This window comes from Lysinibacillus sp. NPDC095746, assembly GCF_044763535.1.
Classification (GTDB): domain Bacteria; phylum Bacillota; class Bacilli; order Bacillales_A; family Planococcaceae; genus Lysinibacillus.
This window is the reverse complement of sequence record NZ_JBIWGL010000038.1, coordinates 1-42,176: the sequence shown is the minus strand read 5'-3', so window position 1 is coordinate 42,176 and position 42,176 is coordinate 1. Positions and strand designations below refer to the sequence as shown.

General features: G+C 35.2%; 35 protein-coding genes. 13 read left to right on the top strand and 22 right to left on the bottom strand.

The window, feature by feature from the left end; translation table 11 throughout:
* Positions 1 to 566: 566 nt before the first annotated feature.
* Entirely contained in the window at positions 567 to 965 is a 399-nt protein-coding gene (locus ACIQ7N_RS21005) for a hypothetical protein (RefSeq protein WP_402935889.1), read from the top strand.
* 92 nt (positions 966 to 1,057) lie between these two features.
* Here ACIQ7N_RS21005 and acnA read toward each other — a convergent pair whose 3' ends face one another.
* The 7 genes from acnA to ACIQ7N_RS20970 all read right to left on the bottom strand — a co-directional run bounded on the left by acnA (position 1,058) and on the right by ACIQ7N_RS20970 (position 12,759).
* A complete protein-coding gene (acnA, locus tag ACIQ7N_RS21000; protein ID WP_402935887.1) occupies positions 1,058 to 3,763 on the bottom strand; it encodes an aconitate hydratase AcnA in 2,706 nt (901 codons plus the stop codon).
* An 867-nt stretch (positions 3,764 to 4,630) separates the two neighbouring features.
* The gene (locus ACIQ7N_RS20995; protein ID WP_402935884.1) at positions 4,631 to 5,038 is read right to left on the bottom strand and encodes a GNAT family N-acetyltransferase; all 408 of its coding nucleotides are present in this window, start codon (positions 5,036 to 5,038) and stop codon (positions 4,631 to 4,633) included.
* A gap of 186 nt (positions 5,039 to 5,224) precedes the next feature.
* Entirely contained in the window at positions 5,225 to 5,677 is a 453-nt protein-coding gene (locus ACIQ7N_RS20990) for an SMI1/KNR4 family protein (protein WP_402935881.1), read from the bottom strand.
* Positions 5,678 to 6,962: 1,285 nt separating this feature from the next.
* Positions 6,963 to 7,508, bottom strand: coding sequence for a GNAT family N-acetyltransferase (locus ACIQ7N_RS20985; RefSeq protein WP_248716070.1), 546 nt, complete (start codon positions 7,506 to 7,508; stop codon positions 6,963 to 6,965).
* Positions 7,509 to 8,157: 649 nt separating this feature from the next.
* A complete protein-coding gene (locus ACIQ7N_RS20980) occupies positions 8,158 to 10,239 on the bottom strand; it encodes a serine hydrolase domain-containing protein (protein WP_402935877.1) in 2,082 nt (693 codons plus the stop codon).
* 912 nt (positions 10,240 to 11,151) lie between these two features.
* Positions 11,152 to 12,135 carry a hypothetical protein gene (locus ACIQ7N_RS20975; RefSeq protein WP_402935875.1) on the bottom strand — a complete coding sequence of 328 codons (984 nt, stop codon included), beginning with the start codon at positions 12,133 to 12,135 and terminating at the stop codon, positions 11,152 to 11,154.
* A 408-nt stretch (positions 12,136 to 12,543) separates the two neighbouring features.
* The gene (locus tag ACIQ7N_RS20970) at positions 12,544 to 12,759 is read right to left on the bottom strand and encodes a hypothetical protein (RefSeq protein ID WP_402935872.1); all 216 of its coding nucleotides are present in this window, start codon (positions 12,757 to 12,759) and stop codon (positions 12,544 to 12,546) included.
* 1,440 nt (positions 12,760 to 14,199) lie between these two features.
* On the opposite strand from ACIQ7N_RS20970, the gene ACIQ7N_RS20965 reads away from it, so the two are divergent.
* The gene (locus ACIQ7N_RS20965; RefSeq protein ID WP_402935869.1) at positions 14,200 to 15,453 is read left to right on the top strand and encodes a nucleoside permease; all 1,254 of its coding nucleotides are present in this window, start codon (positions 14,200 to 14,202) and stop codon (positions 15,451 to 15,453) included.
* Positions 15,454 to 15,539: 86 nt separating this feature from the next.
* Here ACIQ7N_RS20965 and ACIQ7N_RS20960 read toward each other — a convergent pair whose 3' ends face one another.
* Positions 15,540 to 16,001, bottom strand: coding sequence for a VOC family protein (locus tag ACIQ7N_RS20960; protein ID WP_402935866.1), 462 nt, complete (start codon positions 15,999 to 16,001; stop codon positions 15,540 to 15,542).
* Between the two features lie 394 nt (positions 16,002 to 16,395).
* Between ACIQ7N_RS20960 and ACIQ7N_RS20955 the strand changes: the two genes are divergently transcribed.
* Complete coding sequence (locus tag ACIQ7N_RS20955; protein ID WP_402935863.1) at positions 16,396 to 17,352, top strand: MBL fold metallo-hydrolase; 957 nt, start codon at positions 16,396 to 16,398, stop codon at positions 17,350 to 17,352.
* 174 nt (positions 17,353 to 17,526) lie between these two features.
* Here the strand turns inward: ACIQ7N_RS20955 and ACIQ7N_RS20950 are convergent, their stop codons facing one another.
* From ACIQ7N_RS20950 to ACIQ7N_RS20940, 3 genes are all read right to left on the bottom strand, one after another.
* Positions 17,527 to 17,967 (bottom strand): NUDIX hydrolase, encoded by a 441-nt coding sequence (locus ACIQ7N_RS20950; protein WP_402935860.1) that lies wholly within the window; start codon positions 17,965 to 17,967, stop codon positions 17,527 to 17,529.
* 38 nt (positions 17,968 to 18,005) lie between these two features.
* Positions 18,006 to 18,449, bottom strand: a complete 444-nt coding sequence (locus ACIQ7N_RS20945; protein WP_402935857.1) for a PH domain-containing protein — start codon at positions 18,447 to 18,449, stop codon at positions 18,006 to 18,008.
* Between the two features lie 627 nt (positions 18,450 to 19,076).
* Positions 19,077 to 20,900 carry a DNA ligase D gene (locus tag ACIQ7N_RS20940; RefSeq protein ID WP_402935854.1) on the bottom strand — a complete coding sequence of 608 codons (1,824 nt, stop codon included), beginning with the start codon at positions 20,898 to 20,900 and terminating at the stop codon, positions 19,077 to 19,079.
* 104 nt (positions 20,901 to 21,004) lie between these two features.
* Here ACIQ7N_RS20940 and ku point away from each other — a divergent pair, with 104 nt between their 5' ends.
* Positions 21,005 to 21,823, top strand: a complete 819-nt coding sequence (gene ku, locus ACIQ7N_RS20935) for a non-homologous end joining protein Ku (RefSeq protein ID WP_402935851.1) — start codon at positions 21,005 to 21,007, stop codon at positions 21,821 to 21,823.
* 45 nt (positions 21,824 to 21,868) lie between these two features.
* Here the strand turns inward: ku and ACIQ7N_RS20930 are convergent, their stop codons facing one another.
* Positions 21,869 to 22,372, bottom strand: a complete 504-nt coding sequence (locus ACIQ7N_RS20930; RefSeq protein WP_402935848.1) for an AAA family ATPase — start codon at positions 22,370 to 22,372, stop codon at positions 21,869 to 21,871.
* A gap of 276 nt (positions 22,373 to 22,648) precedes the next feature.
* Here ACIQ7N_RS20930 and ACIQ7N_RS20925 point away from each other — a divergent pair, with 276 nt between their 5' ends.
* Both ACIQ7N_RS20925 and ACIQ7N_RS20920 read left to right on the top strand, forming a co-directional pair.
* A complete protein-coding gene (locus tag ACIQ7N_RS20925) occupies positions 22,649 to 23,374 on the top strand; it encodes a class I SAM-dependent methyltransferase (protein WP_402935845.1) in 726 nt (241 codons plus the stop codon).
* Between the two features lie 67 nt (positions 23,375 to 23,441).
* A complete protein-coding gene (locus tag ACIQ7N_RS20920) occupies positions 23,442 to 24,461 on the top strand; it encodes a serine hydrolase domain-containing protein (protein ID WP_402935842.1) in 1,020 nt (339 codons plus the stop codon).
* 18 nt (positions 24,462 to 24,479) lie between these two features.
* Here ACIQ7N_RS20920 and ACIQ7N_RS20915 read toward each other — a convergent pair whose 3' ends face one another.
* Complete coding sequence (locus ACIQ7N_RS20915; protein WP_402935839.1) at positions 24,480 to 25,013, bottom strand: dihydrofolate reductase family protein; 534 nt, start codon at positions 25,011 to 25,013, stop codon at positions 24,480 to 24,482.
* Positions 25,014 to 25,113: 100 nt separating this feature from the next.
* On the opposite strand from ACIQ7N_RS20915, the gene ACIQ7N_RS20910 reads away from it, so the two are divergent.
* Together ACIQ7N_RS20910 and ACIQ7N_RS20905 are read left to right on the top strand one after the other, a co-directional pair.
* Complete coding sequence (locus tag ACIQ7N_RS20910) at positions 25,114 to 26,058, top strand: helix-turn-helix transcriptional regulator (RefSeq protein WP_402935836.1); 945 nt, start codon at positions 25,114 to 25,116, stop codon at positions 26,056 to 26,058.
* A gap of 93 nt (positions 26,059 to 26,151) precedes the next feature.
* Positions 26,152 to 27,201 (top strand): DUF418 domain-containing protein, encoded by a 1,050-nt coding sequence (locus tag ACIQ7N_RS20905; protein WP_402935833.1) that lies wholly within the window; start codon positions 26,152 to 26,154, stop codon positions 27,199 to 27,201.
* Positions 27,202 to 27,423: 222 nt separating this feature from the next.
* Here ACIQ7N_RS20905 and ACIQ7N_RS20900 read toward each other — a convergent pair whose 3' ends face one another.
* From ACIQ7N_RS20900 to ACIQ7N_RS20890, 3 genes are all read right to left on the bottom strand, one after another.
* Entirely contained in the window at positions 27,424 to 27,813 is a 390-nt protein-coding gene (locus ACIQ7N_RS20900; RefSeq protein ID WP_402935830.1) for a RidA family protein, read from the bottom strand.
* Between the two features lie 207 nt (positions 27,814 to 28,020).
* On the bottom strand, positions 28,021 to 29,514 hold the full coding sequence (locus ACIQ7N_RS20895) for a serine hydrolase domain-containing protein (RefSeq protein ID WP_402935828.1): 1,494 nt from the start codon (positions 29,512 to 29,514) through the stop codon (positions 28,021 to 28,023).
* A 221-nt stretch (positions 29,515 to 29,735) separates the two neighbouring features.
* Positions 29,736 to 30,347 (bottom strand): flavin reductase family protein, encoded by a 612-nt coding sequence (locus ACIQ7N_RS20890; RefSeq protein WP_402935825.1) that lies wholly within the window; start codon positions 30,345 to 30,347, stop codon positions 29,736 to 29,738.
* A 146-nt stretch (positions 30,348 to 30,493) separates the two neighbouring features.
* Here ACIQ7N_RS20890 and ACIQ7N_RS20885 point away from each other — a divergent pair, with 146 nt between their 5' ends.
* On the top strand, positions 30,494 to 31,378 hold the full coding sequence (locus ACIQ7N_RS20885; protein WP_402935822.1) for an alpha/beta fold hydrolase: 885 nt from the start codon (positions 30,494 to 30,496) through the stop codon (positions 31,376 to 31,378).
* A gap of 27 nt (positions 31,379 to 31,405) precedes the next feature.
* Here ACIQ7N_RS20885 and ACIQ7N_RS20880 read toward each other — a convergent pair whose 3' ends face one another.
* Positions 31,406 to 32,098 carry an SDR family oxidoreductase gene (locus ACIQ7N_RS20880; protein ID WP_402935819.1) on the bottom strand — a complete coding sequence of 231 codons (693 nt, stop codon included), beginning with the start codon at positions 32,096 to 32,098 and terminating at the stop codon, positions 31,406 to 31,408.
* A gap of 741 nt (positions 32,099 to 32,839) precedes the next feature.
* On the opposite strand from ACIQ7N_RS20880, the gene ACIQ7N_RS20875 reads away from it, so the two are divergent.
* The 4 genes from ACIQ7N_RS20875 (at position 32,840) to ACIQ7N_RS20860 (ending at position 35,600) form a co-directional block, all read left to right on the top strand.
* Entirely contained in the window at positions 32,840 to 33,181 is a 342-nt protein-coding gene (locus tag ACIQ7N_RS20875) for an ATPase (protein ID WP_248716094.1), read from the top strand.
* Between the two features lie 477 nt (positions 33,182 to 33,658).
* On the top strand, positions 33,659 to 34,747 hold the full coding sequence (locus tag ACIQ7N_RS20870) for a hypothetical protein (protein ID WP_402935816.1): 1,089 nt from the start codon (positions 33,659 to 33,661) through the stop codon (positions 34,745 to 34,747).
* Positions 34,748 to 34,752: 5 nt separating this feature from the next.
* On the top strand, positions 34,753 to 35,142 hold the full coding sequence (locus ACIQ7N_RS20865) for a hypothetical protein (RefSeq protein WP_248716096.1): 390 nt from the start codon (positions 34,753 to 34,755) through the stop codon (positions 35,140 to 35,142).
* Positions 35,143 to 35,267: 125 nt separating this feature from the next.
* Positions 35,268 to 35,600, top strand: a complete 333-nt coding sequence (locus ACIQ7N_RS20860; RefSeq protein ID WP_402935813.1) for a hypothetical protein — start codon at positions 35,268 to 35,270, stop codon at positions 35,598 to 35,600.
* Positions 35,601 to 36,477: 877 nt separating this feature from the next.
* Here ACIQ7N_RS20860 and ACIQ7N_RS20855 read toward each other — a convergent pair.
* The 5 genes from ACIQ7N_RS20855 to ACIQ7N_RS20835 all read right to left on the bottom strand — a co-directional run bounded on the left by ACIQ7N_RS20855 (position 36,478) and on the right by ACIQ7N_RS20835 (position 41,782).
* Positions 36,478 to 37,683, bottom strand: coding sequence for an EAL domain-containing protein (locus ACIQ7N_RS20855; RefSeq protein ID WP_402935810.1), 1,206 nt, complete (start codon positions 37,681 to 37,683; stop codon positions 36,478 to 36,480).
* A gap of 474 nt (positions 37,684 to 38,157) precedes the next feature.
* Positions 38,158 to 39,261: a TFIIB-type zinc ribbon-containing protein gene (locus ACIQ7N_RS20850; RefSeq protein WP_132361118.1), complete on the bottom strand. Its 1,104-nt coding sequence runs from the start codon at positions 39,259 to 39,261 to the stop codon at positions 38,158 to 38,160.
* A 14-nt stretch (positions 39,262 to 39,275) separates the two neighbouring features.
* On the bottom strand, positions 39,276 to 40,592 hold the full coding sequence (locus ACIQ7N_RS20845) for an SPFH domain-containing protein (protein ID WP_402935807.1): 1,317 nt from the start codon (positions 40,590 to 40,592) through the stop codon (positions 39,276 to 39,278).
* A 378-nt stretch (positions 40,593 to 40,970) separates the two neighbouring features.
* A complete protein-coding gene (locus tag ACIQ7N_RS20840; protein WP_402935804.1) occupies positions 40,971 to 41,345 on the bottom strand; it encodes a DUF423 domain-containing protein in 375 nt (124 codons plus the stop codon).
* 11 nt (positions 41,346 to 41,356) lie between these two features.
* Complete coding sequence (locus tag ACIQ7N_RS20835; RefSeq protein WP_049664899.1) at positions 41,357 to 41,782, bottom strand: acyl-CoA thioesterase; 426 nt, start codon at positions 41,780 to 41,782, stop codon at positions 41,357 to 41,359.
* Positions 41,783 to 42,176 lie beyond the last annotated feature (394 nt).

Here is a 42,176-nt window from a genome sequence, read left to right as displayed (position 1 = left end):
GAGTAAGCCCAATTCATTTATCAATCAGACGTTTAGATAAAAATCAGGGTTGAAAACTTTGTATAATATTTTTACACAATATTAAGGACTTGACTATATTGTGTAAAATTCTATACAAAGTTTTTCAACCTTGATTTAAGTTTTCCTAAATTTTATAGATTACGTTGGAATTCGCCGCTAAAACTTTGAGTTTCGCCGCAAACCACACAAAGAACGCCGCTAAACCATAAAGTTTCGCTGCTAACAAGCTTTTTGCAATTCTATCAGCGATGTTTGTGGTTCTATCAGCGATGTTCGCGATTCTATCAGCGATGTTTGCGGTTTTATCAGCGATGTTCGCGGTTCTTCGTTGTTTCGTCCGTTCTTTCCTTCGTTTCGATGGGGCTTTCCGTCATTGGAGGTTCTCTATCCACGATTTCGGTTGTTCTATCAATGATTTCGGTGGTTCTATTCATCATAAGAGTTCTATCTACCATTATCGAGGCAATAGCACGCCCAATATTTGTAACTATTAGTAAATTATTTCGTCTAATTGGCAAAAGAATGAAATTTTTGGAGGCAGTCTAATGAAAAAATTTTTGTTTCTAATTTTGTTAGTAAGTCTTTTTTTGGTTTCTGCTTGTACAAATGGGAAAACACAAACACTAGAAACCATTTATAAGGATGCAAAAATTGAAAATATAGATAAAGTGGTCATCCAAGATGGTTCAACTGGTGCTTCAAAAACGATTATTAGGCAAGAACAAATCAATGATTTTATTGCTCTGATTAAAGATATAAAATATACTCCGCAAGACAATCAAGAAGCACGTGTTGGATGGAGATATGGTATTACTCTTTTTGATAATGAAAGAAAATTTAAATTCACATTAAGTGAAATTGATAATACCTACTATGATTCAAACCCGGATATTTATCCTATTGTAGAAAACTATTACAAACAGTTGGAAACTGAAGAAAAGTAAAGCTTTTAAAAAGACTAGACTCTCACTCCATAACTTTTATGTACAGACACAAAAAACCGATCTCCTAAGAGATCGGTTTTTTAGTTAAATGATTATTGTGCAGCTTTCGCGCGAAGAACCATTTGTAGGATACCACCGTGACGGTAGTAGTCTACTTCTACTTCTGAGTCGAAACGAGCTAAAGCTTGGAAAGTTTTAACTGATCCGTCTTCAGATTTAGCAGTAACTGTTAAGATATCACGTGGTTTCACGTTGTCAGTAATGTTTACAGAGATTTCTTCTTTACCAGTTAAGCCTAAAGTATCAGCTGATTCACCTGGCATGAATTGAAGTGGAAGAACACCCATCATTACTAAGTTAGAACGGTGGATACGCTCGTAAGATTGTGCGATAACTGTTTTGATACCAAGTAAGTTAGTACCTTTAGCAGCCCAGTCACGAGAAGAACCCATACCGTAGTCGTTACCAGCAAGTACTACTAAGCCAGTACCTTGTGCTTGGTATTTCATACATGCGTCATAGATGTACTCTACTTCACCTGTTGGCCAGTAAGTAGTGAAACCACCTTCTGTACCAGGAGCAACTTGGTTACGGATACGGATGTTTGCAAATGTACCACGCATCATAACTTCGTGGTTACCACGACGAGAACCGTATGAGTTGAAGTCACGGATTGCAACACCGTTTTCGATTAAATATTTACCTGCAGGTGTATCTTTACCGATTGCACCAGCTGGAGAAATATGGTCAGTTGTAATTGAGTCACCGAACTTCGCCATAATGCGTAAGCCTTCTAAGCCTTTGATAGCTTCTGGCTCTTTCGCAAGACCTTGGAAGAATGGTGGGTTTTGGATGTAAGTTGATTTGTCATCAAATGTGTATAGAGACTCAGTTGATGTTTCAATTGCATTCCATTTTTCGTTTGCTGTGAATACAGTTTCGTATTCTTTTTGGAATAATTCACGGTTAACTACAGTACCTAATACAGCGTTAACTTCTTCAGTTGAAGGCCAGATATCAGCGAAGAATACTTCGTTGCCATCTTTATCTTTACCGAATGAATCTTTTTGTAGGTCGATATCCACAGTACCAGCAAGTGCATAAGCAACAACAAGTGGTGGTGAAGCTAAGTAGTTAGCTTTTACAAGTGGGTGTACACGGCCTTCGAAGTTACGGTTACCAGAAAGAACTGAAGTTACGAATAAGTCGTTCTCTTTGATAGCGTCTTCGATTTCAGGAAGTAATGGACCTGAGTTACCGATACATGTTGTACAACCGTAACCTACAGTGTTGAAACCGATTTGGTCAAGGTAAGTTTGTAAACCTGAATCTTCAAGGTAACCAGTTACTACTTTAGAACCTGGTGCTAAAGAAGTTTTTACCCATTTAGGAACAGTTAGACCTTTTTCTACAGCTTTTTTCGCAACTAAGCCCGCTGCGATTAATACGTAAGGGTTTGATGTATTTGTACAAGAAGTGATTGCAGCGATTGCTACAGCACCTGTTGGGATTTCTACATCACCTTCAGCAAATTTAGCTACAGAAGTTTTTGCGAATTCATCTTCAGTTAAACCGAAACCTTGTGTACCTTGTGGTGCCACTACTGCTTCTTTGTAACGAGTACGCATTTGAGATAGTGGAATTAAGTCTTGTGGACGTTTTGGACCAGAAAGGTTTGGTTCGATTTCAGCTAAGTTTACTTCTAATACGTCAGTGTAAACTGGCTCTAAAGTTGGATCGAAGAACATGTGGTTAGCTTTTAAGTAAGATTCTACAACAGCAATGTGCTCTTCGTCACGACCAGTTAAACGCATGTAGTTTAATGATTCTTCGTCAATTGCGAAGAAACCACATGTAGCACCATATTCAGGAGCCATGTTAGAGATTGTCGCACGGTCAGCTAGTGGTAATTTAGTTACGCCAGGTCCGAAGAACTCAACGAATTTACCAACTACGCCACGTTGACGTAAAACTTGAGTTACTTTTAATGCTAAGTCAGTAGCAGTAGTTCCGTTTGGAAGATCGCCAACTAATTTAACACCGATAACTTCTGGGATTGGGAAGTATGAAGGTTGACCAAGCATACCTGCTTCAGCTTCGATACCACCAACGCCCCATCCAAGAACGCCGATACCGTTGATCATTGTCGTATGTGAGTCAGTACCTACTACTGAATCTGGGAAAGTTTCGAATGTACCGTCAGCATTTTCGTTTACGTGTACAACTGGAGCTAAATACTCTAAGTTTACTTGGTGAACGATACCAGTTGCTGGTGGTACAGCACGGAAGTTATCGTAAGCAGTTTGAGCCCATTTTAAGAAGTTATAACGCTCAGCGTTACGTTCGAATTCTAGGTCCATGTTTGCTGCTAATGCAGATGCATTACCGTATTTGTCAACTTGTACTGAGTGGTCAATTACAAGGTCAACTGGAATAGCAGGGTTGATTTTGCTTGGGTCTCCACCCATTTCTTTCATAGCAGAACGTAGAGAAGCAAGGTCAACTACTACTGGTACACCAGTGAAGTCTTGTAATACTACGCGAGAAGGTTTGAATGGTACTTCTGCTTCTGGATCTGCACCGTTACCCCATTTTGCTAATTCGTTTACGTGCTCTTCTTTGATAACATATGCATCATATTGACGTAAAACTGATTCTAATAATACTTTGATTGAGTAAGGAAGGTTTGAAACTTTTGCAACGCCAGCTTTTTCAATCGCAGCTAAGTCATAGTAATTATAAGTTTTACCATTAACTTCGAATGATGCGCGGCTGTTGTGTAAATTACCTTGTGCCATTTGCGGATCCCCCTAAATATCTTTTTGAAAAGGCTATATAAATTTTTAAAGCATCTTTTCTCCAATACCCATGATAGCTCATTTATATTCATAAGTAAATTACATTAATATTATCTTTTTCAATAAGTAATCCTTATGACCTTGATATCGAACCTAAAGTTTTTAATTTTTTGATGTGCATAATATGAAGGTTTTGCAAATTGGAGGTTTTTATACCCTTCTATTTAAGGGTATTTAAATGTATTTAACTGGGGCACTTTCTGGGGGCATTTTCTGGGGCACTCGTAGTTTTTTTAAAATGGTGCCCCACCTATAATATTGAATAATTTATAACAATCGGGCCCGGACAGGTACGTTATATAGTAAAAATCTTAACAAAGATTATAATTTACAACAATTTGTGTTTTTGTACAGATAATTATATTTGAAAAATTAAAAAAAGTCACTTATTTTATAAATAAATATTGAGTGACTTTTCATGTACTTTTATTTTAGATACATTACTCAGATTGTTTATCAAAACAAAATCCTTTAAACAATACTGTTCTTAACAATTCAGAATTAGTTTTTTCTAAATATTGGACTTTACAATGCAATCTCCAAAACATATTGCGCTCTAGCTCTACCATTGTAACAATATGTTTGTAATTTAACGAAAGGCTGTCTTTTCTTCTGGTTTAAAACAGAGCCATCTATAATTTTGAATTAAACCAACCTTATCATTTCTACTATTACTACCGAACCTCTATTTCGCATAATCGTAACCTCTTTTTAATTCAAATCTTATTAAAGTATTCTACATCGTTAGTAAAAAAGCGACTACTCTATTGAACAATGCCTCCGATAGTTGAAGAAGACTTAGTCCTATTAACTTTTTAAAATACACCGAAATCGTTCCACACCTGGATACTTTTCACCTAAACTCGTTATCTTAAATCCATAATTTTTATAAAAATTCACAGCATCTTTATCGGTTTCAGCAAACATTAAAGATAAAGAATATTTTTCCAAAACGAAGTTAATCATTTTACTCCCAATACCTATTCCTCTATGATCCAGAGATACTGCGATATGTTTTATTTCACAACGCTTTGGACTTAAAAATTCTATTCCAATACAACCAACAACCTCAGATTCAAGGTCATATCCATATAACTTTCTTACTGGAGATTGTATATATAATTTATATTCTTTCTCGACATTCTTTTCAGATGTTGCGAAGGATAAAAGTTCTCTTACATTAGGTTGAATAGATGTCGATTTAATTTCTTTCATAAAATATGTCCCTTCTTTTATTAAACTGCACCGTTAGCCATCCATGAAGCGCAAAAATCAGCTCTTCACCACAGAAAATGAAAGATGATTAAGTTCTTTCATGGGAGTTCAATAAAGAAAAAAGAGCTGCATATACAACTCAATGTTCTTCATTACTTAAATCACAATTCGTAGTAATATAATCAATTAATCCTCATCATAACAATTATCTACACATTCTTGTAAATAATCTAATAGATACTCGCTGAAGCTTTCATAAGTAATGGCATATAGTTCCTTTGAAAAACGACTCCAAGAGACAACAGGGCACTCGCCATCGTTCATTTGATTGGTATCTAAGCAACTCACACAACCATCGATATCTTCTAGAACAATATATTGTACAGGTAAGTTATATTTTTCTCTATACAATTGTGTGTGGTAAACAACTGAAGAATCTGCGGCTGTTGTTTCACAGCCGTGTATATCCATTCCTTTAAGTCCGCCGCTACCATACTGTTTTAAAAACCAATGATAACTCTTCGGGAATGTAATGTTTAGTATTTGTGCTGCTTCTTGAATCGTATCTTCATTTACCCCTCCCATAAAATCGCCAACTTTTTCATATGTGGAAATGATTGAAATAATCTTTTCATTCATTTTTTTATTTCCCTTCTAAATGTTCTCGTGCTTTTTCCAATAGTTATTTCTAAAATTATTATACAAGTTATTCCGATAAAACAATCTGGCCCTTTAATGGAATAACTTCATTATCACTTAACAGGTTCTTAATCCACAAGAAAAACCGGATTCCCTTCTTTATAGATAGGAAAATCCGGTTCAACTTTTTCAAAGCCACACAAAGAAGAGCAATTCACCGATTCGTAAAAAGGCAATAACTACTGTTACCAACCTGAAATTCTTCCGACTAATGTAGATTTATAAATAAAGTAAGAAGGTTACTTTAAACAGATATACCACTGCGGAATTTTAAATTCCATCACTACATTGAATGAATATCTGAAAGAGATTGTGCAATATAAAAAAGCATTGCAACTAGGCAATGCTAAGATTGAGGAATTCTTGACAACTTTACTACATTAAAACCAAAGCCTATCAATCCGCAAATAAAGAAAATATATGCTACTAGAATTGACATAGCTTCTAAGTTGTTAGTAAAGATTCTATATCCTCCTAAAGTAAATAATACCAAACCAAAAACCGAGCTAAGTAATGTTTTATTCTTTACAGACAAAAAAAACACCTCCAAATAATGGTATAGTTATAGGTTAACATAGATTTGGTTTTTAGTTAACCTATTCTATTTTTTCATTGAAGAGTGTTACAAAAACAAAGAAGCTTAAAAACAATATGAGAAAATTAATAAATATGGTGTGATCCACTTTTCATTGAGAATATCTAAGAATTTGTGATGAATCGCACTTAAATTAACGGGGGCTTTAGTAAAAAAAGAAATAACTTTTTTATCTTTTTTAAAATTAGGTCTTGATAAGTACCACGATAATTTATTCTATACATTGAATCACATCGTATGACTACGATGCCTTCCATGTTTTTGTCTTTTGTTAGTTGGAATATTTCGCCACCATTACCTTCTATTGAAGGTGTAACCAAAAAACTATTGAAGGTTCAATAATAGCTGAAAGAAGTTTTGTTCTTTAATAGAGGTTTAGTGGTAGCTAATATATCGAAAGCAAAACACTTTTTAGATTTTCTTTCATTTTAAATAACTTCGCCTCAATGTAATAAATTCTTTCCTTTTTTAAATACTTTACTATCACTTCATTAATTTATATATTTTTCCCCGAATTCCACCTTGTGTGGCAATTAATAGCAACAAAAAGCCAATCTTCCCTAAGCGTAAGGAAGATTGGCATTAATAATTCAAAGAAGAACTGTTAATTTAATTTGCTGACTGTATTTTTTACAGAATCCCATGGTTCTGTTCAAATTCTTGTTTTGTCATTCCATAGCAAATACCATCATGATAAGCTCCTTTTGTGAAAATGATATTTCTTAGTTGCCCTTCTTTCATGAAACCTAATTTTTCATGTAAGCGCATGGATGGCTCATTGAAAGAGTAAACGGATGTATTGACTTTTTGATATGCGCGCTCTGAAAAGAAGAAGCGAAGAACCATAAGAATCATTTCTTTTGCATATCCTTTACCTCTGTATGGTTCAAATACAGCTAAATAATAATCAAAAATTCCATTTTTAAGATCACAATCAAATGTTTCAATCATACCAACAATATTATTGTCCCTATCTACTGCAATAAAGCGGAATTCATCATCTTCTTCAGATAATTGCTCTTCTACCCACTCACTCATTTTATCGGCGGAGCGAGGAAAATGTATTGAATCCATATTACGTAGAATTTCGTCATCTAAAAATTCAAATACAACGATATCTTCTGGTTGTATCGCTCGTAGTGTAAGATTTTGCCCTGTCCAATAACTAACTGTCATATTTCTTTTCCCTCCATCATTTTGAAAATATAGTATTGATATGTATAAATGTTTTACACAACCAATTATTATTACGTTATGAGTTTAAAAATAGTTTCATCAAAAATTTTTTATTCTATTATTTCTTAATACCTGTCAGATAATTTGCAATTTCGTATTCCCCTATCTTACCATTCCAGCTAATATTCAGCGTAAGCGTTAAATTCATGTGAAAAACTTGTTGAAAGATTAAAAGAACTAGATGGTTGATTTAGAGATTGCGGAGACCAAACCATGTCATTACTAGCTTTATTGACTGTCTCTCGTTGGGACCCTCTCAATGGGCCCGTTGGACGTTGTTAAATAAAAAAAAACCAGGCTCAAAATTAATTGAGTACCTGGACATTAAACTATTCAGCTACTATATTTGTTACTTGAGCCAACTTAGCTGCTTTAATTTTACTAGCTCCACCTTGTGCTGCAGCCATGCCAGTAAACGTTCCTGTTTTAACACGCAAACATTATCTTGTTCGATGTACGCTACCCAACCGAAACTGCTTTAATAAATCTAAGACATTTCCAGCGATTGTTTTGTAGGGTATGCGCCTGTAAGACGCGATATTACTAGTATCTGCGGAAGACTTTTGTTGTTGAACATCACTTAAATTAATTAATTTAACTTAATTGCAAATTCCGAGTTCGGCTCACCTGCAAATACAACCGTTCCATTTTTCGGCAGTTTTACTTTGTTATTGCCGCTCACAACGGTAAAATTAATACATACTCCCTTTTCATCATACACCGCGAACGAACTCTGCGATGGCAATGCTACGGTCATCGTTTTCCCTGCTATAGCTTGCGGGATTGTAAACCATCTCGCATGCCCATTTGCTTGTAGTGTAACTTTGGATGATTGGCTTGCATCAAGCGGTTTTACGTTAGTTCCACTTACGTATAACAATCCTGACATCTCCATATATTCATTACCGTCTTCTGTATAGAAACGAGACTCCGTCGTATCACGGCCTGCCATCACAGGGATCTGGAGCTGATGCGCAGCCGTATTTGGGCCTGTAATTTTTCTGCCGTCCCAATAGCCCTCTAGACCTTCATTACGGTTAATTTGTGTTGTCAGCATCATTGGTACGAGATATTGAGCAGAACTATATTTCTCGTTTACAAGATAGTACTTAACGCCTTCCCGCTTTGCCCATGCGGCAGTAGTTTCCTTCGATAACACGTTGTCTTCTAGTTTCTCGGCTAAATAGTGAGTAACCACCTCTTGCCCTAAACCTGGCATCGCTATAAATGTGCTCTCCTTCAAATATGTTCGTCTATTTTTCTCAGTGACGAAGTTGAGCTTGGAGGTACCTGACTCATTGATAAAGCTTCCATCCGCAGTATATACATATTTTTCTTCTGGATTAGATAGTAAGATCAGTTCTCCATTCTTCGCAATTTCTATTTTTGAATGACTGAAACTATTGCCGTAAAAACCCGCTTTCTTTGCTACGTCTTGAGGCATCTTAGCCTTGACCGGCTTGCCAAAAGATTTGTTCGGCTTAATTTCTTTAATTGTGCCCTTCTCTTTAAGCGCCGTGAGTAATAATTCAGTCGCCATCAGTTGATTTGTAGTGCTGCTACCGCCGGATGACAATACAGCTACTGCCATCTTCTGTTCAGGAAGTACGACCAGTGAAGCATGTTGCAGTCCTGTGTCGCCGCCTTTAGCCAAGCCCTTTATCCCATATTCATTGAATGGATATAGTTTCACACTATCCCAGCCAAGACCGTAGTTCACAATATTATCTCCATCTCCTGGCCACATTCCTTTTTTATATTCCTCTTGTTCCATCGCCTTGACTGCCTTATCAGAGAGGATTCCTTTTCCCTGTCCCATAAATATTTGTGCGAATCGCACCATATCTTCTGCTGTGGAAGAGATCCCTCCCGTACCAATCACATTTACAGATTCAGTAGGAAGCTGCCCTTGGTACGTTGGAAAATAAAGTCCTGCCTGCTTAACGTTTTCCCAATTGTCCTGCGGCGTTTTTGTATGATTTAGCTTTAAGGGTTTTGTAAACCGATGATGTATAAATTCGGTAAAGCTCATACCGCTAACTCTTTCCACCATAATCTCGGCTAGCGTAAAGCCGTCGTTGCAGTATACTGAGAACGCGCCAGGATCCGCCTTCAATTGCTGGTTTGACAATTGCCTTAACAAGTTATCATGGGCATAGGTATCATTATCTTTAAATAAAAATGTATTATTAAACGTACTACCCTGCAAGCCGGAGGAGTGGTTCAATAGCATACGTGGCGTAATGCTTTTGTAACGCTCGTCTTTCATCTTGAAATCAGGAACATAGTGGACGACAGGAGCATCCAAATCGACTTTTCCCTCATCGACCAATTTCATTACAGCCGCAGCTGCATACATTTTACTGACTGAACCAATCCCGTATAGGGTATCTTTGGTCAAAGGCTGTTTCCCTTCCATATCGTTCTTGCCTGTCTGACCCGATAAAATAAGTTTACCATTATCAATTAGCGCATACTGCACGCTAGTCGTCTCATAGGATTTCGTAAGTAGAGTAGCCTTCTCTGTCGCAATCTTTTTCAGTTCTTGACTAGCTAATTCTTGGCTAGCTACAACCGTAGTCTGACTGCTAGAAAGCGCCATCGCCCCTGTTGGTAGGCTCATCGTTAACGCTAATGTAGCGGCTAACACCGCAGATAGTTTATTTTTCATAAAAGAATCGCCTCCTTGATTTCTAGATATACACTTCCTAAAACATGCCCCCACAAATAAAATTTTTTTGTCTACTTTAACACCTTGATTACCCCCCTTCATCAAGAAATATTTTCCATAAATAGAATATCAAAGTTTTATTTACTCGTAAATACAGTGATAGACTGATACCATATCGGGCTTAAGACTTATGGTTGATGACTGAGTAAATTAAAAAGACCAGCTCGGCTAAATTAGCTTTGCTGGTCTCTTCCATTATGCAGCTACAACATTTGCAACTTGCTCAAGTTTAGCTGTTTTTATTTTATTAGATCCTTCTTTGGCTGCTTCAGCACCAGTAAATGTACCGTTTTTAACTCACCATAGCTTACCGTCTGGCTCGAATGATTGACCGGATTTAGAACGTCAATTCCGCAGATGGGAATTTGAACTTGGTTGATTGGAATTATGACATGATAACAAAATTAAAGACAACAAATAGTAAAGGAGGCGAATTTGATTTCGGCCGTCTTTTTCGTTTAACAAAAGGTTTAGATCTAATTGGTCTACTTGCGAAGTGATAGAAATACGCTAAATCAGGGTAAAATACAGTTTTGTGTCCTCGTCATAGCGATAAGTAATACCAGTAGCAAATATTGCACTGTGAGTAACGGCGCTTAATAGCCAAAAGAGTTTTAATTCCAAACTTTAAAGCAGTTTTCCTTTTTTGTTTTTTTATATCCTTTAAATACTTTGGATTTCGAACGGCAATGTTCATTTCTTCACTCGATTTCCGGACAAGAATATTTAATAGTAGGAACGTAAGCAATTAAATCAAATTTTAATATGTAAAAAAGCCACGTTTTTGCGGCTTTTTCAAAACTCTTTTCTAAATTTGTTTCCTCAAAAGGTTTCAGTTGGGAAAAATTTTTATTAAGGAGAATGATATCGAATAGTAGCTGATACACCGTTTGCAAAAGAACCACCTGAAGTTTTTATTTCTACGGATAGAAGAGTACAACTATTTACTGAGAAATTAGACGTTGTAGTTGCACAACAATTTGGTGAAGTAGATGTACTTGGTCCAGTAATAGTTACAATAATCCCCGTAGCTATTGGAGCAGTAAAACCACAATTGGTACTTAAATATATTTGTGCTGAGGCTATATCTCCAGCTGTTAAATTATGATCTCTGATATTAAGAGTTAAACTTGTTATAACTGCATTTTGAGGAACTACAAATGTATTTTTAATGAAAGAAGCTGAGGAACTCCCAATCCCAAGAAAATCATTGTTTGCAACTGATTGATCTGTACTTAAGTAAACTTCCATTAGTCCTGGACCATTCGAACCTGTTGGACCAGTGGAGCCAGTTGCTCCTGTCGCTCCTGTTGTTCCTTGAACTCCAGTTACGCCTGTTGTTCCTGTGATTCCTTGAACTCCAGTTACACCTGTCGCTCCTGTTATTCCTTGAACTCCAGTGGCTCCTGTCGCTCCCGTTGTTCCTGTGATTCCTTGAACTCCAGTTACGCCTGTTGTTCCTGTGATTCCTTGAACTCCAGTTGCTCCTGTCGCTCCTGTTGTTCCTTGAAGTCCAGTTACGCCTGTTGTTCCTGTGATTCCTTGAACTCCAGTTACACCTGTTATTCCTGTGATTCCTTGAATTCCTGTTGCTCCTGTCGCTCCTGTTATTCCTTGAACTCCAGTTGCTCCTGTCGCTCCTGTTATTCCTTGAACTCCAGTTACACCGGTTGTTCCTGTGACTCCATGAACTCCAGTTGCTCCTGTTGCACCTGTCGCCCCTGTTGTTCCTTGAAGTCCAGTTGCTCCTGTTGCTCCCGTTGCTCCAATTCTCCCCACTATTATTTGCAGTCCAGCACCTGTTTCTCCGTTTAACCCACTTTGAAAGTTATTCATTGGATCACCTCCTCTCCTATTTCATAATATTTTTATTAGAAATAATGAAATAGACGTAACACTAGGTTATACGACCTGAAAAATAGATAAATGTGATCCTATAAATAATTAATTTTGTTTTACGTTTTCTAACTTCTTTGAAGAAGAGGGTTTCATGCAGCATTCCAAATAAGAATATTTAAGAGGAATAGAGCAACTTGGACAACAAGGTAATTTTTAAAAAAATATTTTTTCATTTCCGACATTCTTTGGTTCCTAAGTTTTAGATCTACTAAAGTCGACCGTTTTCCTGGTGTAACAAAAAAGCCCGATTTCTCAATTTTAATACTGAGAAATCGGGCTTTTTAATATTGCTGAAGCAGTCACAATTTTTGTACTAGCTTAGCTGTTTTATTTTTTGTTATAGCATTAAATTGTTCTCGCAATGATTTGAATTGTATGTGTAATAATTATTAAAAACCCTAAAACAATACAACATGTCGCTAGCGTACTCTTTTTTTGATTTTTTTGCTTTACGAGACCAAAAACAATCAGGCTTAATCCAATCACAATAGATACTATTGATAGAATTATAAAAAATGGTGTACCTAATGATATTACAGGAAAAATATCTGTTAATTGCATGTGAAATTCCCTCTTTTCCAGATTCTAATTTTAAATTTAGCTCTTCACCAAAATATGTACTGCCCTGCACATCTCGCTTCGAGAGAATGCTTTGAGAGGCGTTGTTGGAGTCACCTCGTCCCTCATACCTCTAACTCCTGCATTTCTGCGGAGTCACCTCTCTCCGCTTCCTATGCTTTTCATACCACCAATAACAGGTAATTGTCACTATGAGTTATTTAATTCCCCCAGTTCCTACTTTAAATTGTACGAATCGATTTCCTCTTTTTTCTTACTCATTCCTTACAAATTTATTAATTTTTAACTATCAATAAATTATAGGTATAGAAATGCAGTCAGTGAAAAGGTTGAAGGGACTGTCAATATTTTAGTGTAAATGACAAGCTATCTTTTTCGAAGGGAATGATTTTGGTTTTGAAAGGCATAACTCTTCCCAAAAACCAAAATTTCACGTTGCGTGTTCCTTCTCCTTATTCTTGTCACTCAAACAACACTTCAAGTTCTGCTCTCGGTCTGATGGAACAAAAAATACACACGTAATCACGTTTACTAAAAATGCAGTGCGAATTCGTATATAAATCGCACCGCATTTATGAAAGTAATCGGAAATCAAAAAAAATTATCATTATTTTTCAAATGAGGAACTTCACTTTATTGAAAAAAGATACGATTCAATGAAAAAAGATATGTATAGAAACGTTATCCCTTAGTTTCCCCCACCTATGTGTTAAAATGACAATCCTCATTTTTAAATAATCCTGAGCTGTAGCATATGGCTTAATATTACGATCAGCCATTATTTTCAACTACTTCTCATAATTTCATTCAAATAAAGAGATGATTGCTATAATCCATACGCCTATCACTATTATTAAAAACCACCAGCCCGTAAACTTTACGAACTTTTTTAAAAATGGTTTCTCAGTATATTTATCTGAAAAGGAACTCATTTTTAAGAAATCTTCAGGAAACTTCAACAACATGTAAGAAAAACTGCCGAAAATTAAAGTAACCAATATTGCCATAATAAACATTGTACCTACTCCTAAACTTTAAGTTTTTACGTGACTTAATAATTATATTATTTAGCAACTATATTGCACATCAAAAGATTCAAGAGCTAGTCTACAATTAGGTTCTAGAAACGAGATATACAAATGATACATTGTTCAACAAAGTTAAAATCCTTCTTGCAGTATTTCTCCACGTTTTTGGATCTTCGTGAAAAGCGTATACATTGCCGCGATTTACACGAAATTCAACATAAGAAACTCCAATAAAGTTCGTATGAATCTGTCATTAGGAGCAAATGCTGTAGGTATGTTCAAAAGTCTAAAAACAGCAACTTCTCTTACTTCTTCAAATGAGTACACAATAGCAACATTAGCTCCGAACATCACAAAGTAAATAAAACTCCATCACCTTCTAAAGGAGGAAAAAATGAATATAAAATTACGTCTTAAAATAATGATTTTTCTACAGTTTTTTATTTGGGGATCTTGGCTTGTTACATTTGGATCTTATATGATCAATACGTTGAATTTTACAGGTGCGCAAGTTGGAGTCGTGTACAGTTCTAACGGTCTTGCAGCCATTATTATGCCGAGTCTTATAGGCATTATTGCAGATCGGTGGGTAAAAGCAAATGTGTTATACGGAATATTGCATTTCCTCGGTGCGATTACCCTATTTACTGCTGCTGAAATTTCAGACCCTGCCATGATGTTCTGGGTAATGCTCTTTAACTCAATAGTTTATATGCCAACACTTGCTTTATCGAATACAATTTCTTATTATTACCTGGAAAACAAAGGTTTTGATGTTGTAAAGGACTTCCCACCTATTCGTGTCTATGGGACAATTGGTTTTATTCTTGCGATGTGGATTATTAGTCTTTCCAAAATTGAATTAAGCAATATTCAGCTACTCATTGCTAGCGGCTCTTCGTTGCTACTTGCACTATACACAATTTCTCTTCCTGCCTGTCCAACTTCTAATGCAATTAAGGACAAGTCGTTGGTAAGCCTTTTGGGACTAGACGCATTTGTTCTGTTTAAAGATAAAAAAATGGCGTTGTTTTTAATTTTTGCAATGCTATTAGGTGTTGCGCTTCAAATTACTAATACATTTGGTGATCCATTTTTACACGACTTCGCCTTGAATCCTGATTATAAAAATAGCTTTGCCGTTAAATATCCAGCTATTTTATTATCCGTGTCACAAATTTCAGAGGTTTTCTTTATTCTGACCATTCCATTTTTCTTACGTAAGTATGGAATTAAAAAAGTAATACTGATCAGTATGGTAGGATGGACATTACGTTTTGTTTTCTTTGGGTATGGAAGCCCAATTGGCGGAGGATTTTTATTATTGTTATTATCAATGATTGTTTATGGTTGTGCCTTCGATTTCTTTAATATTTCGGGAGCCATTTTTATGGAAAAAGAAGTCGACCACCGCATTCGTGGTAGTGCTCAAGGATTATTTAGTACAATGGTCAATGGCATAGGCGCCTATTTAGGAGCTGTTATTAGTGGAAAAGTAGTTGATTATTTTACAGTTGACGGAGTCAGGAATTGGCAATATATTTGGTTATTCTTTGGTGCGTATACCCTCGTTTTGGCAATCATTTTTGCAATAATTTTTAAATATAATCATGACAACGGTGCAATAAAAAACGCTGTGAAACAGTGATTTAAAAGGAAATTTAGAAAGAGCCTTACCTTTTGGTGATGGCTCTTTTACTGTACTTTTAAAGTTTGTCCTCATGAATGGTTAGATTAGATGGATTGACGTTTTCTCCACTCTTCAAGAGACATCTCATTAAAACTCTCAACATCATCTAGTCTCAACGGTGTAATTAATTCTAAAGAATTACCATCTGGATCTGAAAAGTAAATTGCAGCATGTGCATGAGGATTATTTGACAGTACTAAAGGTTGATGTTCGGAAGCAAGGCCAAATTCAGTTCGAACTTCAATGCCGATTGAAGACAACCACTCTTTTACATGCTCAAGATCTTCTTCATCAATTTTAAATGCCAAATGTCTGATAGATGGATGGTATTTTAAGTGGACACGATCGCTCTCCCATAATCCTAACCAGCTTTCTCCTTTAACGATCCAAAAGAAAGCAACTTTTCCTTTTTTATAGGCTAGTTCCAACCCTAATTTTTTATAAAATTCAATCGAGTTTTCTAAATTACTAACTGGTAAATGAGCTTCATATAAACCTTTTATCATGTAAATATCCCCCTATTTCAGCATTATTTATGAAATAGTATATTAAAAGCACAACCCATTTACATCAATCTTTCGTCTGAAACATCAATAATTTCCATTAAAATTCGGTATAGCAATTTACTAGATTGTTTCATAGTAACCAAATTAAATACCAGCTGTAGATGTATCAATTGCGACAACAACAACTATAGCTTTTGCCCTTTGAAAATATCAACGGTCCATCAATTAGCACACACTAGTGTAACTTTTTCTCCATTCATATATCCCTCTAACAAATGAATAGACATTCAGTATGTTTTTCTATTATCATAAAGTACAACTACTACTTTTTGTAGATAAAAAATGAATATTAGAGAAAATTTAGCGTGTTTCGGAAACCAAGGGGGTTATTTTAATGGGGAGAGCCCAACAACTTGCACCAAATTTTTATTGTATTGATACACACGATTTAAATCGGGAACAGCGTACAAGCTCTTATTTGCTTATCGATGAAAAAATTGCATTAATCGAGACTTCTGCTAGTCCTTCTATGCAATATATAGTAGAAGGGTTAGATGAATTGCATATTGATCTAGAGGATATTCAATATGTAATTGTTACGCATATCCATTTAGATCACGCTGGAGGTGCAGGCTTGTTTTTACAAAACTGTCCAAATGCTACATTTGTTGTGCATCCACGAGGTGTATCTCATATGGTGGATCCAAGTCGTCTAATCGCAAGTGCAAAGAGTGTTTACGGGGCGGAGTTCGATCGTCTATTTGATCCGATTTTACCTATCGATGTTGAACGTATTATAGAAATTGGACATGAGGAAGTACTATCATTAGGTCAACATCAGCTAACGTTTTATCATACAGAAGGTCATGCAAAGCATCATGTTTCCATGCTTTATTCGGCTACGAATGGATTGTTTGTTGGAGATACAACTGGTGTACGTTACCCAGAAATGGAGAGCGAATCAATTGATTTAATTATTCCCTCCACTTCACCGAATCAGTATGACCCAAATACAATGGAGCAGTCTATCCAGCTTTATGAAAAATTAAATGCTTCAGAATTGTATTTCGGTCATTTCGGTGCATATAAAAATCCAGCTGAAGCTTACAGACAAGTGCGCTACTGGACACCGCTATTTTTAGCTGAAGGAGAAAAGGCATTAAAAGTATCTAGCGATTTTAAAGAACAAGTACAATTTTTAGATACTCGCTTAAAGGCCCTTTTGTATAACTACTTACAGGAAAATGGTATCTTAGAAAATCATCCAGTTTATCAAACAATCCCATTTGACACCATTGTTTCGGCAATGGGAATTCTGGATTACTTAGAGAAAAAGAATTCCCAAAATTAAAGCAAACTTAACTGGAGGGGAGTAATCCTCTCTGTTTTCTTTTATGTTCTTTTTTCTTCAAAGGTTATCGACTAAGGGCATTGTCAATTCAATAAAACCAACCTCCCCATCAAACCTGCTTTAATAATTAATAAAAAATAACAAGGGAACCTAAATAAATATAGTTCCTCATTCTTATTCTTTAATACAAATCTCCATAGTCTTTATAAAAGTAAGTGTTTTTTCAAATAACCTGGGCTGAATCTCAGGATATGTTAGAAATTTTGGTAGACTACTAAAAAGTTTTACTTCATCAATTTCAGAAACAGGTAATTGACCAATTTCCTTAATCCTTGCAAAGTATAATCTTCCATAAACTTTTTTTAAGGAATCATCCATTGAATAATCGCAGATAGGTGATAGGTCAATTTCTTTACATCCAGTCTCTTCAAACAACTCTCTTTTTGCCGTTTCATGAATCATCTCACCTGGTTCTCTGTGACCACCAGGTATCTCCCAAGATTGCCGATTAAAATGTCTAACATAAACCCATTGTCCCTGATAACAAGCACTTATCACAGAAAATCCTAACTCTTCTTCATTTACTGAACCAATATCATAAATTTCGATTTTCATTTTTCACCTCATACTTTTTTCATTTGCATAGGTTTTAATTACTCAAATTTTTGAATTTGCGAAATCTGTGCATTAGGACATCGTTTTTTTAACTCTAAAATAAACTTCATTTTATCTTCTGGTAAAATTTTTATACTACCGTAATTCGCTGTTTTATAAAATATTTCCAGACCCTTATCAGATGATGAAATTAGATAACCAGTATATTTATCTTTCGTAGAAGAAACCCTTGTTATACTTTGATACGGAATCTTACTTTTGAATGGCCCACCTTTGATTAAAAGATAATTTTCACAGAAAACAAACTTAATCGAATTTGCGTACCAAAAAATAAAAACTATTGAAACAATAAAGGCCGTTGACATAATAAAAACAGTTAATAAAGATGTGATGAACGGAAGAAGTGAAATAGCGCCAAATATCCAAACCAATAAAAACATAATGATTGTGAAAAAAATATCTGTTTTCGCTTGATAAACCATTATAGTTATCCCACCTTTCTTATTAATCTTCGCTAAATTTAAATAAGTAAATCAAGTCAACCTTATAAGTAATTTAACACTAATTTTTGATGTATCAAACATGAGAAATAGATTGCAAATAAGTTTGTTAAAAAGCACCGACAATAATGGAGGGCACTGAAAAACTTACGTTTTCATAAAAGCGAACCTTTTTCAGATAAAAATAAGGGACTTCTTGTTCAATATGGACTTAAATTAAGGGTTTCTTGATTTGAAATCATCGGGGGCACCACCTGCACATTAATTCTTTTATTATAAAGGAAAGCGTGACTAAAATAATTGTGTGATACATTGCGTTGTTTGGAGAAGCATCGCTCGACTCCTGCGGGAAAGCGAGACAGACGAGACCCCGCACAAAGCGAAGCGTAGGAGGAGGCTCGGCGCTCGCCCGCGGAAAGCGAGCGGAATGCTTCGGAAAACAACAGTAGAGTCACAGTGCCAAATGAAAAAGAGAGGTATTCAACGATTTAATCGTTGAATACCTCGCAATGTGAGAAGATATAGACTTTTTCAGTGCCCTCCAATAATGCCGACGCTTTTTCCTTTTATCGAAGTTTAGCTTCTATCAGCCTGGTCATTTAGTAAACATCATTGCTCTTTTAAACGCTCTAAAGCTAATTTAAAATCCTGACTTTCCCCTACTTGACGGAAATTTTTAAAGGGGTTGCTCACATTTTTCATTCGCTCCAGTACAGCGGGAATAGTAAAGAGGTCTGGTGTTAAATGCTCATTGACTTCTTCCCAGTGTAATGGCGTTGCTACTAACCCCTTTTCGTTGCCACGAGTCGAGTATGGAGCAATAATCGTTTTGCCTTCTGCATGTTGCACATAATCTAAATATAATTTTTGATGTCTATTTTTCTTTAATCGTTCGATTGTATACAATTCCGGTTTTTGCTCACATAAAAAACGACAAACAAATTCAGTAAATACTCGCACCTCTTCATAAGTAAAGGCATTTTCGGGTAAAGGTATATATAACTGTATTCCTTTGCCTCCTGATGTTTTAACAAAAGATTGTAGCTTAAAATAATCGATAATTTCCTTTAAATCCAGTGACCCAGTAACAGCAAGTGAAAATTGCTCAACAGAAGGAGGATCTAAATCGAAAACAATCTCAGTCGGATGCTCAGTTTGCAATGTTTGGAATGGTATGTGCAGCTCTAGTGCAAGCTGATTGCCTAGCCACAATAATGCTTCAAGATTGTTACATACTAGATAATGAATATCGTCCATCCATCCTGTTGCAACAAATTCAGGTATTTTCTCAGGACTACTTTTTTGATAAAAGCTTTCACCAGGCACTCCATGAGGAAATCGAATTAACGTAAGTGGTCGATTTCGCAAAAAAGGTAGCAAATACGGAGAAATCATTTGCAAATAATGCAAATAACCATCCTTCGTAATACCGATTTCAGGCCAAACAGGCTTATCAGGATGCGTAATTTGAACAGTATCTGGAATAGGAAAAAGTTGACGTTGCATATGCTGCCAATGACAATCCTCTGGCAACATCTCCAGTCGAAATGCATGAAAACGCGGTTCTCGACATTTACTCCCATCGAAATCAATACAGGCAATATCAAGACAAATAGATGGCTCCAGCTCCCATGTTTCATTATTCCTCTGTCCATTTGTTTGAAAAAAAGCAATGAGCGTTTTCCGTTCTTCCTCTGACATTCCATGTTTAAAAATAACTACTTCAACTAGCTCTCCCTGTTGATAAATACTACCATGAAAATAACCATTACCATGATCATATTTCGTCACTATTACCGTAACATATCTCCAATTTTTTATTTTTAACCAATGTGTCGAGCGTGTATCTCCTATCCATTTACTCGTTATCTTCTTTGCAACCATTCCCTCTCCATTGTAAACTTTAATAGCCTGCCAAAGAGGCTCACTATGCTCCACACAGTTAATCACTTGCAAAGGACATTGATCCTCATAATTGACAGTCGCCGGGAGCTTTAAAGTTGTAAAAAGCTTAGAAAGTTGCTGTTTGCGTGTTTTTAAATATTTATTTGTCAGCGACTCCCCTTTATAGCTCAGTAAATCAAACGCAATATAATGACAAGGAAAATCTTTTGCATGAGTTGCAATAACTTCTTTGTTTTGCATCCGCCCTCTTTTTTGAACGTGCGAAAAATCACTTTTGAAGTTATTCGTTAAATAAACTAATTCACCATCCAACGTTAATGGTAAAAACTTTTTTATTTTAGTAAATATGCTCTTACAAAAATCAAGTATCTCCGGAAACAGGTGAGTTAAGTTATTGCCATTTCTGCTTATTAACAATGGCTGTTCGTCCCAAACTAACATACATCTAAATCCATCATATTTTGTTTCGTACATCCACTCCTCACCGATAGGCGTTTCGAGCACTTCTGTTAATAGCATTGGTTTCATTTAAATACCTACTTTGCTTTTTACCTTCAGTTTTTGACGATTTCACTTTAAGATACATAAAAATAAGCAAAATATATCATAGTAAGAAAAACGAGGTGATACAAATGCATACAGTTTGGAAAGGCAGTATCTCATTTGGTCTAGTCAATATTCCAGTAAAACTTCATGCCGCAACAGAAAATAAAGACATTAAATTGCGCCAGCTCCATAAAGAATGTCACACACCTATTAGCTATAAAAAAGTTTGTGAAGGCTGTAACCAAGAAGTAAAAGATGAGGACATTGTGAAGGCTTATGAATATGCAAAAAATAAGTTTGTCGTATTAGATCCTGAAGAATTAGAGAACTTGCGGAAGGAAAATGAAGATAAGGCCGTTGAAATCATTGATTTTGTAAAATTAACTGAAATCGACCCTATTTATTTTGAACGTACTTATTTTTTATCCCCTGATTCGACTGGCGGAAAGGCTTATGCCCTATTACGTCAAACATTAGAACAATCTGGAAAAATAGGTGTAGCTAAAATTATTATCCGTTCAAAAGAGCAATTAGCAATTGTCCGTGTTTATCAAAATGCATTAGTAATGGAAACGATTCATTACCCTGATGAAGTAAGGAGTGTTGCTGATGTCCCAAGTATTCCAAGTGAACAAAACATTGTTCCAAAAGAGCTAGAAACCGCACTCATGTTAGTCGATCAATTAACAACAGAATTTAATCCTGAAAAATATACAGATGACTATCGCAATGCTTTAATGGAGCTTATAGAGGAGAAAAAAGCTACAAATACAATCTCGACAAGTGATAAACGTCCAGTACCTGATAATGTAACGGACTTAATGACAGCTCTTCAAGCCTCATTAGAAAAAACAAAAAAGCCAGCATCAAGAAAACGAGCACCGAGAACGAAAAAAAATGCTTAAAATATACACGGAAGAAGCGTATCCATTATTTTTGGATATGCTTTTTTAAAGAATCTGCCTCTTACTTGATACGACTAATAGCTTGTCATAATATATTCCATATTTGTGATAAAAATTAGGTTTGCCAATCTCCTCAAAATAACGATTCCACTTAAACATTTTAATGAATATCGCAAAAGTTGGTTTGTAATTGGACTTTTCCAAACCGAGTTTTTGGAGCGTAAATCTTTTTATGATTCGATAGATTCTGATGAAATAATTTGTATCTAAAAAAATAATTAAGTCGGCATTCAAAAAGCTTTGTGCTACCCAATCCTCATTATGAACGCCCTCAATAATCCACGCATTTGTAAGAATAATATTATGTAAATAATCCATTTTTTGTTGATCGGTCCTTCTAATATCACCGGAATTTTGCCTTATCCAAACAACATTATCTAATTCATAATATGGTATGTTTAATTTCGTGGATAATTCTTTCGCTAAAGTTGTTTTCCCACTAGCAACAGAGCCTATGATATGTATTTTGCGTGGAAATTTCTTGTTCAAACGAATCCCCTCTATTTCTTTATAGTGTATTAATTATGTAACTCATCACCAGTATTTAGTGATGACAGGGGCTGGGCGACTCCTTGGGAATAGCGTTAAGATGAGCCCATGGAGTGCAAGTGAAGCGGCTCATCGGACACCGTAGGAAAGCAATGGAAATCAATCCCACGTTCATGACACGGCCCAATTTGTGTGAATATTGTATTTATTATACAATATATCTCAAATAAAAATATAATTGATGGAGTTGAATTGTATGTATAAAATAGGAATTTAATGAAATATAATAACCCTATTGAATATGATGCACTTCATGAAAATTATAACGTGGATTTATATTTTATTGAAAATCTTCTTAACAAAAATAATGATACGATAATTGAATTAGCCTGTGGCACTGGCCGATTAGCTATTCCGCTTGCCAAGCAGGGATACCATGTTTATGCAGTAGATATCCATGCAGGGATGCTGCAATTGGCCATTGAAAAAGCGAGAAATGAGAATATTAATATACATTTTACTGTGCAAGACTGTACACAGCTTCAATTACTAATCACATCAAATTTTGTCTTTATGACAGGAAATGCATTTCAACATTTTTTAAGTAATGAAAGTCAAAATGCTTTATTCCATTCCGTTAAAAAGCACTTACATCCAGGAGGAGAATTCGTCTTCGATACGAGAAACACTATTCTAAGTGAACTGACTATCGTAGATGAATACGAAAAAAGTTCAGTCAATAGCGAAGGTGGAAAACTAACTATTCAGCATCGTGAAGAATATGACCCTATCACACAAATCTTAACTTGCCGTTCAATAAATAAGCTAGAACACGCTACTTTCGAAGATTCAATTCGACTTCGCTATACATATCCAATGGAAATGAAAAGGCTATTAGAACAACATGGGTTCGAAGTGTTACACATATATAGATCATGGAACAAAAATGACTTTACAAAAGATAGTCCATCAATGATTGTACACGCACGTTTACTAACATAAAACGACAAAAAACAAATGCACGTTCTTACATTCTGTTAAAATCAAGAATAAATTAGGAGCTAAGTAGATGATAAACATTCGTGAACGTATGGAGCATTACCGTATAGCTGGCCTAAGTCTAGTAGCTATCGATAAGGGAAAAATCAGTAACATAGGTCATTTTGGTGTTCTAGAGGCAGGTACCAATAAAAAAGTTAATGAGCATACCGTTTTTAATGCTTGCTCTATTAGTAAATTTCTAACAAGTATTTTAGTGATGAAATTAGTGGAACAAGGGATGGTAGATGATGAAGATGTTAATAAAAAATTAGTTTCATGGAAGATTCCTGACAATCCATTGACAAAGCACAAAAAAGTTACATTACGCAACTTACTATGTCATCAATCTGGTATTGTGGACCCTGAGGGCAGTTTTTTGGAACTAGAATCTTTTCAAGAAATACCGTCCATGGTGGAAATATTGAATGGTACAACTCCTTATTGCGCAACTTCAATCGAAGTGACTTCTGAGCCTGAAAGTGAATTTCACTATTCTGATGCAGGCTTTTGTCTTATTCAATTATTGATTGAAGATATAACGCAAAAACCTTTTTCTCATCTCATGGACAATATTATTTTTAAACCACTATGCATGACGAACAGTACTTTTTCTACTTCTCTCTCAACATCAAATTTAGATAATTTTGCATGTGGTCACGATCGAAATGGGGCATTAATTCCAGGGAACTATTCTATTTACCCTTATATTGCAGCTTGTGGTATATGGACTACCCCAAGCGATTTAACAAAATTATTACTGGATGTAATGAAAGTTGTTAAAGGACAAAGTAAAATCGGCATTACGACAAAACAACTAAATGAACTGTGCCACCCACAAGGTTGTAAAGAATGGGCGGGCCTTGGGGTATTTCTAGATGGCACGGGCGAAAAGCTCGAATTTTCTTCTCTTGGTTGGGGTACTGGGTTTCAATGTATGCTAGTAGCCTATCCATTCCTCGAACAAGGACTTATTATAATGACTAATTCTGATACAGGTACGCATCAAATGAAGGGTATCATGGGTGAAATCTACCATTCGCATGACTAAAAACAGAAAAAGAGGCTATCATTCAGCCTCTTTCCTCATCTCATAATGCATTTGCACCATTTGCCCATAGCGTTGTGTATTGACTAACTTCAAATCTTGATATGGGTTATGATTCTTAAACAGTGGAATTCCAGAGCCTAAAAGATGCGGTGTAATTGTAATAATGATTTCATCTATTAACGCTTCCTTCATGAAGGCATCGAGAATTTCTGCTCCACCTACCATCCAAATTTTTGAGCCATCCTGTTCTCTTAATTTTTTCGTAAACGCTACAACTTCTTCATTCACAAACTCAACATGTTCGTTTTTACCAGATCGTGATGTTGTGAATACATAACATTTCTTATCGGAATATGGAAAAGGCTCAATATGGTCTACAACGTAATCATACGTTCTCTTGCCCATAATAATAGTATCGATGGATTGATACATGTCTGAATAGCCAGCATCCCCTTCCCCCGCTGTTTCTTCTAGCCATTGTAAATCATCATTCTCTTTCGCAATAAATCCATCCAAACTAGTCGCAATATATAAAATGATTTCTCGTGACATACTGTCATCTCCTTTTCTTTTTTGTAAAAATCATGAACAATATTTATACTATACACAATACATGACAACTACTGGCATGATTAAAAGAAAAGGTGAGAAAATGTCAAAAGCACAACGTTTATTAGATATACTGCTGTTTGTTAGTGCAAAAAAGAAATTTACCGCTCAGGAAATTGCTGATGAATTCAATATATCGATTCGTACGGTTCATCGATATATTTTAGATTTAAGTGATATGGGCTTATCCATTTACGCTGAACAAGGGCGAAACGGTGGCTACACTGTTCTATCGAGCAGACTTCTTCCCCCTATTTTATTTACAGAAGATGAAGCCGTTTCAATTTTCTTTGCGTTTCAATCACTACACTATTATCGTGATTTACCTTTTAATACGGAAAGTAAGTCCGCTTCTCATAAGCTTTATAACTCGCTTCAGGAGGAGGCGAAGCGGAAAGTGGATAAACTTCAATCCTATATTGCGTTTTGGAATCCTAAACGCGGGATTGAAACACCTTTATTGAAGGCTGTTTTAGAGCTAGCTATTGAAAACAAAAATCTACATATTCAATATGAATCTAAATCGGGTACAACAACGAAACATATTCATCCTATTGGTGTTTACGCACATGATGGATTATGGTATATGCCCGCCTTTGACTACACGAAACAAAAAATATTATTGTTTCGTGTAGATCGTATTCTTTCTATCGTAAAAAGCGAAGAAAACAAAGAGAAATTTTTAAATCTAGAGGAGTGGTTTGGCAACACCTATGAGATTAAACAACCCATTCGTTTACATGTACTATTAACAAGGGAAGGTGTACGACAATGCAAAAGCGAACCAAACTTTGAAGACTTAGTCGTCATCAATGAAGATGGCACAGGCTATATCGATTCCATAATAGACAAAGGTGAACTAAATTTTATAAGTCCCCTCTTTTATCGACTTTGTATGCATGCTCAAATTGTAGAACCAAAAGAATTAATCAATATTTTACGACAGCAGGCAAAGGACATCCTATCTATATATCCAGAAAAAGATTAATGTAATATGACGATTTTGTAAGATTGGCGTAACATTCATCGTTACTACTTTATGGACAATTTTCTTATACTTTGTAAGTAAGGAGGAGAAAACATGCAACCAATTGAACTAAACAAACGAATTGATACATTAGATTATTTAAGAGGATTTGCTTTATTAGGCATTATATTAGTAAATATTCCGGCGTTATTATGGATTAAAACACCGGACACATCTATAGATATTGCCTATAACAGATTTTTAATATTATTTGTGGAAGGTAAGTTTTTCTCGATTTTTTCATTTTTATTTGGTGTAGGATTTTATATTTTTATTTCCCGAGCAATGGCTAAAAATAATAACGCCTATCTTTTATTTATTAGAAGAATTATTATTTTATTGTTAATTGGGCTTGTACATTTTTATTTCCAACCTGGAGAAGCATTAACCGTTTATGCAATTTTCGGGCTAATTGCTTTACCATTTTACAAAGTTCGTAAAGAAATAAACATAACTTTAGGGCTTATCCTATTAGCCATAACAGCTTATTATGGCATCAAAATCGCGATGCCGTTCCCACTAATTTTACTAGGATTAGCTGCTGGGCAATATCAAACTTTTGAAAAGATCCATGACAATCGTAAAAGCATATTAACCTTTACAGTGATTATGTTCATGATTAGCATAGGTGGCTTACTGTATCAATGGCATTATGTCCCTGAGGCAATGCTGAACATTGACAATATGACAACGGATGAAATGACTGAACATATGACAAACATTGAAAAATTTTCATTAATCGGTCTTCAATTTAGCCCTTTTGTATCGGCATTTTATGTAGGTTTATTAACGTTATTACTTAAACTTCCTTTATGCCAGGCCTTACTTTCACCATTAAAAGACTATGGACGAATGGCATTAACAAATTATTTAGGGCAAACAGCGCTCATCTTACTAATTGGCAAAGCTTTTGACCTTATTGGCAATATTCGTTTTATCCAATCTCTTTGGATTTGCATAAGCATTTACATTTTCCAACTACTGTTTAGCAAAATTTGGCTTAAATACTTTAAATTTGGACCATTAGAATGGTTGTGGCGAATGGGTACTTATTGGACAGTACCTTCATTGCTAAAAACTTCTAATTATAAGGAACGCTCCTAACCAAAAAACTTAAAATGACAAATACCTAACAATTAGCTTTCATTCTTCATAAAATAGTAATGTACCTAATTCGCTTCCAACTTGCTCAGATAATGGGCAAGAAACACACCCCCATTATTAATTTTTTATTTTTTGGTCATTTTTCTTAGGAAAAGTGACCTTTTTTCTATTTTGTTTAAATAAAAAGCCGACAAAATCATTAAGATTTTGTCGGTACTCTACTTATTTAGCAGCCCAAATATCTATTTCTATTTTAATATCAGGGAGTCCTAAAGCCGTAATATAGGCTATCGTCATAGAGGGATAGGGATTTCCAAACATCGATTCCCATTGTTGATCGAAGTCATCCCAATTAATTTCTTCTGTTGCCCAAATATTGGCCTTCACCACATTGTCTGCATTAAGTCCCTCTGCCTCTAATATAATTTGAATATTTTTCAACGTATTTTTAACCTGCTCAGATAGTGATGATGGCAACTCACCGCTAGCCCCTACTCCAATCTGTCCAGATAATGCATACATTGTTGCATTCTTAGGGATTATTGTAAGATGACTGTAATTGCCAACTGGGCTAGGTACTTGGATAGGATTTTTGCGTGTTATTTGATTCATGGTTATTCCCCTTTAGGTTTTTATTTTTCTAAAAAAGGGCAGACTCGTCCCTTAAAACTCAATTTTAGAAAAAAACAGCTGTTGAGAATCCAATACCCATACTTAAAAAACATATTGATCTTTTTTTCATTTGGATTCTCCCCCTTACCTAAAGTTAAATTCAAATTACCATGTTTTTCATAAAAAATCAAATATCTACACTTTTAATCAATTTTGATGTTTGGTAAAAAGCTTTACTAATCCCAATAAACAATAAACCACACCTGATACTATAACACTATAAAATAACACAGTGATTGAGGTTGGACCCCATACTTTAATAAACGTCCAATTTGATCTATCTACTAAAATTTTTGGGGACATACTGATAAGTGCAAAGATTATTGCAACACTTACAGAATGCAAGATTAATAATAAGATCCTTTTCATATTTAAAGCTACTTTAATTCGTTGTTTTTTAATAATTTCCTTTAAGGTTTTTAACAATAGAATGCTTAAAAACATCCCAAAGCCTACAATAATAACGCATAAAAGTGAAACAGCTTTATCCAGCTTCTGAAGGTTATCAGAATGAACAGCATCAACCGTTTTCCCTTCCCATAAATCCATCACACCTTGACCTATCGCTGTTGTATAGCTCGAATTCATATTAGATAATATGGCCACTCCCAATTGTTCATCAGGCTGCATCATAAAATAAGATGTAAATGTTGGATTTTCCCCGGCATGAAATAAATATTGTTTTTTATCTCTTGCTATCACTCCCCACCCACTACCGTAGTATGTATCCTTATCGAAAGGTTCAACAGATTGATCTGGAATATGTGATTCTTGAATAATTTTTTTATCAATCGAATAAATTTGGCTATTGCCTAACTGTAGCTTTAACCATTTTGCTATATCATTTATGTTACTTATTATATACCCTGCAGGCACATTTCCACGGTAGATAGGTGGTGTATAAGCCTGCTCTTTCATAAGCCCTATCTTATATCCTGACGCCATCTCATTAGATTTAACTTGATGAAGTCCAACAAATGAATCCTTCATATTAATCGGCTCTAATATATGCTGTTTGATATACATATCAAAGGGTTGTTTTGAAACTTTTTCAATAACTAGGCCTAAAACATCATAATTGAGTGTTGCATATTCGTATGAACTACCCGGTTGTCTATTTAAAGGCTGATCAAGCAATTTTTTGACGGTCAACTCAAGAGCATTCGGTTCGTTACTTTTTGGGATATTATATAGCGTGTTAGTAGTGATGCCACTTGTATGATATAGAAACTGATTAATAGTAATGGACTGAGGCTTGCCATTATATTTTAACGTTAACCATGGGATATATTTTTGGACATCATCAGAACGTTTTAGTAGGCCTTCCCTTTCCAATTGAAGAATGGCTAATCCTGTGAATGCTTTCGATGTAGATCCTAGTTCAAATAATGTATTAGAGGTAACTGGTGTTTTTGACTGAACATCGGCATATCCAAAGCTTTTTTCATAAACCGTTTTCCCCTTCTCAACAATTACTACCGATATTCCTGGAATTTTACTAATCGCCTTTTGTTCTTTAACAAATTGATCAATTTTCTGAATTTTTTCAGTTGAATTTGCCTTTGCTATTGTAGGCGTTATACTATAAAAGATGACAATCATAACTAATATAAACGGATAGATTTTTAATAATAGTTTCATTTTCATTTCTCCTCTAAGCTAGGTACAAGGTTATAAATTCCTTAATGACTTTGTTAACTATAACAAGGAATTAATACGATATCCATTGTTTTACATGACAAATAACATGACAACATGACAGTTTTGTAACGTACCGTGCTTATAGAAAATCTTGAATAAAAGCAAAAAAAATCAGCTACCCATAAAAGTGAGAGCCGACCTTTTTTGATGACCGTTTAGATTTAAATTTCTGCCCTAAAAGCTTTCCCTAGCTGGTGCCCAAGTCCAAAATAATGGCGGAAATTATAAATGAGTGGGCTCCATTTATTTGGATCAATATAATTTTCTTTAACGATAATTTCCTTATGAGCATGTACATGTATTACTTGTGTCTCAACAATGGCAAAAAATGCAGCATAATCAGGGATTCGAATATGTTTTACTCTTGCCTCTAGTTGAATTGGACACTCCGCAATTCTAGTAGGCTTTACTGATTTAGACTCGTTAGGTGTTAAATTACTAATTTCATATTTATCTTTTTCAAATGTGAATCCATTTGCTAGCTTATATTCAGGAACGGGTTTTTTTCCTGTAAATGGCGCTAATTTTTCTACATTCTCCCATAATGAAGGATCTGGAACATTAATAACACATTCAGGATGTCGTTCTAAATTTTCAATAGCCTTGCCCCCAAGCCCAATTCCTAAAATAATACAATCTCCTAACACCCATGATGACGACAGAGGGCTAATATTTACTGTGCCATCTTCATTTAGCGTAGTTAATAAAATTACAGGAGTCCCGTAGTAAAGAATTTTTGGATTAATCATCTCTGTGTTAGCAATTTGAGTCATTTTATCTCCTCCTATCCGTACTTTCAATTTATATAGTACAAGATAGATATTTCGATTTTCATCGAAATATGGATTACATATTAAATACTTAATTGACTATAGGATTAAAAAGTTAAATATACTTTTTAAAAAGAAGGAGGTTCATTATGAAAAAAGAAAGCACTTTTTCCATTATTTTAGAAGATGGACATCTATTAAATTACAAGATTTATGGTAATCCTAAAAATAATCCCATAATTTATTTACATGGCTTTGGTTCATCAGCTTCAGGATTATATATTAATGAAAATAAATTAGATGCTAAAAATTTTTATGTAATTGCTATTAATCGGCCTGGTTATGGATCTTCAAGTTTAAAACATTATAATATGACTTACTTTTCTAGGGATATCAAATCGTTATTGGAGAAACTTAATCTAGATATGGTAGATATAATTGGCTGGTCAGCAGGTGGAACATATGCTCAAATTTTTGCTTCCATTTATCCTGATTGTGTGAAATCTTTGACTCTTATAAGTAGCGCTATTCCTTTGAAAGGGAAAAATACTAAAAATGATTTACCAATCAATTGGAAATTCATCAGTTTTTTTAATAGTTACTTCCCTTTAATGACAAAGTATTATTTTAAAAAGTTAAGTAAAAAGATTAACCATCATATAGAAACAACGGTTAAAGATTCGATTGATAAAATGCCTGAGGCTGATCAATCAGTAGCCAATCAAAGGCATTTTCAAGAAGTAATAACAAAAGCTGCCGTAGAAGCTTATCAAAATAATGGGCTAGCAGTATACTATGATGCAGTGGCAATGACTGAAAAAGTTTCTTTAAACTATGCTGCTCGTCCCTATAAAATTTACATTTGGCATGGCGAAAAAGATAATGTTTGGCCATTAAAGACGGCTAAAACACTAAACAAGCTTTATACAGATTCCTCATTTCACATAATAGAAAATAAAGGACATTTACTGTATCTTAGTTATTTTGATGAAATAGTAAATGAAATAGAAAGTGACCAGGCTCGACTTAAATGAAGAGCCTGGTCATCTTAATTTCAAATATTATCGTCTATTTTTAATAACAACTTCAGTTACAGCTAACGCTTTTCTTGGTTTAATATTTTCCATAATAATATCCGCGATGTCATTTGGATCCATTAATGTCTTAGTTTTTTCCTCGGTAAACACACCGTCCCAAAATTCTGTTCTCATGCCACCCATGTACACAGCACATACATTAATAGCGGTATCGCTTAATTCAAGTGCAAGACTCTCTGTAAATCCACGTACACCAAATTTACTAGCACAATAAACAGATTCTGTTACTTTTCCTTCTAAACCAGCTGTAGAAACGATATTGACGATTGTTCCTTCATTGTGTTCCCTCATACCTTTTAGTACTTCTTGTGTGCAAAAAATTGTTCCTTTTAAGTTAATATCAATCATTTGATGAACTGAATCCTCATTCAAGTTTTCAGCTTTATCAAAATAGCCAACACCAGCATTATTAATAAGTAATGGAATTGAACCAAAATCTTCTTGTATAGAACGAATTATTTGAGCAACCATTTGTTTCGAAGTAACATCAACCTCATAAATAGAATAGCCATTGGTTAAAGCTTTAGCCGTATGCTCTAGCTTTGATTTCGTACGGCCGAGTAAACAAATGTGATTGCCTAAAGACGAATATTTTTTAGCAAGTGCTGCACCTAAACCACTGCCAGCCCCTGTTATAACAACGATATTTTTGCTCATATTGATCATCCTCTCTCGCAGTTAATTATACCAAAGTAAGAAAACCAATCAATATGAGGATTTGTTGAATTGTATCATCACACTTGCCCTATTAGTATGGAGGAGTGTTACACGTATTGTTACCAATCTCTGTCGCTATATGATGCGCATTAATCTCTCTGCAGAAGACAGTATATATCTTTAAGACGTCTATTTCATGTGAATTTAACATATTGAGGTTTCACCATTTATTATTTTGCCATTTTCGTCATCAATATCGTCTGTTCCGTTCTTTTTTTTATTTTCCCATTTAACAATATCTTCGTTTTTGTTATAACCAACTAACTTTATTTCAACTTTACAATGTTTTTTCCATAGCTTTTAACTCAATTGATTTTGCCTGTTCTTCTGAAATTTCCGGTATCTAATTATGATTACATCCACTCATTACCGAAACTATGATTATACCTATTATAACTATCTTCCTCAAATATTTTCACCTCCATATTTCCGTAGACGTATGTCATTCATGAAGTTTTAAAAATATCCATCATGCACCACCATTAAGTAGAGAGATTTTAGAAGATACTCCTTAAAGGCATCACTTGCTATAGCTGAAAAATTTAAATAGTTCTATTAACCAACTTCTACATTTTTATAAAAAATTGATTAAAACGTTTAGAGCGTTTCAATAGCTACTGAATACTATGAGTATGTAATCTGCAGATTATAAATCTTTTATCCCGAAGGAGGTGAAATATATTGCCTTTAACTACTGGTCCAATTGAAAATACAGGAAATCAACCAGCTAATGCAACTAGCGTTCGTATCAAAATTCTCAATCTCACTGGAGGTTTACTAACTGGAGTTGTAAGAGTTTTTAGACTTAACGGTACAAGACAATTACTATCAACAACTCCATTTGCCGCAAATGCTAACGCTTCTACTTTTGTAACTCCAAGTGTAGGAGGTGCAGCTCAGTATGAAGTTGAAATTGTTCCTAATCAAACTGGCGGATTATATAGTGTATATGGAAGAACAGCTTCAGGCGTTCTTATTACTGCCCAAAGGTTTGTGAATTCAGAATTAACAGAGATTCTTTAATAATAGGAACAAATCTTTACTAACACTCTTCGATTAAAGTATTTAAAGGTAAATCAAGTGGGGTACATTTGAGAAAAATTTCTCCTTTGTACCCTAAATTTACACACTGCTGAATAATTAAGTAACGAGTAGAGAATCTTAATTCAATTACTTTGTTCTCTCCTAATCAAGACCCTTCCGATTCAATAGTTCCTCCGCGCTATTTTTCTTCACAAAACGAAGATGATACCTACCTTAAAGCGTACCAATCCCCATTCACTAGTAGTTATTTCTTTTAAAATCCAAAACAACAATTAAGAATAAAGAACCATACGATATTTATTCATTTCGATGCATATAAGTTCCAATTCATTCAAACCCCCATGTCAATCAACACTTTTATGTCATTTTTTGGTTATTCAATACATATAATATTATATTTATTAATAAAACGACATAATTTCATCGAACACAGAATATAATTCTGGAGGGTGTTAAATGAATACAATTAAATCTTTAATTTTCCCCCAAGACTTGCATAAATTAAGCAAAACTCAACTCAAAGAGATTTGTAATAAATTGACTTTAGATACAACTGGCAATGTAAATGAATTAGCTAGTAGAGTGTGGAACTCTTTTGATCATATTGAAGGCGATGTTCTTAAAATGATAAGCAATAATATTTTCTCTGGAGCAGTTTCTTTAGCTTGGTTTCAGGCGACAAATAATACTGGTTTAATCGGATTTAAACAAAGTATTATTGATAAAATGCCATTTAACCCTTTCGAAAAAGTAGTTACACCAAACAGCGAAAATGTCCCTATTGATCCTACGATTATTGCCGCTGCTGACATCGAAGGTTCTCAAGCATATTATTTAAGATTTATTCATAGAACTGGTGTTAATGTTGATTACTTTTTAGCTAACCGAAGAGAATACATTAAACACGAAATAACAACAGTTTATATTGATGAAGACAAGGGAATAATTGAAGTACGCGCAAGTTCAGCTGTTGCCAAAAAAATCATTGCTTGGTTAACTAAAACAGTCGATGATAAATATGAATTCAAACAACATGATTTGTTAGAGAAGTATGGGGGAAATCTTGAGTCTTTAGCAGATACACTTCAAGGAAGGCTTATTGATGCTACAGGAAGACCAGCAGGATCCGTAAATACATTTGAAGAAACACAGGGTCAATCAATTGTGAGTATACTTTCTGCAATTGACGAATACTATACTAATGGTGAATTATCCATTTTAGAGCAAAATTTAAATAGCGAGGATATTACTGGCATTTTAGAAACAACACCTTTTACGTTGCTCCTTTTAAGTGGTCTTGAAACAATAGGATTAGGTAGTATTAGAGAACTAAGAGGTTTACCATTATACAATTATTTAGAACCTTATCTATCCAAACAAAAAGGATCCATATTATTTGAACATAGTGTTGATGGCGTGAAACAAGAATATTCTATTCGAATCGGCGTCAATACAAAGACATTTAAGTTCAATGTATTTGCGTCTGAGCCTGTATTGGATTATATTAGAGAAAAATTGATTTACCAAATTTATTCTGCGAGGTAAAAGTATTGAGCAATTTAAAGCCATGGGAAATTTCTCAAAAAATAGATAATGCACTTGAGGCAATTGCTATCAGTAAGATTGAAAAATTTTACCATAGTTATATTGCAAAAATAACTAACTTACCTCTTGGAGTAGTTATTGATACATTATCTGAATTAGAAAAAAAAGAAGCGCTCGTTATAAAATTAGAATTTCACTGCGAGGAATGTAGTAGAAGTATTTTTACTGCTAATAAATCTGAACTTGAAAATATTGATTTCATTCCTTGCAAGTATTGTGGTACCGAAAACTGTTTTGATCCTTTAAACGCCATTCCAATAATCGAATTAAGTGATGATTTCAGACAAAGTTTTTCAAAAAAAAAATTAATAACAAAACGGAAAATGTCGGGTTAAGTAAGCAAAATAAACCTGAGAGTTTAAGAGAAATTATCGGTATTTTAGCCGAAGAAAATTCTGATCAATTATTAGAGAAAGTATCAAAGCTCGGGAAAGTTACTATTATCTTAGGAGATGGTTATATGGGTGATTCTAGTAAATATGGTGGTTTAACTTTTGGAGAAAACAAAGGTAATATAACTATTGAAAACAATGGTACACTCAATCAAGGGATAGCAAGCTTGCCTAATGACATTATCAATGCTTTACAACAGCTTCATGAAGAAATTCAACACCTAGCTGAGGAACAACGAGAGATTGCGGAAGCTAATTTTGAACTTCTTCAAACTCACATAGAAAATGGAGATAAAGAGAAAGCTAAAAAACCATTAGAGAAATTAACTAGTATACTAGGTGTTATTAGCTCTATTGTATCGATCGCTTCTGCCTTAGGACTTGGTGTTCCTTTAAAATAATAAGAGTCCAACAAATTATTTTTGAAATATAGATCTGAAAAAATCGGATGCCATCTATCGACAACGAAAAATCGATGTAGAACCAGTTTTTCGATTCTTAAGGCAACTTTTCATTTCACGAGATTTTTTGTCCGTGGGAAATTGCTTATAGGTAGAAAACGAATTGGGCTTTGCTAAGAGCAGGAAACATTCGTAAATACGTGACCATTAACAGAGAACTAGGATAGTAAATAGCATAACTTAATGAATTTAAGCAAAAAGAGAACTCGAATAACCTCGATTTCTCTTTTTGCTTGGATATCAGCTCACAATTTATTTACCTATTGGATTAGAAAAAGGGTTCCAGGAATGCACAAGCACTTGCCCCCGAACCAAACGACAATTTAAAAGTACAAGACTGCAGTAGCAACTGACCCTACTGTTTTCTTCTTTTTCACTTACTTCTATTCAAATTTGTCTTTCAATTGTTATATTCCACATTCTTTGCTAAAAACATTTAAAAGAAAAATTAAGAATTGAATCGCTTCCTCCATTCCGGGATTTTAATAGAACTTGGAGTACATCTTTCCCTCTTGCGAAATGCTAGCTAAAATCATCTTCAAAGTATGGTGTCTTTGTCGTTCTGTAGCGAGGATAAACGGATTAACTGTATAACATGGTGCGAAATAAGCTAATTAGTTACCTTTTTCGCCCATTGAAGCTACAAAGCGATCGTTTCGTACTTTCATTTAATTTACTGTAAAAAAGTACTAAAAAACGCTGACTCGGTTATTACTGGCCGCCAGCGTTAGTACGTGAGATATTCATTAGCTATTGCACTAAACATTACTACACAAATTATGGGTACAAGCTATTTTCTTGTACCCTTCATTCAGAACTATCTAAATATATTATGCTCGTATAGGAAATCATACGAAAGATCGACGAACAAATATTCATGCTCATTAATAGCAATAGAAAATGTCCTTGTAATTTCCCCTGTCTCGATATCTCGATAAAGCTCTGAGATTTCTCCACTTTGATCGTTGCGCATTTTAATGATTGTTTGTAGGAAGTACGGGCGCCAACTCCAGTTTTTATTGATAGCTCTAGGCTGCAATTCCCACTGTCCATCTATACGCATTACATTTGGAGAAAGTTGGAAGCCATCTTCATTACAAATATATACTCGGAACGAATAACTATCCAATAGCTGCGCTAAATGCTCTAAAAGTGTGATGTTGTCACTAGAAGGTTTGACACGATGGACAATCGCTTCTAGCTCCTCTCTCAGCTTTTTCAACTCGAAATATTGTGCCTCTAGAATTTTCTTTTCAGAGGTAATAAACTGCTGGCATTCTTCCTTAAAACGTTCCTTTAAAATATCCTTCTCTACGAATGTTATGGCAGGGTTTGCCAAGTATCGCCCCTGATAAAATCGGCCCCCGTTCTTCCAAGCAAACTGTAATTGATACACAGTTTCGATTCCTTCAAATAAAAGATTTGCGCCAATTTTATACGCGAGACTACCTATTGCTGATATCATATCAGACTGTGCAGACCATGAATCATAATTTAAGTCTTGAATATCGACCTTTAAAATTTGTGGTGATAATAGAGCAATGTGCTCTAAATGACTCTCCGCTCCCACTTCCTGAACGGCAATTTTGACACCAAAAGTCGTAAAGTAACGTACTGCATGGTGCAGCTTATGAATATCACCTAAAAAACGATGCTCAGAAACAACTAATACAATACGATGTAAATCGTCTTCACTTATATATTGTTGAATAATATTAAAATGACTTTCACCAAAATCCTGCATCAGTAAGTTCGGGTTACTAGGAATATAAATATCAATATCCTGTCCGATTTCTTCTACTTTAGCTAATGCAGCATGTAGTATTTTATGTTCCATGTCAATACGATACTCTTCTGGAATATCTTCATTATTCACAAAATCTTTTAAATTAATTTGTTGACCCTCGATTTGTAACTGTCCGGAAATTTCGTAGGCAATCACCGTATGCGCATCCGCGCTAAAAATAGGTTGAAAATACCCATGTATTTGATCTAAATTTGTTAAAACTTCAATTGCATCCATTGTCGAAACCTCCATACATGATGTTATCCAAGAATAACATTGCATTCACAGCTTATTACATGAAAAAAGCTCTCTGACTGTATAATAATTTGTTTAAAGTAAATTGGCAACTTCACATGGCGTTATTTTATGGAAAAAATCAGTTCTGAAATTTAACAAACTTCCACCTAACTGATTTATTTTTTTCTGACAATTCATCACTAATAACGACTTTCTCGCCTAATAGGTTGCTGGAGTAAGATTATTGTTATTTAGCGTCACTCTATATGCATTCACAAAATTTTCCCTGTATCGCTGTATAAAAAAATCCCTCAGAATACCTTTATCTTATAACTTATGCAACAATTCAATATGAAAGCTATGATCATTAAAGGTTTTCATCCTTTATCCTAAAATTATTCAGCCGTTCACCCACACCAGTAAAAAGCAGTATTCCAAAGTATGGATTATATCCTACAGGAATACTGCTCATGACTATTCTGACATGAAGAAATACCAAATAATAGCAATTGCAATTAAAGATAAGATAACCGCAATTGTTACACGAAGTGGTGAAATTGGAGCATCCCCACCTACTCGACCTGTTTGTCCATTTACCATAAATCGATAAATTTTCTCTTTGTAACGGAATGAAGAAAGCCAAATCGGCAACATTAGATATTTGTATGTAATATCATCATGAGTCGTTGAGAAATGTAAATTGGATACTACATCCGCATTATGTTCCCAACGTATTTTTGACGTAATTTGTGCATTCAAATGATCAGAAATTTCCCTCTTCGCCTGACTCCATCCGTCCTGTAAACCAATACTGTAGCGTTCTGATAAAAATCCTGATACGTATTCTGGTTTATAGGCTTTATTATTGAGTAAATTAAAGGGTTCTATTTTTCTCATCATATTACGATCATAACGTGTTGTCGCACTGATTAAATGATCATCAATAAATTCCTGATAAAAACCACTTGTAGAATACCAATCAGTTTCAGTTCGAGTATTGCCATCTTTATCTGTAACTGTGCGATGTCTACCGTACCTTGCAGAATACCTTGAGCTTGTTTTCGTATCAAAAGTCCAATAAGGAAGATATACCCCTTTAAATGAATCAGGCTTTGCACTCTCTTTTGCTGCTCTCGGTGTAAACCATTTTCCCTTAATCCAACTTTGGAAGTTCTCTCCCGCTTGCTTATCTGTTATTTCAAATGCGCATACTCCGTTCGGGGCTAGTGTATTTTCAGCACTAGCCTCCATAACCTGATTAGAGCCACAGTATGGGCAACTATCAGCTACCTGTAATGCATCATAAATCGTTTCTGCCGCACAGGATTTGCAAATGACTGTTTTTTTCTCAACACCCCAGTTAAAATTCCCACGTTCTTCAGCCATTGCAAAATCCATTTCCTGGGCAACTTTTTCCTCTTGCTTCTCTGGGGCTGCAATTTCAGTTTCATAGCCACAATAAGGACATGTTAGCTTTCCAGTTGCTGGGTTAAATTCAATGGATGCACTACATGATGGACACTCAGCGTCAAAATCAAGCTTTACTTGTTTAGCATTTTCAGCGTCTTGCGTTGGCATCATTAGTCATCTCCTTACTTAACATCATTATCATCAAACACATCGCCACACTCTGGGCAGAATTTTGGTGGGTTTGCAGGATCCTCTGGTAGCCAACCACATTTATCGCAAACGTATTGTAATGCTCCTGATGGTTTTTTTGCACCACATTCGCTACAGAATTTGCCTTTGTTGACAGCACCACATGTACAAGTCCATCCTTCTTCTGCTGGCTTTGGTGATCCACAATTTGAACAGAATTTACCCGTGTTTTCACTACCACATGCACATTTCCATGTAGCTGAGTTCGTCGGTGTTTGTCCTTGTTGAGCTGCCTGTTTATTTTGTTCATTCATTTGGTAAAGCTGTCCTGCATTAACACCGCCCGCTTGTGTCGCCATGTTCATGCCCATAAATCCTGCCATTGCTCCGCCATCATTATTAGCTGCTGCAATCATTGCTTCCGCTTGTGCACCTGTTAAATGAGCTGCAGCCATACCTGGATCACGCATTACTGCATTTCGTTGTAATTGTTTTATCATTGCTTCATCTTCTTCAGATGCTTTTAAAGAACTAATGCCAAATGATACAACTGCTAAACCACGTGTTGCTAGCCACTTCTCTGATAACACTTTATTTAGGGCATCTGCTAGAGCAACCGTATGTGCAGGAATTTCACTATAGCGTACCCCACTTGCTGAAATATGTGCGAAAGCCGGCTGTAACGCAGTCATCAATTCCGTTTTTAATTGGCTATCGATTGCATCTCTTGTAAATTCACGCTCAACGTTTCCACATACATTTGTATAGAATAATAATGGATCGACAATTTTATATGAATATTCGCCATGGCAACGAATAGCAATATCAATATCTAGGCCGATATTACGGTCGATCACACGGAAAGGAATCGGTGCAGGTGTCCCGTATTTATTACCTACGATTTCTTTTTTATTAAAATAATACACACGCTGATCCTTTGCAGGTTCCCCGCCAAAGGTGAAGCGTTTACCAATTTGCTTGAATGTTTCCTTTATACCTTCGGACAAATCATTGCCATACATTATCGACGGCTCTGTGGATGTATCATAAACATACTCACCAGACTCCGCAGAAAACTCTACTACTTTCCCTTGCTCGACAATCATCATACATTGCCCTTCATTGATAGCAATAATAGAGCCATTACTAATAATGTTGTCATTGCCTTTATTTGACCCTCTTTTAGAAGTACGTTTATGCCCCTTTTCCACAAGCACATCCGCTGACAGCGACTCACAATAGAAATATTCACGCCATTGATCTTCTAGAACACCTGCTAATGCGCCAACTCCTGCTTTTAATAAACCCATATTTATTCCCACCTTCAACTTATATACTTAAGACTTATTTTATCATATCAATTATGCCTCGGCTTAATTGCGTCCGGATTCATCTTTGTGCTTAGACCAGACATTTCGATATTGCCACAGGTGTGTGGCGTTTTTACCGATGCAGGTCAGTTCATTATCTTATAAACGCGATGATTTTAGGCTAACCCTAAATGAACTTCTTGCCGAATCAGTGACATTCGCCGAAAGATAAATAATCTAATCATTATGTAGTACGCATAAAAAGGATAATTTGTTTCATTTTTTTTAAACTTCTCTATAAAAAGAGATAGCTCCAAAGGAACTACCTCTATCGTATTGTAAATACTATATCGTTTTTTTAGTGAATCTTAGCGTTTCTTAAGATAATGCGGAAATAGCCAAAAGCACCCAGGCAACGATAAATAACAAACCACCGATTGGCGTAATCGCACCAAGCTTTTTCACACCTGTAACAGCTAATACATACAAACTGCCTGAGAAAAACACAATACCTGCAAACATTAAATAGCCTGCCCAAGAAAGCATACTTGAAGCGCCTAAAAGGGCTTCACTCGATAAAATCCCAAGCCCTAGTAAGCCTAATGCATGATACATATGGTATTGCACCGCAGTCTCCCAAATGGCTGCATAGTGTGGTGACGCAAATTTATCTTTTAATGCATGTGCTCCAAAAGCGCCTAACACAACACCAAGACAAGCCATAATTGCACCGATTGCCAATAAAAGTTCCATATATGATTCTCCTATTTCGTCTCGCGTGCGATTTCTTTGTATTTCGCATCCCATGCCGGATCAATTTTACTTAAAGATACCGGACGTAACGTATCTTTTTGAGCTAGAATATGTACGGACTGAGCAGTAGCTGCAATCGTGCCATCCTCATGTAAAATTTCATAGCCATATGTTGTACGTAAACGATCGTGTTTTTCCACCCATGTACGGACCGTTGCCACTTGGCCATAATGCATAGCAGCCTTATAAGAAATGGATAAATCCATCACTGGCGAAACATAACCGTCTTTCTCTAATTCAGCATACTCAAAGCCTGCATCATTTACTAACTGAGAACGGCCTATCTCCATCCAAATGATGTAGTTCGCATGATACACCACGCCCATTTGGTCAGTCTCAGCATATCGAATTTCGATTTGTTTTTCACTTACAAACATTTTCTTCACCTCGTCCTACATTATAGCGTAAAAATATTGATTTGGCGGGGTTTTTGCTTTATTGATTTAAAAAAAGTAAAAAATATATTTTAACAAAAATCAGAAGTTCAATTTAGAAAAGTATTTGGTAATAAATGTTGGTTTTCGTTTTCGCTCGTTGTACCCCACTTATTTGGGGTACAAATTGGGGTACACTGGGGTACAGAAAAATATAACACCGGGCAGGTGCAATAAAAAAGTCGCTCATTTTTTATGAGGGTACTGAAAAACTTACGGTTTTATAATAGCGAACCTTTTTCAGATAAAAATAAGGCACTTCTTGTTCAATTTTGAACAGGAAGTGCCTTATTTCTGTCTCTATTCCTTATTCTTTTTTTAGTAGCTTTAATATCCG

Coding starts and splice junctions, on each gene's coding strand:
- ACIQ7N_RS20850 (WP_132361118.1), bottom strand. CDS start 39,261: ATGCCAACGCAAGACGCTGAAAATGCTAAACAAGTAAAGCTTGATTTT.
- ACIQ7N_RS20835 (WP_049664899.1), bottom strand. CDS start 41,782: ATGTTTGTAAGTGAAAAACAAATCGAAATTCGATATGCTGAGACTGAC.
- ACIQ7N_RS20950 (WP_402935860.1), bottom strand. CDS start 17,967: ATGAAAATCGAAATTTATGATATTGGTTCAGTAAATGAAGAAGAGTTA.
- ACIQ7N_RS21005 (WP_402935889.1), top strand. CDS start 567: ATGAAAAAATTTTTGTTTCTAATTTTGTTAGTAAGTCTTTTTTTGGTT.
- ACIQ7N_RS20990 (WP_402935881.1), bottom strand. CDS start 5,677: ATGAATGAAAAGATTATTTCAATCATTTCCACATATGAAAAAGTTGGC.
- ACIQ7N_RS20965 (WP_402935869.1), top strand. CDS start 14,200: ATGAATATAAAATTACGTCTTAAAATAATGATTTTTCTACAGTTTTTT.
- ACIQ7N_RS20845 (WP_402935807.1), bottom strand. CDS start 40,592: ATGGGTTTATTAAAAGCAGGAGTTGGCGCATTAGCAGGTGTTCTAGAA.
- ACIQ7N_RS20980 (WP_402935877.1), bottom strand. CDS start 10,239: ATGAAAAATAAACTATCTGCGGTGTTAGCCGCTACATTAGCGTTAACG.
- ACIQ7N_RS20905 (WP_402935833.1), top strand. CDS start 26,152: ATGCAACCAATTGAACTAAACAAACGAATTGATACATTAGATTATTTA.
- ACIQ7N_RS20960 (WP_402935866.1), bottom strand. CDS start 16,001: ATGATAAAAGGTTTATATGAAGCTCATTTACCAGTTAGTAATTTAGAA.
- ACIQ7N_RS20975 (WP_402935875.1), bottom strand. CDS start 12,135: ATGAATAACTTTCAAAGTGGGTTAAACGGAGAAACAGGTGCTGGACTG.
- ACIQ7N_RS20940 (WP_402935854.1), bottom strand. CDS start 20,900: ATGAAACCAATGCTATTAACAGAAGTGCTCGAAACGCCTATCGGTGAG.
- ACIQ7N_RS20985 (WP_248716070.1), bottom strand. CDS start 7,508: ATGACAGTTAGTTATTGGACAGGGCAAAATCTTACACTACGAGCGATA.
- ACIQ7N_RS20885 (WP_402935822.1), top strand. CDS start 30,494: ATGAAAAAAGAAAGCACTTTTTCCATTATTTTAGAAGATGGACATCTA.
- ku (WP_402935851.1), top strand. CDS start 21,005: ATGCATACAGTTTGGAAAGGCAGTATCTCATTTGGTCTAGTCAATATT.
- ACIQ7N_RS20970 (WP_402935872.1), bottom strand. CDS start 12,759: ATGCAATTAACAGATATTTTTCCTGTAATATCATTAGGTACACCATTT.
- ACIQ7N_RS20925 (WP_402935845.1), top strand. CDS start 22,649: ATGAAATATAATAACCCTATTGAATATGATGCACTTCATGAAAATTAT.
- ACIQ7N_RS20870 (WP_402935816.1), top strand. CDS start 33,659: ATGAATACAATTAAATCTTTAATTTTCCCCCAAGACTTGCATAAATTA.
- ACIQ7N_RS20910 (WP_402935836.1), top strand. CDS start 25,114: ATGTCAAAAGCACAACGTTTATTAGATATACTGCTGTTTGTTAGTGCA.
- ACIQ7N_RS20855 (WP_402935810.1), bottom strand. CDS start 37,683: ATGGATGCAATTGAAGTTTTAACAAATTTAGATCAAATACATGGGTAT.
- acnA (WP_402935887.1), bottom strand. CDS start 3,763: ATGGCACAAGGTAATTTACACAACAGCCGCGCATCATTCGAAGTTAAT.
- ACIQ7N_RS20945 (WP_402935857.1), bottom strand. CDS start 18,449: ATGGTTTATCAAGCGAAAACAGATATTTTTTTCACAATCATTATGTTT.
- ACIQ7N_RS20915 (WP_402935839.1), bottom strand. CDS start 25,013: ATGTCACGAGAAATCATTTTATATATTGCGACTAGTTTGGATGGATTT.
- ACIQ7N_RS20955 (WP_402935863.1), top strand. CDS start 16,396: ATGGGGAGAGCCCAACAACTTGCACCAAATTTTTATTGTATTGATACA.
- ACIQ7N_RS20920 (WP_402935842.1), top strand. CDS start 23,442: ATGATAAACATTCGTGAACGTATGGAGCATTACCGTATAGCTGGCCTA.
- ACIQ7N_RS20840 (WP_402935804.1), bottom strand. CDS start 41,345: ATGGAACTTTTATTGGCAATCGGTGCAATTATGGCTTGTCTTGGTGTT.
- ACIQ7N_RS20880 (WP_402935819.1), bottom strand. CDS start 32,098: ATGAGCAAAAATATCGTTGTTATAACAGGGGCTGGCAGTGGTTTAGGT.
- ACIQ7N_RS20890 (WP_402935825.1), bottom strand. CDS start 30,347: ATGACTCAAATTGCTAACACAGAGATGATTAATCCAAAAATTCTTTAC.
- ACIQ7N_RS20860 (WP_402935813.1), top strand. CDS start 35,268: ATGGGTGATTCTAGTAAATATGGTGGTTTAACTTTTGGAGAAAACAAA.
- ACIQ7N_RS20895 (WP_402935828.1), bottom strand. CDS start 29,514: ATGAAACTATTATTAAAAATCTATCCGTTTATATTAGTTATGATTGTC.
- ACIQ7N_RS20995 (WP_402935884.1), bottom strand. CDS start 5,038: ATGAAAGAAATTAAATCGACATCTATTCAACCTAATGTAAGAGAACTT.
- ACIQ7N_RS20900 (WP_402935830.1), bottom strand. CDS start 27,813: ATGAATCAAATAACACGCAAAAATCCTATCCAAGTACCTAGCCCAGTT.